This window comes from Citrobacter sp. CK206 (assembly GCF_030333125.1).
GTDB classification, from domain to species: Bacteria; Pseudomonadota; Gammaproteobacteria; order Enterobacterales; family Enterobacteriaceae; genus Citrobacter_B; species Citrobacter_B koseri.
Map to the genome: position 1 here is coordinate 115343 of NZ_JAOWGM010000028.1, position 48362 is coordinate 163704.

52 protein-coding genes and 1 pseudogene (1 of these 53 cut by a window edge) are annotated in these 48362 nt (G+C 56.4%); 32 read left to right on the forward strand and 21 right to left on the reverse strand.

Annotation, left to right across the window (positions count from 1 at the left end; genetic code table 11):
- The 4 genes and pseudogenes from tssD to OGX81_RS13130 form a co-directional block, all read left to right on the forward strand.
- A protein-coding gene (gene tssD, locus OGX81_RS13115) for a type VI secretion system tube protein TssD (RefSeq protein WP_104869097.1) crosses the window boundary here: on the forward strand, positions 1-743 show its 3' portion. Its footprint begins 511 nt before the window's first position; only the last 743 of its 1254 coding nucleotides appear in the window; its start codon lies beyond the left edge, outside the window; it ends in the stop codon at positions 741-743.
- A 1-nt stretch (position 744) separates the two neighbouring features.
- On the forward strand, positions 745-1002 hold the full coding sequence (locus OGX81_RS13120; protein WP_012135548.1) for a hypothetical protein: 258 nt from the start codon (positions 745-747) through the stop codon (positions 1000-1002).
- Positions 1003-1043: 41 nt separating this feature from the next.
- Positions 1044-1320, forward strand: a pseudogene (locus OGX81_RS13125) (YrhB domain-containing protein).
- 22 nt (positions 1321-1342) lie between these two features.
- A complete protein-coding gene (locus OGX81_RS13130) occupies positions 1343-1603 on the forward strand; it encodes a hypothetical protein (RefSeq protein WP_012135551.1) in 261 nt (86 codons plus the stop codon).
- A gap of 87 nt (positions 1604-1690) precedes the next feature.
- Here the strand turns inward: OGX81_RS13130 and ggt are convergent, their stop codons facing one another.
- Entirely contained in the window at positions 1691-3436 is a 1746-nt protein-coding gene (ggt, locus tag OGX81_RS13135) for a gamma-glutamyltransferase (RefSeq protein ID WP_049009224.1), read from the reverse strand.
- 121 nt (positions 3437-3557) lie between these two features.
- Between ggt and OGX81_RS13140 the strand changes: the two genes are divergently transcribed.
- Positions 3558-3938, forward strand: coding sequence for a DUF2756 family protein (locus tag OGX81_RS13140; RefSeq protein WP_012135554.1), 381 nt, complete (start codon positions 3558-3560; stop codon positions 3936-3938).
- Here the strand turns inward: OGX81_RS13140 and ugpQ are convergent.
- From ugpQ to livK, 10 genes are all read right to left on the reverse strand, one after another.
- Positions 3919-4668, reverse strand: coding sequence for a glycerophosphodiester phosphodiesterase (gene ugpQ / locus OGX81_RS13145; protein WP_047460612.1), 750 nt, complete (start codon positions 4666-4668; stop codon positions 3919-3921). The genes OGX81_RS13140 and ugpQ overlap by 20 nt on opposite strands.
- Positions 4665-5735 (reverse strand): sn-glycerol-3-phosphate import ATP-binding protein UgpC, encoded by a 1071-nt coding sequence (locus tag OGX81_RS13150; protein WP_012135556.1) that lies wholly within the window; start codon positions 5733-5735, stop codon positions 4665-4667. The genes ugpQ and OGX81_RS13150 overlap by 4 nt, the downstream gene beginning before the upstream one ends.
- Positions 5736-5743: 8 nt before the next feature.
- Complete coding sequence (gene ugpE, locus OGX81_RS13155) at positions 5744-6589, reverse strand: sn-glycerol-3-phosphate ABC transporter permease UgpE (protein ID WP_047460601.1); 846 nt, start codon at positions 6587-6589, stop codon at positions 5744-5746.
- Positions 6586-7473, reverse strand: a complete 888-nt coding sequence (ugpA, locus tag OGX81_RS13160) for a sn-glycerol-3-phosphate ABC transporter permease UgpA (protein ID WP_024131024.1) — start codon at positions 7471-7473, stop codon at positions 6586-6588. The genes ugpE and ugpA overlap by 4 nt, the downstream gene beginning before the upstream one ends.
- Before the next feature lie 100 nt (positions 7474-7573).
- On the reverse strand, positions 7574-8890 hold the full coding sequence (ugpB, locus tag OGX81_RS13165; protein ID WP_024131025.1) for a sn-glycerol-3-phosphate ABC transporter substrate-binding protein UgpB: 1317 nt from the start codon (positions 8888-8890) through the stop codon (positions 7574-7576).
- Between the two features lie 260 nt (positions 8891-9150).
- Positions 9151-9864, reverse strand: a complete 714-nt coding sequence (gene livF / locus OGX81_RS13170) for a high-affinity branched-chain amino acid ABC transporter ATP-binding protein LivF (RefSeq protein ID WP_047463875.1) — start codon at positions 9862-9864, stop codon at positions 9151-9153.
- 17 nt (positions 9865-9881) lie between these two features.
- Positions 9882-10649 carry a high-affinity branched-chain amino acid ABC transporter ATP-binding protein LivG gene (gene livG, locus OGX81_RS13175; protein ID WP_047460588.1) on the reverse strand — a complete coding sequence of 256 codons (768 nt, stop codon included), beginning with the start codon at positions 10647-10649 and terminating at the stop codon, positions 9882-9884.
- Positions 10646-11923: a branched chain amino acid ABC transporter permease LivM gene (livM, locus tag OGX81_RS13180; RefSeq protein WP_012135563.1), complete on the reverse strand. Its 1278-nt coding sequence runs from the start codon at positions 11921-11923 to the stop codon at positions 10646-10648. The genes livG and livM overlap by 4 nt, the downstream gene beginning before the upstream one ends.
- Positions 11920-12846, reverse strand: a complete 927-nt coding sequence (livH, locus tag OGX81_RS13185) for a high-affinity branched-chain amino acid ABC transporter permease LivH (RefSeq protein ID WP_012135564.1) — start codon at positions 12844-12846, stop codon at positions 11920-11922. The genes livM and livH overlap by 4 nt, the downstream gene beginning before the upstream one ends.
- Before the next feature lie 61 nt (positions 12847-12907).
- The gene (gene livK, locus OGX81_RS13190) at positions 12908-14017 is read right to left on the reverse strand and encodes a high-affinity branched-chain amino acid ABC transporter substrate-binding protein LivK (protein ID WP_012135565.1); all 1110 of its coding nucleotides are present in this window, start codon (positions 14015-14017) and stop codon (positions 12908-12910) included.
- 543 nt (positions 14018-14560) lie between these two features.
- Between livK and panM the strand changes: the two genes are divergently transcribed.
- On the forward strand, positions 14561-14944 hold the full coding sequence (gene panM / locus OGX81_RS13195; protein ID WP_024131029.1) for an aspartate 1-decarboxylase autocleavage activator PanM: 384 nt from the start codon (positions 14561-14563) through the stop codon (positions 14942-14944).
- Positions 14945-15044: 100 nt separating this feature from the next.
- Here panM and livJ read toward each other — a convergent pair whose 3' ends face one another.
- From livJ to ftsY, 6 genes are all read right to left on the reverse strand, one after another.
- Positions 15045-16148: a branched chain amino acid ABC transporter substrate-binding protein LivJ gene (gene livJ / locus OGX81_RS13200; RefSeq protein WP_024131030.1), complete on the reverse strand. Its 1104-nt coding sequence runs from the start codon at positions 16146-16148 to the stop codon at positions 15045-15047.
- Between the two features lie 206 nt (positions 16149-16354).
- The gene (locus OGX81_RS13205; protein ID WP_104868088.1) at positions 16355-17620 is read right to left on the reverse strand and encodes a 4-aminobutyrate--2-oxoglutarate transaminase; all 1266 of its coding nucleotides are present in this window, start codon (positions 17618-17620) and stop codon (positions 16355-16357) included.
- Positions 17621-17844: 224 nt separating this feature from the next.
- Positions 17845-18699, reverse strand: a complete 855-nt coding sequence (rpoH, locus tag OGX81_RS13210; RefSeq protein WP_012135571.1) for an RNA polymerase sigma factor RpoH — start codon at positions 18697-18699, stop codon at positions 17845-17847.
- Positions 18700-18957: 258 nt separating this feature from the next.
- On the reverse strand, positions 18958-20016 hold the full coding sequence (gene ftsX / locus OGX81_RS13215) for a permease-like cell division protein FtsX (protein ID WP_024131031.1): 1059 nt from the start codon (positions 20014-20016) through the stop codon (positions 18958-18960).
- Positions 20009-20677, reverse strand: a complete 669-nt coding sequence (ftsE, locus tag OGX81_RS13220) for a cell division ATP-binding protein FtsE (RefSeq protein WP_012135575.1) — start codon at positions 20675-20677, stop codon at positions 20009-20011. The genes ftsX and ftsE overlap by 8 nt, the downstream gene beginning before the upstream one ends.
- A 2-nt stretch (positions 20678-20679) precedes the next feature.
- Positions 20680-22182, reverse strand: a complete 1503-nt coding sequence (gene ftsY, locus OGX81_RS13225; RefSeq protein ID WP_104868087.1) for a signal recognition particle-docking protein FtsY — start codon at positions 22180-22182, stop codon at positions 20680-20682.
- A 136-nt stretch (positions 22183-22318) separates the two neighbouring features.
- On the opposite strand from ftsY, the gene rsmD reads away from it, so the two are divergent.
- Both rsmD and OGX81_RS13235 read left to right on the forward strand, forming a co-directional pair.
- Positions 22319-22915 carry a 16S rRNA (guanine(966)-N(2))-methyltransferase gene (gene rsmD, locus OGX81_RS13230; protein WP_012135578.1) on the forward strand — a complete coding sequence of 199 codons (597 nt, stop codon included), beginning with the start codon at positions 22319-22321 and terminating at the stop codon, positions 22913-22915.
- A complete protein-coding gene (locus OGX81_RS13235; protein WP_012135579.1) occupies positions 22905-23174 on the forward strand; it encodes a DUF1145 family protein in 270 nt (89 codons plus the stop codon). The genes rsmD and OGX81_RS13235 overlap by 11 nt, the downstream gene beginning before the upstream one ends.
- Before the next feature lie 88 nt (positions 23175-23262).
- On the opposite strand, the gene OGX81_RS13240 is transcribed toward OGX81_RS13235, so the two are convergent.
- Complete coding sequence (locus OGX81_RS13240) at positions 23263-23622, reverse strand: DUF2500 domain-containing protein (protein WP_104868086.1); 360 nt, start codon at positions 23620-23622, stop codon at positions 23263-23265.
- Positions 23623-23763: 141 nt separating this feature from the next.
- Between OGX81_RS13240 and OGX81_RS13245 the strand changes: the two genes are divergently transcribed.
- Together OGX81_RS13245 and zntA are read left to right on the forward strand one after the other, a co-directional pair.
- Positions 23764-24390: a lysoplasmalogenase gene (locus OGX81_RS13245; RefSeq protein ID WP_012135582.1), complete on the forward strand. Its 627-nt coding sequence runs from the start codon at positions 23764-23766 to the stop codon at positions 24388-24390.
- 76 nt (positions 24391-24466) lie between these two features.
- Entirely contained in the window at positions 24467-26665 is a 2199-nt protein-coding gene (gene zntA / locus OGX81_RS13250) for a Zn(II)/Cd(II)/Pb(II) translocating P-type ATPase ZntA (protein WP_104868085.1), read from the forward strand.
- A gap of 90 nt (positions 26666-26755) precedes the next feature.
- On the opposite strand, the gene OGX81_RS13255 is transcribed toward zntA, so the two are convergent.
- Positions 26756-27739 (reverse strand): TRAP transporter substrate-binding protein, encoded by a 984-nt coding sequence (locus OGX81_RS13255; RefSeq protein ID WP_012135584.1) that lies wholly within the window; start codon positions 27737-27739, stop codon positions 26756-26758.
- Positions 27740-27915: 176 nt separating this feature from the next.
- A complete protein-coding gene (gene tusA, locus OGX81_RS13260) occupies positions 27916-28161 on the reverse strand; it encodes a sulfurtransferase TusA (RefSeq protein ID WP_012135585.1) in 246 nt (81 codons plus the stop codon).
- A 170-nt stretch (positions 28162-28331) separates the two neighbouring features.
- On the opposite strand from tusA, the gene OGX81_RS13265 reads away from it, so the two are divergent.
- Together OGX81_RS13265 and OGX81_RS13270 are read left to right on the forward strand one after the other, a co-directional pair.
- Positions 28332-28997 carry a 7-cyano-7-deazaguanine/7-aminomethyl-7-deazaguanine transporter gene (locus OGX81_RS13265; protein WP_012135586.1) on the forward strand — a complete coding sequence of 222 codons (666 nt, stop codon included), beginning with the start codon at positions 28332-28334 and terminating at the stop codon, positions 28995-28997.
- Positions 28998-29069: 72 nt separating this feature from the next.
- The gene (locus OGX81_RS13270) at positions 29070-29627 is read left to right on the forward strand and encodes a DcrB family lipoprotein (protein ID WP_024131033.1); all 558 of its coding nucleotides are present in this window, start codon (positions 29070-29072) and stop codon (positions 29625-29627) included.
- A gap of 3 nt (positions 29628-29630) precedes the next feature.
- Here the strand turns inward: OGX81_RS13270 and OGX81_RS13275 are convergent, their stop codons facing one another.
- Positions 29631-30848 carry an MFS transporter gene (locus tag OGX81_RS13275; protein ID WP_012135588.1) on the reverse strand — a complete coding sequence of 406 codons (1218 nt, stop codon included), beginning with the start codon at positions 30846-30848 and terminating at the stop codon, positions 29631-29633.
- Between the two features lie 131 nt (positions 30849-30979).
- Between OGX81_RS13275 and OGX81_RS13280 the strand changes: the two genes are divergently transcribed.
- The 20 genes from OGX81_RS13280 to acpT all read left to right on the forward strand — a co-directional run bounded on the left by OGX81_RS13280 (position 30980) and on the right by acpT (position 48188).
- Entirely contained in the window at positions 30980-32029 is a 1050-nt protein-coding gene (locus OGX81_RS13280; RefSeq protein WP_047460519.1) for an AI-2E family transporter, read from the forward strand.
- A gap of 324 nt (positions 32030-32353) precedes the next feature.
- A complete protein-coding gene (locus tag OGX81_RS13285; RefSeq protein WP_123907531.1) occupies positions 32354-32731 on the forward strand; it encodes a hypothetical protein in 378 nt (125 codons plus the stop codon).
- Positions 32732-32882: 151 nt separating this feature from the next.
- A complete protein-coding gene (locus tag OGX81_RS13290; protein WP_104868082.1) occupies positions 32883-33944 on the forward strand; it encodes a methyltransferase in 1062 nt (353 codons plus the stop codon).
- 57 nt (positions 33945-34001) lie between these two features.
- A complete protein-coding gene (locus OGX81_RS13295; RefSeq protein ID WP_104868081.1) occupies positions 34002-34724 on the forward strand; it encodes a beta-ketoacyl synthase chain length factor in 723 nt (240 codons plus the stop codon).
- A 41-nt stretch (positions 34725-34765) separates the two neighbouring features.
- Entirely contained in the window at positions 34766-35536 is a 771-nt protein-coding gene (locus OGX81_RS13300; RefSeq protein ID WP_233591155.1) for a lysophospholipid acyltransferase family protein, read from the forward strand.
- The gene (locus OGX81_RS13305) at positions 35517-35774 is read left to right on the forward strand and encodes a phosphopantetheine-binding protein (protein WP_024131035.1); all 258 of its coding nucleotides are present in this window, start codon (positions 35517-35519) and stop codon (positions 35772-35774) included. Before OGX81_RS13300 ends, OGX81_RS13305 begins: the two co-directional genes overlap by 20 nt.
- Positions 35775-35786: 12 nt before the next feature.
- Entirely contained in the window at positions 35787-36038 is a 252-nt protein-coding gene (locus OGX81_RS13310) for an acyl carrier protein (protein WP_012135597.1), read from the forward strand.
- A gap of 6 nt (positions 36039-36044) precedes the next feature.
- Positions 36045-36626: a COG4648 family protein gene (locus OGX81_RS13315; RefSeq protein ID WP_024131036.1), complete on the forward strand. Its 582-nt coding sequence runs from the start codon at positions 36045-36047 to the stop codon at positions 36624-36626.
- Positions 36623-37984, forward strand: coding sequence for a class I adenylate-forming enzyme family protein (locus OGX81_RS13320; protein WP_110123646.1), 1362 nt, complete (start codon positions 36623-36625; stop codon positions 37982-37984). The genes OGX81_RS13315 and OGX81_RS13320 overlap by 4 nt, the downstream gene beginning before the upstream one ends.
- Positions 37971-38324, forward strand: a complete 354-nt coding sequence (locus tag OGX81_RS13325; protein ID WP_049011356.1) for an ApeI family dehydratase — start codon at positions 37971-37973, stop codon at positions 38322-38324. The genes OGX81_RS13320 and OGX81_RS13325 overlap by 14 nt, the downstream gene beginning before the upstream one ends.
- Positions 38315-40006 (forward strand): glycosyltransferase family 2 protein, encoded by a 1692-nt coding sequence (locus tag OGX81_RS13330; protein ID WP_104868079.1) that lies wholly within the window; start codon positions 38315-38317, stop codon positions 40004-40006. Before OGX81_RS13325 ends, OGX81_RS13330 begins: the two co-directional genes overlap by 10 nt.
- 3 nt (positions 40007-40009) lie before the next feature.
- Entirely contained in the window at positions 40010-40432 is a 423-nt protein-coding gene (locus OGX81_RS13335) for an acyl-CoA thioesterase (RefSeq protein ID WP_012135602.1), read from the forward strand.
- Entirely contained in the window at positions 40429-41034 is a 606-nt protein-coding gene (locus OGX81_RS13340) for a LolA family protein (protein ID WP_047460500.1), read from the forward strand. Before OGX81_RS13335 ends, OGX81_RS13340 begins: the two co-directional genes overlap by 4 nt.
- Entirely contained in the window at positions 41003-43327 is a 2325-nt protein-coding gene (locus OGX81_RS13345) for an MMPL family transporter (protein WP_104868078.1), read from the forward strand. Before OGX81_RS13340 ends, OGX81_RS13345 begins: the two co-directional genes overlap by 32 nt.
- Before the next feature lie 122 nt (positions 43328-43449).
- Positions 43450-44001, forward strand: coding sequence for a DUF3261 domain-containing protein (locus OGX81_RS13350; RefSeq protein WP_096753934.1), 552 nt, complete (start codon positions 43450-43452; stop codon positions 43999-44001).
- A gap of 1 nt (position 44002) precedes the next feature.
- Entirely contained in the window at positions 44003-45172 is a 1170-nt protein-coding gene (locus OGX81_RS13355; protein WP_104868077.1) for a beta-ketoacyl-[acyl-carrier-protein] synthase family protein, read from the forward strand.
- Positions 45169-45645, forward strand: coding sequence for a hotdog family protein (locus OGX81_RS13360; RefSeq protein WP_104868076.1), 477 nt, complete (start codon positions 45169-45171; stop codon positions 45643-45645). Before OGX81_RS13355 ends, OGX81_RS13360 begins: the two co-directional genes overlap by 4 nt.
- Positions 45642-46373 (forward strand): 3-ketoacyl-ACP reductase FabG2, encoded by a 732-nt coding sequence (locus tag OGX81_RS13365; RefSeq protein WP_104868075.1) that lies wholly within the window; start codon positions 45642-45644, stop codon positions 46371-46373. Before OGX81_RS13360 ends, OGX81_RS13365 begins: the two co-directional genes overlap by 4 nt.
- Positions 46370-47599, forward strand: a complete 1230-nt coding sequence (locus OGX81_RS13370) for a beta-ketoacyl-ACP synthase (protein ID WP_104868074.1) — start codon at positions 46370-46372, stop codon at positions 47597-47599. Before OGX81_RS13365 ends, OGX81_RS13370 begins: the two co-directional genes overlap by 4 nt.
- Position 47600: 1 nt before the next feature.
- Positions 47601-48188 (forward strand): 4'-phosphopantetheinyl transferase AcpT, encoded by a 588-nt coding sequence (gene acpT / locus OGX81_RS13375; protein ID WP_012135610.1) that lies wholly within the window; start codon positions 47601-47603, stop codon positions 48186-48188.
- The last annotated feature ends 174 nt before the right edge of the window (positions 48189-48362 follow it).

The window sequence follows — 48362 nt, forward strand, 5'->3', positions numbered from 1 at the left end:
TCAAAACGTTAAACAGCAAAGGGGTTGGCAGATTGCTTGCCGCCGGAGGTATCTACAACGGGAATATCGAAGGTTTCAGGGAAACGGCAGAAAAGTTGGGAGGAGATGCGATTAAGGGATATGATCACGTCCTGAATGATCAAACGAAAGGAACCATAATAGCCTTAGCATCAATCGCTTCTGTCTTTGGTATGGGGCGGTTAGGATTAGCTTCGGAGGTGGAAAAGTTCGGACAGGCAAAAGTCTGGAAGACACTATCAGTTCCAGATAGCATTGACACCACTACCATTGCAACAACAGGACAAAATTACCGCGCAATTGCCGCTGGTGCTGAAGACTTGAGTGTTGCACAAACAAAAACGCTGACACAATTGCCCAAAATGGGCTCAAGAATTATTGTAACCAAAGGCTTTGGGCAGAATGATTTAGCAGCGCTTAGTGCAGCTACAGGCGACGAGTTTGCAATGTTTACAACAGGTGGTAGAAGATTGATTATTCGCGGAAATGCAACCGGAGTACCAATAGGTATTGTTGAAGCTGAAGAGCTTGCTACTAAAGGTTGGCGATGGTCCAGCCATGTTCATCCAGATGGAACATTAAGATCTTCTCTTGGTGATAGAGCGATTTTGAAGATATTTAAGGATCACAATTTGAATAGTAAGAGTTCTATATCTGATCCTTATGGACGCAGGTTCAACTTTTCACCTGATGGCGATTTAATTAGCCCAGAATGGAGACCATAGAATGAAAAAAATACCTTTAGACATTTTAGAACGAAAAGCAAAAGAAATTAGCAGAAAGACATTGGGTGATTATATATTGCCAGACAATATATTTTCACAATTGGCTTCAGGAGTAATTATTGATGGTGACGACAGAGTTTTTGTGCTGTTCATTCCTAAAGAGCTAGCAAAAGATACAATAGACATACTTAGAATAAGAATGAATATTTATTCAGGAGAAGGTTTTGTAGAATATATTGGGCTTGAGCGGAAAAAGTAGAAATCCAGATAATAAAGTTATGCGCTTTAAGGGGAATGCTAATGATCACTTACAAAAAAGCTATAAACAAAGCCAATAAGTATCTTTACGATGCAGATACTCCTGTCGTCATCACACTCCACGGAAGATTTACAGAAGGTTGTTTTTTGTTTCGAATCAATGGAGTATCTCGAAACCGGAGACAACGCTTCCCGCCTGGCAGGAAACACTCCTTTCATCATCGATAAAGATAGCGGTGAAATCTTTGATTTAGGTACTGCCTGGCCGCTGGAGAAATATTTAAAAGACTACGAAGAGAGCAAAAAAGCACGAAGCTAAGCTTACCCAGATACGATTAACTATGATAACTGAAACTGAACTTAACGTACTGAAAGTTATGGCCGAAAAAGATATTAACTGGAACTGGATGAATCTGGATCGCACGCTTTCCATGAAAAGAATCCCGGGGTTCAGCAATGTCGTTAATATTGTGAATAAATTGGCTAGCGAGTGTCTGGTAAATATTGAAGATAGTGGGCATAAGTCCATGCCTTACTATCGCGTATCTGAAAAAGGATACAGGCTAATCAAGAATACTGATACTGACAATAACGTACCATAATCGCCGTGCAGAATAATGCTGTTGAAAAACAAGGTTACAGCCAGAACTCCCTGATAAGCCCCCTTCCACCGAAGAGGGCCGTTATCCTTAGTATCCCGCAGTTAAATCATCGACTGAGCGCGGGTCAGACGCGCCGTACAGCGAACCATCCGGTCCAACCATGATGCTCTGGGTGCTGCCCATCGCTTCTTTCAGCGCGACTTTTTGCCCACGCTGTTCCAGGAGTTTCAGCGTATCCGGGCTAAAGCCCTTTTCCACGCGCAGCTCATCCGGCAGCCACTGATGATGGAAACGCGGTGCGTTGGTCGCCTCAGCGACATTCATCCCGAAATCGATGCTGTTGACCACCATTTGCAGCACGGTGGTAATAATCCGGCTACCGCCAGGGCTGCCTGTCACCAGCCAGGTTTTGCCGTCTTTCACCACAATGGTTGGCGACATTGACGACAGCGGACGTTTCTTCGGCCCTACGGCGTTAGCATCGCCGCCCACCAGACCGTAAACGTTTGGTACACCAGGTTTCGCGGAGAAGTCATCCATCTCATTGTTGAGCAGAATCCCGGTGTTTCCCGCTACAATCCCGGTGCCAAACGTGGTGTTCAGGGTGTAGGTGACGGCCACCGCGTTGCCGTCTTTATCCACCACCGAGAAATGGGTGGTCTGATTGCTTTCATACGGCGCCAGTTTACCGGGGCGAATCTCGCTGGACGGTTTGGCTTTATTGATATCTATCTGATCGGCGATGGATTTCGCATACGCTTTACTGGTCAGCGCCTGCCACGGCACCTTCACAAAATCCGGGTCGCCGAGATACTCCGACCGATCGGCATAGGCATATTTCTCCGCTTCAGCCATTATCTGCATGGCATCGGCGCTGCCAAACCCGTATTTCTTCATGTCGAAGTTTTCAAGGATATTGAGGATCTGCACGATATGAATGCCGCCGGAGGACGGAGGCGGCATCGAAAAGACCTGATACCCGCGATAATCGCCGCTAATCGGCGTGCGTTCTACCGCTTTGTAAGCCGCCAGATCCTCTTTGGTGATAAGCCCCCCGTTCTTCTGCATTTCCTGTGCGATCTGGTCGGCTATTGCCCCTTTGTAGAAGGCATCCGGGCCATTCTCAGCAATCATCTCCAGACTTTTCGCCAGGTTTTTCTGCACCAGCTTGTCGCCCTTCTTCAGCGGTTCGCCGTCTTTCCAGAAAATGGCCTTGCTGTTTTCATAATTCGGCAGCACCTCGCTACCGTAGGTTTTCAGGTCATCCGCCAGCGCATCGTTGACGACGAATCCCTCATCCGCAAGTTTCATCGCCGGGCGTATCACTTTGTTGAGCGGCAGGGTGCCGTATTTCTCCAGCGCCAGCGAGAATCCGGCCACGGTGCCCGGCGTACCGGTCGCCAGGTGCGACGTCAGCGATTTTTTACTGTCAGGATTGCCCTGATCGTCCAGGAACATATCGCGGGTGGCATTGGCTGGCGCCATTTCGCGGAAGTCGATCGCCGTGGTGTTCCCGTCTTTGGTGCGCAGCAGCATAAAACCCCCGCCGCCGAGGTTCCCCGCCTGCGGATGCGTCACCGCCAGCGCATAGCCAACGGCAACCGCCGCATCGACGGCATTTCCCCCTTGCTTAAGGATATCGACGCCGACCTGGGTCGCCATCGCATCCACGGATGCCACCATCCCCTGCTTCGCACGAACAGGGTGGAAAACATCCTCTTCAACGCCGTATGACACCGGAGGTGGCGCAGGCGGCGCGGCAACAACACTAAAACAACTTCCTGAGAGCAGAGCAGCAATGGCTACCCGGCGCAAAAACGTCGGTTTCATCATCGTTATTCTCCAGAGATACGGGGTCAGCCCCCCCACTAAGCCTGGTGCATAACTCTGAAATAATCATCGTTGCGGCGGGAAAGGAGTAAACTTAATAGATCCCCCCAGAGGAGGAAAGACGATGAAACGACTCTTAATTTTAGCGGCGCTACTGCCGTTTTCCGGCTTTGCGCAGCCCATCAACACCATGAATAACCCGAATCAGCCGGGGTATCAGATCCCGAGTCAACAGCGGATGCAAACCCAAATGCAGACGCAGCAGACCCAGCAGAAAGGGATGCTTAACCAGCAGTTAAAAACGCAGACCCAGCTTCAGCAACAGCATCTGCAAACGCAGATGAACAATAACGCGCAGCGGGTCCAGCAGGGCCAGGTGCGTGAGCAGGTTTTACCAAACAACAATGGCGGGATGTTAAGCGGTGGAACCCGCCAGAGCAGCGGTCAGCAACATCTGCTGCCCCAGCGACAGAGTGGCGATATGCTCAATAACTCGCCGCAGTAAAATCCGGCCCAATCACATCAATGGCATCGGTACAGATGCAGTCCACGCCCCAGCGCAGCAGTTCCGCCGCGCGCTGGGGTTTGTTGACGGTGTAAACCAGAATGCGCAGTCCCGCCGCCTTGAGCGTTTTTACCCGCGCTTCATCGAGCAATTTATGGTTGAGATGAACAGAGACGCAGCCCAGTCGGGTCGTCAGCGCATGCCAGTCGTCACGCCAGTCATCCAGCAGTAAACCGCGTGGTAGCTCTGGCGCCGCCTGTTGCGCCGCTTCCAGCGCATCAATTTCAAACGATGAAAGCAAAGGCGCGGTCATTCCAGACCACAGCTCCCGCGCCGCCAGCGCCACCACTCGCCCCGTCAATGGCCCGGTGCCGGTCGTCGGTTTAATTTCAATATTCGCCATCATGCCGTGCTCGCGGCAGCGTTCCGCTACCTGAGACAACAGCGGCAACGGCTCGCCTTTAAACTTGCCGCTAAACCAGCTCCCGGCATCAACGCGCAGCAGATCCTGCCAGTTGACTTCCCCCGCCACGCCCCAGCCGTTACTGGTGCGCTCCAGGTTGTCGTCATGCAGCAGAAAGATCTCGCCGTCTTTCGACAGCTTCACGTCAAACTCAATCATCGTGTGTCCGCACCGCGCCCCCACGTCAATCGCCGCCAGCGTGTTTTCCGGTGCGAGTTTTCCGCCACCGCGATGCGCGACGATGTGGGGATAAGGCCAGTTACTCATACTCGTTGTCCTGTTTCGCCATCGAAAAGATGCAGATGATTTTCCGGCAAATGCAGCCATAGCGTGCCGCCTGCCGTCGGGCGTTGCTGATGCGCCAGCCGCACGACCATTTTTTGATCGCCCCAGCGTCCGTGCGCCAGGTTATCCGCCCCCAGCATCTCCAGCGTGTCCATCACCAGCGGCACGCCGCCTTCCGCCTGCGAGCTTAGCGCAATATGCTCAGGACGGATACCCAGCGTCATTTTCCGCCCGGCATAGCGACGATAGTTCCAGTTAACGGGCAGCGCCATCCCGCTCTCCAGCTCAAAATGGGTGCCTGCGGCGCTGATGCGCCCCTCCAGCAGGTTCATCGCCGGGCTGCCGATAAAGCTCGCCACAAAGCGGCTGGCAGGCTTCTCATACACCTCTACCGGCGTACCGATTTGCTCCGCCACGCCTTTGTTCATCACCATCACCCGCTGGGCGAGCGTCATCGCTTCGACCTGATCGTGCGTCACGTACAGCGAGGTGGTTTTCAGGCGGCGATGCAGATGTTGTAACTCAAGGCGCATCTGGACGCGCAATTTAGCGTCAAGGTTGGACAGCGGCTCATCAAACAGGAAGACGGCCGGATCGCGCACAATCGCACGCCCCATTGCCACACGCTGGCGCTGGCCGCCGGAAAGCTCGCGTGGACGGCGTTTGAGCAAACCATCCAGCTCCAGAATCCGCGCCGCCTCTTTCACCCGTTCGGCAATATGCCCTTTGCCCATGCCGCGAATCTTCAGCCCCCACGCCATGTTCTCCTCTACGCTCATGTGTGGGTAGAGCGCGTAGTTCTGGAACACCATCGCAATGCCCCTGTCTTTCGGCTCCATCTCCGTAACGCGCTGGCGGTCAATCCAGATATCGCCGCTCGTTACCCGCTCAAGCCCGGCCACCATACGCAGCAGCGTCGATTTACCGCAGCCGGACGGCCCAACCATCACAATAAACTCACCATCCGCCACATCCAGCGTTAACGGCTGTATGACCTGGGTTTTGCCGTCCCAGCTTTTGGTTACTGCCTGTAATTTCAAACCAGCCATAAAATTTCCTACTTCTCACTGTCCACCAGGCCGCGTACAAACGCGCGCTGCATGGCTAAAACGATAACGACGGGGGGAATCAGGGTCAGCAGCATCGCCGCCATCACCTGATTCCACTGAGTGGTGCCTTCCCCGGTGGCGATCATGCCTTTAATCCCCGCAACGGCGGTGCCGAGATCAACGTCGGTAATAATCAGCAACGGCCACAGGTACTGGTTCCAGCCGTAGATGAAAGTGATGACGAACAGCGCCGCGAGATTGGTTTTTGACAGCGGCAGCACGATGTCGCGGAAAAAGCGCATCGGTGAAGCGCCGTCGATGCGCGCCGCTTCAATCAACTCATCCGGCAGCGTCATGAAGAACTGGCGAAACAGAAAGGTGGCGGTCGCTGAGGCCATCAGCGGCAGGGTCAGACCCGCGTAGCTGTCGAGCATTTTCAGATTGGCGATCACTTCCACCGTCGGGAAAATACGCACCTCAACCGGCAGCATCAGGGTGATAAAGATCATCCAGAAAAACAGATTACGCAGCGGAAAACGAAACCAGACAATGGCAAACGCCGACAGCATAGAAACGGTGATTTTCCCCACCGTAATGCCAAAAGCCATGATGAAACTGTTAAGCATCATCAGCCAGAACGGCGCGCTGTTCACGCCCACGCCGTTAACCCAGATCGTTGCCATGTTTTCCAGCAGATGCGTTCCGGGGATGAGCGTCATCGGCGTATCGAACACCGCGCTGTTGTCCAGCGTCGCCGCCACAAAGGCGACGTACAAGGGAAACAGGATCACCACAATCCCCAGAATCAACATAGTGTGGCTGAATATCGTCAGCCCGCGACGGTTCTCAATCATTGGTAACGCACCTTACTTTCCACATAGCGGAACTGGATAACCGTCAGAATGATGACGAGGAACATCAGCACCACCGACTGTGCGGCAGAGGCGGAGAGATCCAGCCCGGCAAAGCCTTCGCGGTAGATCTTATAAATCAGCGTGGTCGTCGCCTGTACCGGTCCGCCTGCGGTAGCGGCGTCGATCACCGGGAAGGTGTCGAAGAAGGCATACACCAGATTGACCACCAGCAGGAAGAAACTCACCGGCGCAATCAGCGGTAGCGAAAGTTTAAAGAAGCGCCGAACCGGACCCGCCCCATCAATCGCTGCCGCTTCCGTCAGCGAGCGGGGAATGGATTGCAACGCGGCAAAAAAGAACAGGAAGTTGTAACTAATCTGCTTCCAGACTGAAGCGAACACCACCAAAAACATGGCCTGGCCGCTGTGTTGCGCATGGTTCCAGTCATAGCCGAACCCGGCAAGAAAATGGGTGATTAGCCCGCGCCCAGGGTTGAACAGGAAGATCCACAGTACGGCGGCCACCGCAGGCGCAACGGCGTAAGGCAGCAGCATCAGCGTTTGATACAGGCGGCTTGCGCGTACCACGTAATCCACCAGCGCGGCGAAAAACAGCGAGACCAACAGGCCGCTTACCGTCACCAGCGCACTGAATTTCATCGTCGTCCAGAAGGAGTCGAGGTAGTAGCTGTCATGGAATAAGGCGACAAAGTTATCCAGACCGACAAACTGGCTGGACAGCCCAAACGGATCGACGCTTTGCAGCGAATACCACAGCGCTTCGCCCGCAGGCCAGATAAAGAAAATGACGGTGATCGCCAGTTGCGGCGCAACCAGCAAATACGGCAGCCAACGCGAGCGAAACACCGGACGGGATGATGACATGAAGATTTGATTCCTGAACAGTGCCGGGTGGAGGCTTCGCCTTACCCGGCCTACGGTCTTGTAGGCCCGGTAAGCGCAGCGCCTCCGGGCATATCATGCGTTACGATTTCGTTGACTGCTCAAAGCGACGCAGCAGCTGATTACCACGCTCAACGGCGGCATCCAGCGCCTGCTGCGGGGATTTCTTCCCGGTCCACACGCTTTCCAGCTCCTCATCCACAATGGTGCGGATCTGCGGCATGTTGCCCAGACGCAGACCTTTGGTGAACGGCAACGGCGGCTTGTTCAGCATCTGGCGCGTGGCAATATCCGCGCCGGGGTTCTTGTCATAGAATCCCTGCTCGCGGGTCAGGTCGTAAGCCGCTTTGGTGATCGGCAGATAGCCGGTTTTTTGATGCCATTCAGCGGCATTTTCCGGCTTCGCCAGGAAGTCGAGGAATTTCGCCACGCCGGTGTAGGTCTCTTTGTCTTTACCCTGCATCACCCACAGGCTCGCCCCACCGATAATGGCGTTTTGCGGCGCATCTTTGGCGTCTGCGTCATAAGGCATCATGCCTACGCCGTAATTAAATTTGGCATAGTGGCGGATATCCGCCAGAGAACCGGAAGAGGCGGTGGTGATGGCACAATCGCCGTTGTAGAACTTCTCAGTGGATTCGTCTTTACGCCCGAAGTAGCTGAAATCACCCTTCTTGTTCAGTTCTTCCAGCAGCGCGATATGTTTCACCTGCTCCGGCTTGTTAAATTCCAGCACCGCGTCAGTACCGTCAAAGCCGTTATTTTGGGTAGCGACCGGCAGGCCGTGCCAGGCGCTGAAGTTTTCAATCTGAATCCAGCCCTGCCAGCCGCTGGCGTAGCCGCACTTCATTCCCGCCGCCTTCAGCTTCGCGGTGTACTCCGCCAGATCCTGCCAGGTTTTCGGCGGCTGCTCTGGATCTAAACCGGCTTTTTTGAAAGCGTCTTTGTTGTAGTACAGCACCGGTGTGGAGCTGTTAAACGGCTGGGACAACAGATGTCCGCTTTTGGAATCGGTGTAGTAACCGGACACCGTCGGTACAAACTGCGACTCATCGAAACTGATGCCCGCGTCGCTGAACACTTCATAGACCGGTTTAATCGCTTTCGACGCCATCATAGTCGCAGTGCCGACTTCATAAACCTGCAACAGCGCCGGAGCGTTACCGGTACGAAACGCAGCGATACCCGCGCTCAGGCTCTGTTCATAGTTGCCCTTATACACCGGCACAATCTTGTAATCAGGATTGGCCGCATTGAAACGTTGCGCCAGAGAATCAACCTCTTTCCCCAGCTCGCCTTCCATAGAATGCCAGAATGGAATGGTGGTAACAGCCATGGCGTTTCCCACGAATGCCAGGCTTAACGCCAGTCCTAACGCTGTATGTCGTAACGATGTCATTCGCTTATCTCTCTTGTTGTGCCGGATGCGCGATATCACGCGTTTTATGCTCGCGAGGTAACATGACATGCGCGAATGACAGAAAAATAACTTTTTAGTTACAAATAAATGACAGCCAAACGTCAGCAGGATGATAAGAAGATGATGGAATGGTGAAGATAATATGGAAGAAACAAAAAGCCGGGTGGCGGCTTCGCCTTACCCGGCCTACAGGATCGAGTAGGCCCGGTAAGCGTAGCGCCACCGGGCACACAGACGGTTCAGCCTCCGAGGTATGCGCTGCGCACCGCTTCGTTGGCCAGCAACGCATCGCCGGTATCTTCCAGCACCACATGACCGTTTTCCAGCACGTAGCCGCGATCCGCCAGCTTCAGCGCCTGATTCGCGTTCTGCTCGACGAGGAAGATGGTCATTCCCTGCTCGCGCAGCTGTTCGATGGTATCGAAAATCTGCTGGATGATGATCGGCGCCAGACCCAGGGACGGCTCATCCAACAGCAGCAAACGCGGCTGGCTCATCAATGCGCGGCCAATCGCCAGCATCTGCTGTTCACCACCGGACATGGTGCCCGCACGCTGGATACGACGCTCATGCAAACGCGGGAACAGCGCGTAAACCCACTTAATGCGCTCCTGAAACTGGTCGCGCTCGGCGAAAAAACCGCCCATCGCCAGGTTCTCTTCTACCGTCATACGGGAAAAGACGCGACGCCCTTCCGGGACAATCGCCACCGCTTCACGCATGATTTTCGCCGTCTGCCAGTCGGTAATGTCTTTACCATCAAACACAATCCGACCACTGGTGGCGCGCGGATCGCCGCATAACGTGCCGAGCAGCGTGGTTTTACCCGCGCCGTTGGCGCCAATCAGGGTGACGATTTCTCCCTGACGAATATGCAGGCTCACCTCGTGCAGCGCCTGGATTTTGCCGTAGTGGGCACTGACTTTGTCAAAGGACAACATGACTTTTTCCATCTTATGCGTCACCACCATTATGCTTCACCTAAATAGGCGCGGATCACGTCCGGGTTGTTGCGAACTTCTTCCGGCGTCCCGTTCGCCAGCGGCGTTCCCTGGTTCACCACGTAAATGCGATCGGAAATCCCCATCACCAGCTTCATATCATGCTCAATCAGCAGAATGGTGGTGTTGTGATGATTACGCAGCTCCGCAATTAATTCGTCCAGCTCTTTGGTCTCTTTCGGGTTCAGACCCGCCGCCGGTTCATCCAGCATCAGGATCTCCGGCTGCGTCACCATGCAGCGGGCGATCTCCAGACGACGCTGGTCGCCGTAGGCCAGGTTGCTGGCCTGGCGGTTGGCGTGCTCCAGCAGGCCGATACGCTCCAGCCAGGTGGCGGCGCGATCGAGCGCTTCACTCTGCGCCCGACGGAACGCCGGAGTCTTCAACAGACCCGAAAAGACGCCGGTTTTCAACTGCTGATGTTGCGCCACCAGCAGGTTTTCAATCACCGTCATCTCACGGAACAGGCGGACGTGCTGGAAGGTACGCACCACGCCCATACGGGCAATCTGCTGGCCCGGCAGCCCTTCCAGATGCTGATCGCGCAGCATAATGGTGCCGCCGGTCGGTTTATAGAAACCGGTCAGGCAGTTAAAGACCGTGGTTTTCCCGGCGCCGTTTGGCCCGATCAATGAGACGATTTCGCGTGGATGCAACTCCAGTTCAACGTTGTTTACCGCCAGCAGACCGCCAAAGCGCATCATCAGGCCGTTAACGGATAATAATGGCTGACTCATGCCTGCTCTCCTTTCGCTTCCCCGTTTTTCAGTTTCAACTGCGGACGGGTCATCGGCAGCAAGCCCTGCGGACGCCAGATCATCATCAGTACCATCAAACCACCGAGCATCAACATGCTGTATTCGTTGAAGTCACGCATCAGCTCGCGCGATACCACCAGCAGGATAGCGGCGAGAATAACGGCGAACTGCGAACCCATGCCGCCAAGCACCACAATCGCCAGTACAAAAGCGGATTCGGCGAAGGTGAACGACTCCGGGCTGACAAAGCCCTGGCGCGCGGCGAACAGCGTTCCGGCGAACCCCGCAAACGCGGCGCTGATGGTAAACGCCGTCAGCTTAATGCGCGTCGGGCTTAAGCCTAATGAACGGCAGGCAATTTCATCTTCACGCAGCGCTTCCCATGCCCGCCCCAGCGGCATACGCAGCAGACGGTTGATCACAAACAGCGAGAAGACGACCAGCAGCAACGCCACCAGGTAAAGCCAAATCACGCGGTCGGATGGATCGTATTTCACGCCGAAGAAGTTGCTGAAGGTATCCCAGCCGCCTTCACGGGCGGTACGGCTGAACTCCAGACCAAAGAATGTCGGTTTCGGGATCTGGCTGATACCGTTCGGCCCGCCGGTCACTTCGGTGTTATTGAGCAGCAGGATGCGCACAATCTCGCCAAATCCTAAGGTCACTATCGCCAGGTAGTCGCCGCGCAGGCGCAATACCGGGAAGCCAAGCAGGAAGCCCGCCGCCGCCGCAACCAGCCCCGCCAGCGGCAGGCAGGTCCAGAACCCCAGACCGTAATAGTGGTTCAGCAACGCGAAGGTATACGCACCAATGGCGTAGAAACCGCCGTAGCCCAGCACCAGCAGACCAGACAGCCCCACCACCACGTTCAGCCCAAGACCGAGGATGATATAAATCATGGTCAGCGTGGCGATATCAACGGTGCCGCGCGACACCATAAACGGCCACACGACGGCGATGACCAGCAGCGCAATCAGGAATAGCTTCTGCTTCACGGTTGAGCCATCAATCGCTGGCAGAACAAATTTAGGCCCGGAAATGCCCTTCAGGCTTTTCTGGAAAATCGGTCGCAGCAACTGGAAGAAAAAGACCACAGCAGTACCGATAAACACCCACTGCCAGCGAATATCCGCAGCAGTCCCCACCACCAGTTTGGTGCCATCGAGTTCCAGTTGAACGCCCATAAAGACGCCCGCCAGCACGAAGAACATGGCGGCAGAGAGCAGCGCCATCGCAAAATGCATCGGTTTCATACTTTCTCTACCTCCGGGCGGCCCAGGATACCGGTCGGCATGACCAGCAGCACCAGAATCAGCAGCGCAAACGACACCACATCTTTATATTCGGTACTCAGGTACGCAGAGGAGAGCGCTTCGGCGACGCCCAGAATCAGGCCGCCAATCATCGCGCCAGGAATGCTGCCGATGCCGCCAAGCACCGCGGCGGTGAAGGCCTTCATCCCGGCCATAAAGCCAATATACGGGTTGATAACGCCATAGAACTGACCGAGCAGCACGCCCGCCACCGCCGCCATCGCCGCGCCAATCACAAAGGTCAGCGCAATCACGCGGTCGGTATTAATGCCCAGCAGACTCGCCATTTTCAGGTCTTCCGCACAGGCGCGGCAGGCGCGTCCCATACGGGAGTAACGGATGAACAGCGTCAGCGCCAGCATCGCCAGGAAAGTGACAATCCAGATGACCAACTGCATGGTGGTAATGCTGGCGGCGAAGTTCTCACTGCTGCCGATAATCCACTGGCCGTTAAACAGGCTGGGGAGCGCCACGTCACGCGAACCTTCGGTAAGACTGACGTAGTTTTGCAGGAAAATAGACATCCCGATCGCGGAGATGAGCGCAATCAGTCGCTTGGAACTGCGCACTGGCCGATAGGCCACCCGTTCAATACTCCAGCCATAGGCGCTGGCGATAATGATAGCCCCGACGAACCCGGCGGCGACCAGCAGCCAGCTGGTATCAATGCCCATCATCATCAGCGCGGCGATGATCATGAAAGAGACATAGCTGCCGATCATATAGACCTCGCCGTGGGCGAAGTTGATCATGCCGATAATGCCGTAAACCATCGTATAGCCGATAGCGATCAGCGCATAAGTGCTTCCCAGCGTGACGCCGTTAAACATCTGCTGCAAGAAATAGAGAAACTGCTCGGACATAAGGTAACCTTTCTCAACCCGCCCGTTTTGCGCGGGCGGAGGGATAACTTGTCTTCAGGCGTTATTTGGCAACGGTCGATGAGCCGTCGGCATGCCACTGGAAGACACCAAACTCAAATCCCTTCAGATCGCCTTTTTCATCCCAGTTCAGCGGCCCAATCACGGTATCAGCCCCGTGTGCTTTCAGATCTTTCACCAGATCGAGCGGCGCTTTGCTGCCGGTACGATCCATTGCGGTTGCCAGCGACTGCACCGCAGCGTAGGTGATCCACACGTAAGGGCCGGTAGGATCTTTTTTGTCGGCTTTAAGGGCATCGACAATGCCTTTGTTCGCCGGGTCCTGGTCATAGCGTTTTGGCATCGTCACCAGCATGCCTTCTGCCGCCGCGCCAGCGATGTTGGACAGTGAGGCATTGCCCACGCCCTCTGGTCCCATAAACTGGGTTTTCAGGCCGATAGCGCGCGCCTGGCGCAGCATCTGGCCCATTTCCGGGTAGTAACCGCCGTAATAAACGAAGTCGATATTCTCTTTTTGCAGGCGGGCAATCAGCGCGGAAAAGTCTTTCTCGCCAGCGGTAATCCCGTCAAAGAACACGATATTGGCGTTGCCCGCTTTCAGGCTGTCCTGTACGGAACGCGCCAGACCTTCACCGTACTGCTGCTTATCGTGAATAATGGCGATACGCTGCGGCTTCACTTTCTCAAGAATATATTTCGCCGCCGTTGGCCCCTGGGAGGAGTCCAGGCCCGCCGTACGCATGATGTGTTCGTAGCCGCGCTGCGTCAGCTCCGGGTTTGTGGCGCCCGGGGAGATCATCAGGATGCCTTCATCTTCATAGATATCAGACGCGGGCTGTGTGGAAGAGGAGCACAGGTGGCCGATAACGTACTGAATGCCGTCGTTGACGATTTTGTTCGCCACCGCGACAGCCTGTTTCGGGTCACAGGCGTCGTCATACTCAACGCCCACCAGCTTATCGCCTTTGATGCCGCCTTTGGCGTTGATGTCTTTAATGGCCTGACGCGCGCCGTTAAATTCCATATCGCCCCACTGCGCTACCGGGCCGGACATCGCCCCGACAACGGCGACTTTAATATCGTCCGCCATTGCCGTATGCGACATCGCCAGTGCAACCACTCCTGCGATGATCGTTTTCGCATTCCGTTTCATTTACTGAATCCCCATTCGTGACGTTATTACACTTCATCCTTCACGCTGCTTCGGTGTTGGCTACGTGCGTTCCCCCAGTCACTTACTTATGTAAGCTCCGGGGATTCACGCTCTTGCCGCCTTGATGCACCTTGAATGATTTTGTGTATATATTTTGTATTTATGTGGTTAAAAAGCAGACTGTGCTTTTTTTGAACTATGCTATTTTTACCTGTTGCATTAATGGTTTAGCACAGTTTTTTATGCAAAATCAGAGTAAACACTCTATTTTTCAGTCGATTAAGAAAAGATAATATTCTGATTTCAGCTATAGATAAACAAAAAAAAGCGCACTTGTCAGCATAAAATAACGGTACAAAGAGCGGAATAAAACACTGCCTCCCAGGGGATTATCCTGCCTGTTTTTCATTCTCTGATGTTTCAAACTGTACTTATCGTTGCCAAAAAACTAATCGCCTGGTAAATGAAATAAAAAAGAGAAAGTGTCGGAACACATTATTTCGGTACACTGGTTCTCTCTTTGGTGATTTGGACATGCTGTCGATGAAGCTGACCATCGTTCGTTTAGAAAACTTTAGCGCCCAGGATCTCATCGATCTGGGTAAAATCTGGCCGGAATACTCCGCCTCGTCTTTAAGCGTAGATGATACTCACCGGATCTACGCGGCGCGTTTCAATGAGCGTCTGTTGGGCGCTGTGCGGGTAACGCTAAGCGGTACGCAAGGCGCGCTGGACTCATTGCGGGTTCGCGAGATCACGCGTCGTCGCGGCGTGGGGCAGTATCTGGTGGAAGAGGTGATCCGCAATAATCCGGGCGTTTCAGCCTGGTGGATGGCAGATGTCGGCGTCGAAGAGCGAGGCGTAATGGCGGCGTTTATGCAGGCATTAGGGTTTACGGCGCAGGCGGACGGCTGGGAAAAACGGTAATAAAAAAGCCGGATGGCGCTGACGCTTATCCGGCTTACGTGTTTCGCAACTCTCACGCAATTTTCCAGGGGGTAAGACGAAGCCGCCACCCGGCACTCAATTACCTGGCGTCGGTTGCTGTACCGTCGGCATGCCAGGTAAAGACGCCGAACTCAAAGCCTTTCAGATCGCCCTTCTCATCCCAGGACAACGGCCCCATAACGGTTTCCACGGTATTCGCTTTCAGGTATTTGGCGATTTCAGCCGGATCGTCGGACTGATTCAGACCCGCCTGCAATGACTGCAACGCCGCGTAGGTGGTCCACACAAACGCGCCGCTTGGGTCCTGTTTCTTCGCTTTGATCGCGTCTACAATCGGTTTGTTCGCCGGAACCTGATCGTAGTTCTTCGGCTTGGTGACCAGCATCCCCTCGGCAGACTCACCGGCAATGTTAGACAGCGACACGTTCGCTACCCCTTCCGGCCCCATAAACTTCGTTTTCAGGCCAGCAGCGCGAGCCTGGCGCAGGATCTGCCCCATCTCAGGGTGGTAGCCGCCGTAATACACAAAGTCGATGTTCTCTTTCTTCAGGCGCGCCACCAGGGTGGAGAAATCTTTCTCGCCGGCGGTAATCCCGTCGAAGAACACCACGTTGGCGTTGCCTTTTTTCAGGCCATCCTGCACCGCGCGCGCCAGGCCTTCACCGTACTGCTGCTTATCGTGAATAATGGCGATGCGCTGCGGCTTCACGCTTTCCAGAATATATTTCGCCGCCGTCGGCCCCTGATCGGAGTCCAGACCGGTGGTGCGCAGGATCAGCTGATAACCGCGCGCGGTCAGTTCCGGTGCGGTCGCAGCCGGAGTAATCATCAGAATGCCTTCGTCTTCATAGATATCAGACGCAGGCTGCGTGGATGAGGAGCACAGGTGGCCGATAACATATTTAATGCCGTCGTTGACCACTTTGTTGGCTACGGCTACCGCTTGTTTCGGGTCGCAGGCATCATCATATTTCACGGCAACCAGCTTATCGCCCTTGATGCCGCCTTTCGCGTTGATATCGGCAATCGCCTGCTCCGCGCCGGTAAATTCCTGATCGCCGTACTGCGCTACCGGGCCAGACATCGCGCCGACAACGGCCACTTTGATATCCTTAGCAAACGCCATATTGCTCAAAGACAGGGCGATACATCCTGCCAATAACGCTTTACCCTTCATATTCATCCTGAGAATCCCCATTATTGTGGTTATTACGTATGTTGTGATGTTGTTGTTCAGCACTTTATTTCAATTAATGGTAAGCCACCCGTGCTTTAGCAGCATACTCTGCTAAAACATACCCGATTTTTATGATTTTGGAATAGCTAATTTGACAGTCAGATAACAAGTTGATGACAAAACGGGGCACCGCCGCAACGGGCGGCATCGGTTTATCGTGTCAGCGAACGCGTAATGATCTCCAGCGCTTTACGGAACTGCGCATCGGGGATCGTCAGCGGATAGAGGAAGCGGATCACGTTGCCGTAAACACCGCAGCTGAGTAGCAGCAGACCCTCCTGCAACGCGCGATCCTGCACCTGCCGGGTAAATTCCGGGGACGGCTGGCCGGTCTGCGGATCGGTAAACTCTACCGCCACCATCGAGCCCTGCGCGCGGATCTCGGCAATGAACGGGCAGGCGGCTTTCGCTTTGTTCAACACCTCAACCAGATGCTGACCAAGCTGCGTGGCGCGAGTGCAGAGATCGTCTTCTTCAATCACATCAAGCACCGCATGCGCGGCGGCCACCGCCAGCGGGTTTCCGGCGTAGGTGCCGCCAAGACCGCCCGGCGCAGGCGCATCCATCACCTCGGCGCGACCGGATACCGCCGACAGCGGCATACCGCCAGCCAGACTTTTAGCCATCGTGATGAGATCCGGCTGAACGCCGTGGTGCTCCATCGCAAACAGTTTGCCTGTACGGGCAAAACCGGTCTGCACTTCATCGGCGATCAGCAAGATGCCGTGGGTATCGCATAACGTACGCAGCGCCTGCATGAAATCCGTTGGCGCGACGTTAAAGCCCCCTTCCCCCTGCACCGGTTCCAGGATAATGGCCGCCACCTGGTCCGGCGCAATATCGGCTTTAAAAATCCGTTCGAGACTGTTCAGCGCATCCGCCGTGGTAACGCCATGCAAAGGATTCGGATATTGCGCGTGATAGACCGATCCCGGGAACGGCCCAAAGCCAATTTTGTAGGGCGCGACCTTACCGGTGAGCGCCATCGTCATAAAGGTTCGCCCGTGAAACGCGCCGCCAAAGGTAATCAGCCCCGGTCGTCGGGTACAGGCGCGCGCAATTTTCACCGCGTTTTCGACCGCCTCCGCGCCGGTGGAGAAGAAAGCCGTTTTCGCCGGGCCGTTGACCGGCACACGCTCGTTAATACGCTCGGCAAGCGTAACGTAGCTTGCATAAGGCACGATTTGATACGCGGTATGGGTAAATGACTGGAGCTGTTTTTCAATTGCCGCGATGACTTTTGGATGGCGGTGCCCGGTGTTCAACACGGCAATTCCGGCGGCGAAATCAATCACCTCATTGCCTTCAATATCCCACAGCGTGGCGTTTTCCGCTCTGTCGGCATAGAAACCGCACATCACCCCGATGCCGCGCGGCGTCGCCTGCAACCGTCTTTCATTCAGTTCGTTATTTTTCACCTTCTCCCCCTAAGATGCGCACAACCCATCGGTAAGTGTTTGCCAGGGGGGAAGAATTCGCCAGAGCGGGGGAGAAAAAAAGCGTTATCCCCGTAGCCCGATAAGCGAAGCGCCATCGGGCATTTATGTCGGCCTGTTTGCCGGATGGCGGCGGTGCCTTATTCGGCCTGGAAAACAAAAAACCCCGGATTCTCATCCAGGGTTTTTCGGGCACTTCGCGGAAATTACGCTTCGATAGCGGCGCGCAGTTTCTTCATCGCGTTCTTTTCAAGCTGACGTACACGTTCAGCAGAAACGCCATAGCGATCGGCCAGCTCCTGTAGCGTGGACTTATTGTCTTCGTCCAGCCAACGGGCGCGAATGATGTCCTGGCTACGCTCGTCCAGACCTTCCATTGCGTGGGTCAGTTTGTTTGCCGCCTGATCTTCCCAGTTATCCTCTTCAATGCCGTCGGCAAAGTTAGAGGTTTTATCCTGCAAATACAGCACTGGCGCCATCGGCTGGCTGTCAGACTCGTCGTCCGAAGACATGTCAAACGTCATGTCCTGCGCCGCCATACGGGATTCCATCTCGCGGACGTCTTTGCTGGTTACGCCCAGTTCGCGCGCCACCATTTCCACTTCATCCTGATTAAACCAGCCCAGACGCTGCTTGGTTTTACGCAGGTTAAAGAACAGCTTACGCTGTGCTTTGGTGGTTGCGACTTTAACGATACGCCAGTTACGCAATACGTATTCGTGGATCTCCGCTTTGATCCAGTGCACGGCGAAAGAAACCAGGCGCACACCCACTTCCGGGTTAAAACGGCGCACGGCTTTCATCAGGCCGATGTTACCTTCCTGAATCAGATCCGCCTGCGGCAGGCCATAGCCCGCATAGTTACGAGCAACATGAACAACAAAGCGCAGGTGAGACAGAATCAGCGTCTTAGCTGCTTCCAGATCGCCCTGGTAATGCAGCTTTTCAGCCAGTGCCCGTTCTTCGTCAGCCGATAACATCGGCCACGCGTTTGCAGCCCGGATGTAAGATTCCAGGTTACCAACAGGGGCTAAAGCTAAATTTTGCATTTCTTTGGTCATTCAAATCCTCTCAATTTATATCGTCTGGCACTGCAAATGAGCAACAAACGTGCCAGCGTTTATGAGCAACGAGAATAGCACTCACTCTTTTATCAGACAGTGATTTTATCCACAAGTTCAATGCAACGTTGTGAATAAATTACGCACAAAATGTGACACCGCTATGAAAAAACACTGTGGGCAGGGAAATGAGATGTTTTGATGCTCTTTCCCTGCGAACGGGAACTCATTGCAGGGAAAGAGTATACCACGCTTTTATTAATCGGGAGTAAAGTGACGTAAATGTTGCACAGTGGCAAGCCACGCCGCAACCCAGCCGATCATCGAGCACACCAGCAGCAGCAACAGGCACTCATCGAACGATAAGCCATTGATATCAAACTTCGTTCCGAAAACCTGCGCCACTTCCGTCACCGCAGACGACAAGCGCATCACCAAAATTTCTGACAAAATCAGTGAAAGAAATGCCCCCGAAAAGCCGAGCAGCGCGCCGCCGTACAGGAACGGTCGCAGGATAAATCCATCCGTCGCGCCAATCAGTTTCTGCACGTTGATGGTGTCACGGCGGGCGAAAATGCTCAGGCGCACGCTGTTGCCGATGACGAGGAACACCGCCGCCACCATCAGCACGCCGATCATCGCGGAAACGCGCCCTACCAGCCCGGTCAGCGCCGCCAGACGGGCAAACCAGCTATCATCCATACGCACTTCATCAATGCCGTTAATCTGCGAGATGCGATCGCGTAACGTATTCAGCGACTCCGTTCCCTGGAAATCCAGTTTCGGGATCACCACCGCCACTGCCGGAAGCGGATTCTCTTCCAGCATGTCCAACGCGCCGCCAAAGCCAGACCAGTTGCGGAACTCGCCAAGCGCATCGTCGCGGGAGAGATAGTTGACCTTCTCCACCCCCTGCTCGGCCTGGAGCTGTGCGACCACCCCGGCGGCCGCGTCGTCATCCAGCGTCTTTTGCAGGTAAACGGTGATCTGCGGGGACGGATAGTACTGCGTCGCCGCCTGGTTGACGTTCTTATAGACCATGTAGCAGACGCTTGGCAGCGTCAGAGAGATGGCAATCACCATCACCGTCAGAAACGTCGCCAGCGGCTTGCTTTTCAGATCCTGTAACGCGCCCTGGAACGCATAGCGCACCTGCTCGTTAAAGACGTTGGTTTTACGCGAGTTCGGCTTTGGCGAGGGTTTTGCGCGTCTCGGCGCATTGCGGCCGCCGTCGCCGGACGAACCGCCAGATTTACGAAAACGGTCCAGTCTGCCGCCAAACTGCCTGATTTGGTTGATAGCGTCACGCTTATTCACTGACCAGGCCTCCATGCAAATGACCTTCGCTCAGGGTGAGCATACGGTACGAACGACGGGAGATAAGCCCGATGTCGTGCGTCGCCATCAATACCGTCACCCCAACGCGGTTAAACTCTTCAAACAGACGTAAAATCCCTTCCGATAAGGCATCATCCAGGTTCCCGGTCGGTTCATCCGCCAGCAGCACCGCAGGCTTGTTCACCACCGCACGGGCAATCCCCACGCGCTGCTGCTCACCGCCAGAGAGTTGAATGGGAAAATTCCTCGCTTTGTCCAGCAGCCCGACTTTATCCAGCGCCGCCGACACACGACGACGGATGTCGTCCCCGCTGGCGCCAGCGATAATCAACGGGATCGCCACGTTGTCATAGACCGTACGATCCATCAGCAGGTGGTGATCCTGGAAAATCATTCCGATCTGACGACGCAGAAACGGCACTTCACGGTTTTTCAGGCGCGTAATGTCATGCCCGCTGAAGAAGATTTTCCCGGCGCTCGGCCGTTCAATCCCACAGATAAGCTTCAGCAGGGTACTTTTCCCCGCGCCTGAGTGGCCGGTCAGAAACGCCATCTCGCCTGGCTGCATGTGGAATGTGACTCCTTGCAGCGCTTGTCTCCCACCGAGATAGGCCTTGCTGACATGTTCAAAGCGAATCATTGTTAATCCTCTCGGGCAAAAAGTGCCTCTATAAAATCGTCCGCCTTAAACGGACGTAAATCCTCGATACGTTCGCCCACACCAATATAGCGGATAGGAATGCCAAACTGATCGGCAACCGAGAAGATAACCCCACCCTTCGCCGTGCCATCCAGCTTGGTCAGGGTGATACCGGTCAGGCCAACCGCTTCATGGAACAGTTTGGCCTGGCTTATCGCATTCTGCCCGGTGCTGGCGTCGATGGTCAGCATCACTTCATGCGGCGCATCTTCGTCGAGTTTCTTCATCACGCGAACGATTTTTTTCAGTTCTTCCATCAGGTGCGCTTTGTTCTGCAAGCGACCCGCGGTATCGGCAATCAGCACATCCACATTACGCGCTTTCGCCGCCTGGATGGCGTCAAAGATAACGGAAGCGGAATCCGCGCCGGTATGCTGGGCGATAACCGGAATGTTGTTACGCTGGCCCCAGACCTGCAACTGCTCTACCGCCGCCGCACGGAAGGTATCCCCCGCCGCCAGCATCACGGATTTGCCCTGCTGCTCGAACTGACGCGCCAGCTTACCGATCGTGGTGGTTTTCCCCACGCCGTTAACGCCAACCATCAGAATAACAAATGGCGTTTTGCCTTCAATATTAAGCGGTTCGTCAACTTTTGCGAGGATATCGCCCATCTCGTCTTTCAGCAGGCCATACAGCGCTTCGGCGTCATGCAGCTGTTTGCGGCTGGCGCCCTCTGTCAGGTTAGCGATGATCTTGCGAGTGGTTTCCACGCCCACATCGGCAATCAGTAACTGCTCTTCCAGTTCTTCAAACAGATCATCGTCGATTTTCTTACCACGGAACAGACTGATAAATCCTGAACCGAGATTTTCTTTTGTTTTCAGAAGACTACGTTTCAGGCGCGCAAAGAAACCCTCTTTTGTCGGCTTCTCTTGCTCCTGAATCACCTCCTCAACCGGCGTCTCTTCTTCCGCCGCCGGCACGACAACCACCGCGTCTTCCGCCGCTTCCACCACCAGCGCCTGCGCTTCCCGTTCTTCGTCGGTCAGTTGCGGTTCGTTTTGCGCCTCTTCTTCTACCGCCTCCACGATCTCTACCGTTTCCGCTTCGGCCTGCCACTCTTCAGGCGACGTCTCTTCGACGTTCACCTCTTCCGGCAGCGGCAGTTCTTCATGTTCCACCACCGCCTGCGGCTCAACGATGTCTTCTTCAACCACGGGGTCAACAACAGGCTCTACGACAGGCTCTGGCTCAACCGGCTGCGGTTTTTCGCTTTCCTGAACCTGTTCGGTGACGTTCACCACGGCTTCGGCGAAAGCGTCGGTTTCCGCCTTGCCGTGGGCGTGCGTTTCCGCGTCGGCCTCTGCCGCCGTCTCAACCGGCGTTTCTGGCGCTAACAGTTCTTCAACACGCTGTTGTTCTTCGGTTTTTTGTTCCTGTTCCTGCTCTTTTTCACCAAAGCCCAGCCAGGAAAAGAAGCCACGTTTTTTCTGTTTTGCCATCTGCGACTGTACTCCTCGCGGTTAATATCTGGCGCTATATACATGGAAGCTAAAAAAATGATGAAATAGTCTACCACTTAACTTAATTCACATCACCGCCTGGAATGACACGTCAGCAGCGGATTGAGCAATAGAAATGAAAAAACCGAATCACTCTGGCAGCGGTCAAATCCGCATTATTGGCGGACAATGGCGGGGCCGTAAACTTCCGGTTCCCGACAGCCCAGGGCTGCGCCCGACAACCGACCGGGTTCGCGAGACGCTGTTTAACTGGCTGGCGCCGGTCATGGTAGACGCCCACTGTCTGGATTGTTTCGCCGGAAGCGGCGCGCTGGGGCTGGAAGCGCTTTCCCGCTATGCGGCGGGCGCGACGTTGCTGGAGATGGATCGCGCCGTGTCACAGCAGTTACAAAAGAATCTTGCTACGCTAAAGGCAGGCAACGCCCGCGTGGTCAACGCCAATACGCTGGCCTTTCTGGCGCAGACCGGTACGCCGCACAACGTGGTGTTTGTCGATCCCCCGTTTCGCAAAGGGCTGCTGGAAGAGACGTTAAGCCTGCTGGAAACGCACGGCTGGCTGGCTGATGACGCGTATATTTACGTCGAAAGCGAAGTCGAAAACGGTCTGCCGCCCGTCCCGGCAAACTGGTCGTTGTATCGTGAAAAAGTGGCCGGACAGGTCGCATACCGCCTGTATCAACGGGAAGCACAAGGAGAAAGCGATGCTGATTAATCTGGGTCGATTACTGATGCTGTGCGTCTGGGCATTTTTACTACTGAATATTTTCCAACCCTTTCCACGCCCGCTGAATATTTTCGTCAACGTCGCGCTGGTCTTTATGGTGCTGATGCACGGTATGCAGCTGGCGCTGTTAAAAAGCACCATGCCTAAAGACGGCCCGCAGATGACCACCGGCGAGAAAATCCGTATTTTCCTGTTCGGCGTGTTTGAGCTGCTGGTGTGGCAGAAGAAATTTAACGTTAAAAAATAACCTTTTGCCGGATGGCGGCTGCGCCTTATCCGACCTACAACCCCCTCAGACCGTAGGCCCGATAAGCAACACGCCATCGGGCGAAATCTTATGGCTGGGCGACAAAATCGACAAACCGCGAACCTTTGTAACTCAGCGTACCTTTATCCCCGACCGTTAACGCATGGTACTGTTGGGCATCAAGCCGAAACGTCTGCTCAAGCCCGCCGCGTTGCGGTTTAAAGCTAACCTCATAGCGCATACTGGTGCCCGCTGGCGTCACCTGCTGCTGACGCGAGCGCCGCTCGTTGATCGGCTTTTCGCGCTTATTGCTCACCACTACCTGCTTTTGCTGCAATGGCGCGGCATCGTTATCGGCTTTTTCTCGCCGCTGCGAAACAAAGCGAAACGACGCGGCGATAACAATCAAGCCAATGATAACAATGAAAAAAAGTGGTGGTTTACTCATCATTTTAACCCATCAGAAAATGCGGAAATAAGCATACCCTGCCCGTTATGGTGTTGTCATCTGCCTGCGCCGACCTCTACACTGGACAACAGGGCCGTGAGCATACCGCTCGCGAAAAAATAACGAATTCAAGGAACTAAGATGCTTTGGTCGTTTATCGCTGTCTGTCTTTCCGCATGGCTATTTGTGGACGCATCCTATCGTGGGCCAGCGTGGCAGCGCTGGGTCTTTAAACCTCTCACCCTGATTCTCCTTCTTTTACTCGCCTGGCAAGCGCCGATGTTCGACGCGATCAGCTACCTTGTGCTGGCGGGCCTGTGCGCCTCGTTGCTGGGCGATGCGTTGACGCTGTTGCCGCGCCAACGTCTGCTGTACGCCATTGGCGCATTCTTCCTGTCGCACCTGCTGTACACCCTCTATTTCGCCAGCCAGATGACGCTGTCGTTCTTCTGGCCATTGCCGTTAGTGCTGCTGGTGTTGGGCGGGTTGCTGATTGCGGTGATCTGGACGCGTCTGGAAGAGCTGCGCTGGCCGATATGCACCTTTATCGCCATGACGCTCATGATGGTCTGGCTGGCCGGTGAACTGTGGTTCTTCCGCCCGACCGCCCCGGCGCTCTCTGCTTTTATGGGCGCATCGTTGTTATTCCTCGGCAACATCGTCTGGCTGGGCAGCCATTACCGCTGCCGCTTCCGCGCGGATAACGCTATTTCCGCCGCCTGCTACTTTGCCGGGCACTTCCTGATTGTCCGCTCACTTTATCTTTAATAACGCTTGACTCTGGAGTCGACTCCAGAGTGTATCCTCCGGTTAATGAGAAAATTATCATCAACCGGAGGATGCCATGTTGACACCCGATACTGATGGCAAAAAAGTCCCACAATTTTCATCCTTCAAACTGGCGCCAGCCCCCCGGAAGGTAGATGACTGCTGCTGTGAGGGCGCCTGCGCAACGGAAGCTCTCGTTCCCGACACCATCGAAGGGACGCGTTACACCTGGAAAGTCGCCGGTATGGACTGCGCCGCCTGCGCCCGTAAAGTCGAAAACGCCGTGCGCCAGGTCGGGGGCGTCAATCAGGTACAGGTGCTGTTCGCCACCGAGAAACTGGTGGTGGATGCGAATGCCGATATCCGCCAACACGTTGAACGCGCCGTACAAAAGGCGGGTTATACCCTGCGTGATGAACAGGCCACAGCAGAGGCGCGCGAATCCCGGCTGCAAGAAAACCTGCCGCTGATCACGCTCATCATTATGATGGCGATTAGCTGGGGGCTGGAGCAATTCAACCATCCGTTCGGCCAACTGGCGTTTATCGCCACCACACTGGTCGGCCTGTATCCCATTGCCCGTCAGGCGCTGCGCCTGATGAAAACCGGTAGCTGGTTCGCTATCGAAACGCTGATGAGCGTGGCGGCGATTGGCGCGCTGTTTATTGGCGCGACGGCGGAAGCGGCGATGGTGCTGCTGTTATTTCTGATCGGCGAACGCCTCGAAGGGTGGGCTGCCAGCCGTGCCCGCAAAGGAGTCAGCGCGCTGATGGCCCTCAAACCGGAAACTGCCACGCGCCTGCGCGATGGCGTGCGCGAAGAGGTGGCGATCAACACCCTGCAACCCGGCGACATTATCGAAGTGGCGGCAGGCGGGCGCTTACCCGCCGACGGCAGGCTGGTCTCCGGTTTCGCCAGTTTTGATGAGAGCGCGCTCACCGGCGAGTCGATTCCGGTCGAGCGCTCAACGGGCGAGAAAGTCCCCGCCGGCGCCACCAGCGTGGATCGGCTCGTCACGCTGGAGGTGCTGTCAGAACCGGGCGCCAGCGCGATTGACCGTATCCTGAAGCTGATTGAAGAAGCCGAAGAACGCCGCGCGCCCATTGAGCGTTTTATTGACCGCTTCAGCCGGATTTACACCCCGGTGATTATGGCCGTCGCGCTGCTGGTCACGCTGGTGCCGCCACTGCTGTTTGCCGCGTCCTGGCAAGAGTGGATTTATAAGGGACTCACGCTGTTGCTGATTGGCTGCCCGTGTGCGCTGGTCATTTCCACCCCAGCGGCCATCACCTCCGGGCTGGCGGCGGCGGCACGTCGCGGGGCGTTGATTAAAGGCGGCGCAGCGCTGGAGCAGCTAGGCCGAGTCACTCAGGTGGCGTTCGATAAAACCGGTACCCTGACCGTAGGGAAACCGCGCGTCACCGCCATCCATCCGGCAAGCGGGATCGGCGAAGCGGAGCTGCTGGCGCTGGCGGCGGCGGTGGAACAAGGCGCGACGCACCCACTGGCGCAGGCCATTGTGCGTGAAGCGCAGACGCGTGAACTGACCATTCCGCCAGCGCTGGAGCAGCGCGCGCTGGTCGGTTCGGGTATCGAGGCTCAGGTTAATGGCGAGCGCATCCTGATTTGCGCCGCAGGCAAACGCCCGGCGGAAGCCTTTGCCGGGCAAATCAGCGAACTGGAAAGCGCCGGACAGACGGTCGTGCTGGTGCTGCGCAACGACGACGTAATCGGCGTGCTCGCCCTACAGGATACGCTGCGCGATGACGCCCGCACCGCGATCGGCGAGCTTAATCAGTTAGGGGTGAAAGGCGTGATCCTGACCGGCGATAACCCACGCGCGGCTGCGGCCATTGCCGGAGAGCTGGGCCTGACGTTTAAAGCGGGCCTGCTACCAGAAGATAAAGTCCGGGCGGTGACGGCGCTCAATCAGCACGCCCCGCTGGCGATGGTGGGTGACGGCATTAACGACGCCCCCGCAATGAAAGCCGCCGCGATAGGTATTGCGATGGGAAGCGGAACGGATGTCGCGCTGGAAACGGCAGACGCCGCCCTGACGCATAACCGCCTGCGCGGGCTGGTACAGATGATCCAGCTGGCGCGCGCCACCCACGCCAATATTCGTCAGAACATCGCGATTGCCCTGGGGCTGAAAGGGATCTTCCTCATCACCACGCTGCTCGGCATAACCGGTCTGTGGCTGGCCGTGCTGGCGGATACCGGGGCGACAGTGCTGGTGACTGCCAACGCGCTGCGGCTGTTGCGTAAAGGGTAGATTGTCGTCTGATGGCGCCAGGCTTATCAGGCCTACGGGGATCATGGCACGAACCCACGCAGGCCTGCTCATCCGGCGAAGCGAAGGCGCTTACTGCACGTCGGCAATCGCCTTCATCAACGCCTGGTGTTTTTCGCCATACTGCGCGCGGACCGGTTCGGTGGCCTTCACGAAATACGCTTTATCAATTTCGTGGAACTGCACGCCGCCAGCCTTCATCTTCGCTAATGCCTCCTGGTTGTAGGCATCCCACAATTTACGCTGCTCAAACTGCGCTTCGCGCGCCAGCGTCAGGATCTTCTGCTGCTCATCCGCAGTCAGCTTGTCCCACTTCACTTTGGAATAGAGCAGCATTTCCGGGGTGATAAAGTGCCCGCTGAGGGTGTAATTCTTCGCAACCGGCATGTAGTTATGCGCGACAAAAGTCGGCGGGTTGTTTTCCGCACCGTCAATTACGCCGGTCTGCATACCGCTAAACACCTCGCTCACCCCCATCGCCACCGAGTTCGCCCCCATGTCTTTCAGCGTATCCAGCGCCACCGGGCTTCCCTGCACGCGAATCTTCATACCGTGGAGATCTTCCGGCTTTTCCACCGGGTTTTTGGTAATCAGGTTGCGCGTCCCGGAGTCCATCCAGCCAAGAAACACCAGACGTGATTTCGGGTTGTTCGTCAGCTTATCGCCAATGCTTTTCCCGATATCGCCATCAATAATTTTGTGCATGTGGTCTTCGTCGCGGAACACATAGGGCAGCGTAAAGACTTCGATATCCGGCAGAATAGCCGCCACCGGCGCCATCGATACGCGAATCATATCAATCGCGCCGATTTGCGCTTGTTCGATCATCTGTTTTTCATCGCCCAGCACGCCGCCCGGGAACACTTTAATTTCCAGTTTGCCGTCGGTTTGTTGTTTGAGTTTTTCGCCCATTTTCTGCACGGCGACGACATTCGGATAGCCCTGCGGATGGACATCCGCCGCTTTAATGACCTGCGCGAAAACGGAATGGGAAAACAGTATTGACGCGGTAGCCAGGCACAGGGAAGCCGCGAGCGGCTTGAGAGTCACTTTCATCGGGTCAGCTCCAGAGGTTGAGAGGGTAGCGTTAAAACATTGTTTTAGTTTTTACGCTTAAACCGTAGCCGATGCCCTGAAAGATGAAGGTGAAGTGCTTCACAAAAAAGCAGGAAAAATTGAAACGATGGTTTAAAAATGTCGCAGCGGTCACGCCGGTTTTATCCGGCTGAGACTCAATGCTTTTTACGCAGCAAATAACGATACGGCAGCGAATCCGTCTCTTTCGCCATCAGCTCATGTTCCATAAACGTACAAAAGCCAGGAATATCGCGGGTTGTCGCCGGATCGTCGGCAATAATCAGCAGCGTTTCGCCCGTTTGCATGTTACGCACGGTTTTACGCACCATCATTACCGGTTCCGGGCAGCGTAGCCCCTGGGCATCAAGCGTATGGTCGGGGGAGGAAAACAGATCGGTCATCTTCGTCTCATTCACTAAAAAAACGGCTGTAGTTTACGCCCTGTTTGCCCGTAAGCAAATCAAGTTAACGATTGCGTGAAAAACAACCATTGCAATACGTTTTCAAAGCAGTATGATGCGGCGGTTTTATTGGGTTCCCTCACCCCAAATATCTATCAAAAAGGTACAATATGAACTCCTTTACTCAAATACAGCGCGTAAAAGCGTTGTTCTGGCTATCGCTATTCCACTTACTGGTGATCACCTCCAGTAACTATCTGGTACAGCTTCCGATCTCTGTTTTCGGGTTCCACACGACGTGGGGCGCCTTTAGCTTTCCCTTTATTTTTCTCGCGACCGACCTGACCGTGCGCATTTTTGGCGCGCCGCTGGCACGACGGATAATCTTTGCGGTGATGATCCCGGCGCTGCTCATCTCCTATGTCATCTCATCGCTGTTTTATATGGGTTCCTGGCAGGGATTTGGCGCGCTGCTGCACTTCAACCTGTTTGTCGCGCGTATCGCCACCGCCAGCTTTATGGCGTATGCGCTGGGCCAGATTCTGGATGTACACGTCTTTAACCGCCTGCGCCAGAACCGCCGCTGGTGGATGGCTCCTACGGCCTCCACGCTGTTTGGCAACGTCAGCGATACCCTCGCCTTCTTCTTCATCGCTTTCTGGCGCAGCCCCGATGCCTTTATGGCCGAGCACTGGATGGAAATCGCCCTAGTCGATTACTGCTTCAAGGTGCTCATCAGCATTATTTTCTTCCTGCCGATGTATGGCGTATTGCTGAATATGTTGCTGAAAAGGCTGGCAGATAAATCTGAAATCTCGGCATTGCAGACGAGTTAAAGGTTCATTTTCCGAGTTGTGATAAGATGGATGAATGAGCCGTTATGGCCGTTTATCGAAAGGAAGAAGTCAATGCGCAATCTGGTTAAATATGTCGGTATTGGCCTGCTGGTTATGGGGCTTGCGGCCTGTGATAACAACGATACCAATGCTCCGGCAGAGGGAACCTCTACGGAAAGCAACGCAACCGGACAACCTGTCAGCCTGCTGGACGGTAAGCTGACGTTCTCACTGCCAGCGGATATGACCGACCAGAGCGGCAAGCTGGGCACTCAGGCCAATAATATGCACGTCTACTCTGACGCGACAGGCCAGAAAGCGGTGATCGTGATTGTTGGCGATAACACCAATGAAGACCTCGCCGTGCTGGCGAAACGTCTGGAAGATCAACAGCGCAGCCGCGACCCGCAGTTGCAGGTCGTGACCAATAAAGCCATCGAGCTGAAAGGCCACACGCTGCAACAGCTGGACAGCATTATCTCTGCGAAAGGCCAGACCGCGTACTCTTCCGTACTGCTGGGCAAAGTGGATAACCAACTGCTGACCCTGCAAATCACGCTGCCAGCAGACGATCAGCAGAAGGCGCAAACCGCCGCTGAAAACATCATTAACACACTGGTTATCCAGTAACGGTTAAGACGATGACACGGCCTCCTGCGATACCGCCGGAGGCCGTTTTTTTAACCGCCAGGTCAGCAACAGCGCAATCGCCACCAGACCCGCCGCCGCCAGATAGATAACCGGCACACCCGCCCAGGTCATCAGCAGCCCCGCCAGCGGCCCGGTCACGCCCAACGATAAATCCATAAACACCGTATAGGTCGCCAGCGCCGCCCCTTGATTCTGCTGCGGCACCGCCTTTACCGCCACCACGCCCAGCGCCGGGAAGACCAGCGAGAACCCCGCCCCCGCCAGTAGCACGCCAATTTTCGCCATCCACGGCATCAGCGCAACGCCCACCAGCAGCAACCCGATAATCTCCACGCTAAAGCAGATCATCGCCACGTTTAAGCCGCCTAACCGATTGATGCCATTGGGGAACAATAAACGGGCGCCCACAAACGCACAGCTAAACAGCGTGAGCGCGAAGGCGGCGCCATCCCACCCTTTCGCGTCATAAAACAGCGTGATGAAGGTGGCGATAACGCCGAATCCCGCGGATGCCAGCGCCAGCGCCATTCCATACAGCCAGACGCGCCCAAGCACGGCGCGAAACGGCAGCGGTTTGCCCTTACTGGCTTTCACCGCCGGGCGCGGGAGCGCAAACAGCACGGCCAGCAGCGCCACGCCCATGATCGTCAACGCCAGCCCCTGTAACCCGCCCCAGGCGTAAAACAGCACGCCAAGCGGGGCGCCCATCGCCATCGCGCCATACGTGACAATACCGTTCCACGAAATCACCCGGCCAATATGCAGCGACCCCACCACGCCTACGCCCCAGAGCGTTGATCCGGTTCCGGCGAAGCTTTGTCCAATACCCAGAATGACACGCCCCAGGCATAACAGCAGCAGGCTTGCAATCGGCCAGCCGCTGGCGAATCCCGCCAGGAGATAGCTCAGGCCGCTCAGAAAGCAGCCGCACAAACCAAAGACGACAACCTTTTTCGGCCCCAGCAGGTCAGCGTAGCGCCCCGCATGAGGGCGGCTCACGAGCGTCGCAAAATATTGTAAGCTTATGACCAGCCCCGCCCAGAAAGCGCTAAACCCCATCACATCATGGACATAGCCCGGCAGGACTGCGAGCGGCAAACCGATCGTCAGATAACTGGCGAAGTTAAAAATCACAACAGAAACGATACGCAGATTGAGGCGTAATCCGCTAAGCGCCGGTTCAGCGACGGGTTCGGGCATGGGAGGTCACCACGTTTTTACAACAGTGTTTCATTTTTATCATGCTGAGTCGCGAAAATCAGTAGCAAGATTAAGAATATTGGTCTCAGGCCAGGCGCTACACTTAGAAAAAATGCAAAAAGGAAGATGACATGACAACCCCTCAACCCGACAAAACGGGGATGCATATTCTGCTCAAACTGGCGTCGTTGGTCGTCATACTGGCAGGGCTTCATGCCGCAGCAGATATTATTGTACAGCTCTTACTGGCGCTCTTTTTCGCCATTGTCCTCAACCCGCTGGTAACCTGGTTTATTCGTCGCGGCGTTAACCGCCCGGTGGCGATTACCCTCGTGGTGGTCGTGATGCTTATCGTGCTGACGGCGCTGATCGGCGTACTGGCTGCGTCAATCAATGAATTCGTCGCCATGCTGCCGAAATACAACAAGGAGCTGACGCGTAAGGTTCTGCATTTGCAGGAGATGCTACCCTTCCTCAACCTGCACATGTCGCCGGAACGCCTGCTGCAACGCATCGACTCCGATAAACTGATGACCTTCACCACCACACTGATGACCGGCCTTTCCGGGGCGATGGCAAGCGTAGTCCTGCTGGTGATGACGGTGGTGTTTATGCTGTTCGAAGTCCGCCACGTTCCCTACAAACTGCGTTTCGCGCTGAACAACCCGCAAATTCACATTGCGGGTTTACACCGGGCGCTCAAAGGCGTGTCGCACTATCTGGCGCTGAAAACGCTGCTGAGCCTGTGGACCGGCGTGATTGTCTGGCTAGGGCTGGCGCTGATGGACATCCAGTTTGCGCTGATGTGGGGCGTGCTGGCGTTTTTACTCAACTATGTCCCTAATATTGGTTCGGTCATTTCGGCGGTGCCGCCGATGATTCAGGCGCTGCTGTTCAACGGTTTCTACGAATGCGTTCTGGTCGGCGCGCTCTTTCTGGTGGTGCATATGATCATCGGCAATATCCTGGAACCGCGCATGATGGGCCACCGCCTGGGAATGTCCACGCTGGTGGTGTTCCTCTCTTTACTGGTGTGGGGATGGTTATTAGGCCCGGTAGGGATGCTGCTTTCCGTTCCGCTTACCAGCGTCTGTAAGATCTGGATGGAGACCACCAAAGGCGGCAGCAAGCTGGCGATTTTACTGGGGCCGGGTCGCCCGAAAAGTCGGTTGCCCGGATAATTAATTTACCTACCAACCAGGGTAGTTTTTATCTACGCACCTGCCCGGTAAACTGTCATGCGTTTTAAATATATGTGGCAGTTTACCTTAAATGAAATATGTCCTGCCGCCCGTTATTTAATAAATAAGAAACAGCATTCACCGGAATAAAGCGACTTAACTCAAACAGATATAACAATACCGCATTCAGTCGGTTTTCGCGTGAAATGAAAAATGCATAAAATAAAAACCGACGCCATTATGGCTGGCGTTCGTTATTAATAAATTAATAAGCACATTATTAGTCAACTAGTTAATTGATAGGGAGTTTTCATGAAACAATTCATTAAATGGTTTGCCGCTATTGCGGTTGTGGGTGCTCTGGCGGGTTGCGCGCGTACTGCGCCTATCGATCAGGTTCACTCCAGCGTGAGCGCGGGCCATACTCAGGAGCAGGTCAAAAACGCCATTCTGAAGGCAGGCGTTCAACGTCAATGGATCATGTCTGAAGTCGGGCCTGGCGTTATCAAAGGACGTCAGCAGACGCGCAACCACGTCGCTGAAGTGCGCATTACCTACTCCGCCACCAGCTACGACATCAAATACGACAGCAGCCTCAATTTGCAGGCTTCCGGCGGCAAAATTCACAAAAACTACAACCGCTGGGTACATAACCTGGACAAAGACATCCAGGTTAACTTGTCCGCAGGCGCGGGTCTGTAATTCAGGCGGTACGCACTTTCATTCAGGCGGCATTGAGCTGAACGTTCACGCGTCAAAAGCGGCGGCCTGAAAGATGACGCGGATTATTAAAGTCGGGTCGAAGACGGCCCGATAACTCGCTTTTACCCCCTCTTAACAGGTTGTCCCCATTATGTACGAACAGGACTCGCTTAGCGCACTGGATGCCATCACGGAAGCACAACGTATCGCCTTCGCCCCCATGCTTTTCCAGGCCGCATTGTGTCTGCGTAACGCGGGTGTGCTGACATATCTGGATCGGCAGGGTAAACGCGGCGCAACGCTCGACGATATCACTGAAAACAGCAGCATCAATGAATATGCCGCCAGCGTACTGCTGGATATGGGATTAAGCGGACGTATTATTACTCACAAAGAGGGGCATTATTATCTCGCGAAGGTGGGGCATTTTCTTCTGCATGACGCCATGACCCGCATAAATATGGATTTCACCCAGGATGTTTGCTATCAGGGGCTGTTTTATCTGGAAAATGCGCTAAAGGAAGGCAAACCGTCAGGACTGAAAATATTCGGCGACTGGCCAACGATTTATCCCGCGCTGTCGCAATTACCGCAGGCGGCGCGTGACAGTTGGTTCGCCTTCGATCATTACTATTCCGACGGCGCATTTGACGCCGCGCTGCCTTATGTATTCGCCAGTCGCCCGGCAACCCTGTACGATGTGGGCGGAAATACCGGGAAATGGGCATTACGCTGCTGCCAGTACGATGAAAATATCGCGGTCACTTTATTAGATTTGCCACAACAAATTGCACTTGCCCGTAAAAATATCGAAAATGCAGGATTATCTCATCGCATAGATTTCCATGCAGTGGATATGCTGGGTGATACGCCTTTACCTGGAGAGGCCGATATCTGGTGGATGAGCCAATTTCTGGACTGCTTTTCACCGGAACAGATTATCACCATGCTCAGTAACGTTGCCCGCGTGATGAAATCCGGCGCAAGGCTGTGCATTATGGAGCTGTTCTGGGATGCGCAGAAATTTGAAGCGGCCTCTTTTAGCCTGAATGCGTCTTCGCTTTATTTTACCTGTATGGCAAACGGCAACAGCCGTTTCTACAGCGTAGAGAAGTTTTATCACTACCTGGACATGGCAGGGTTCCAGGTGGATGAACGCCATGACAACCTGGGCGTTGGGCATACTTTATTGATATGCCAAAAGAAAAAATAACAAAGTGACGTTAAAAAAACGTCACTGGTATCACCGGATTACCGCGGACGCGCGTTGATGAAATTTGCACTAAACATAACAGACTGGCAGGCCAGAGCCCCAGGACTTAGCGAAGCGACCCACTGGCAGCAGTGGTCGCGGGAGCCGTACGCCATCGATCCCGCCGCGCCGCAGGCAAAACTGCACGAACTCCCGATGATGACCGCCCGGCGGCTCAGTTCCGGCAGCAAACTGGCGGTAGAGTGCGGGCTGGCCATGCTGCGTCGCCACGATATCGACGCGGTGCTCTATACCAGCCGCCACGGCGAACTGGAGCGTAACTACCGCATCCTGCACGCGCTGGCGATGGAGCAGGCGCTCTCTCCCACCGATTTCGCCCTGTCAGTACACAATTCCGCGGTCGGTAATCTGACCATTGCCGCAAAACAGCCGATTGTCTCATCCTCGCTTTCCGCCGGGAGAGACACCTTCCAGCAAGGGTTGTGCGAAGTGATGTGCCTGCTTCAGGCGGGTTATCAGCGGGTACTGATGGTCGATTTCGACGGCTTCCTGCCCGAGTTTTACCATCCGCGATTACCGCCGCAGATGCCGACCTGGCCTTACGCCGTCGCCTTTGTCATTGAAGCGGGGAATGCGCTGTCCTGCGCCACGCGTCCCGGCGCGCCTCAGGATGAAACGCCGCTTCCGCAAAGCCTGCTGTTTTTACAGCGTTACTTACAAAACGCCGACGCCTTTACGCTGCCGGGCGAGCGGGTAGAGTGGCAGTGGAGCCGCGCGTGAACACGCTTCTGGCGCGCCTGGATTGGGCATGGCGACTGGTGATGACCGGTTTTTGTTTTGCCCTGTTCGGCATCGGCGGGCTGTTGCTTTCTGTCGTGTGGTTCAACTTATTGTTACTATTGGTATGGAACCCCGTCAGACGCCGCCGCCTGGCCCGTCGCAGCATTGCGGCCAGTTTTCGCGCCTTTTTAACGGTAGCGAAAACGCTTGGCGTTCTGGACTACCGCATCGAGGGGAGCGACGTGCTGCGACAGGAGAAAGGGTGTCTGGTGGTGGCGAACCATCCCACGCTTATCGATTACGTGCTGCTGGCTTCCGTCATGCCCGAAACCGACTGCCTGGTGAAGAGCGCACTGCTGAAAAACCCGTTCGTCAGCGGCGTTATTCGCGCGGCGGATTACCTGATCAACAGCCAGGCCGACGCGCTGTTACCGGCCTGCCAGCAGCGTCTGGATCAGGGCGACACAATATTGATTTTCCCCGAAGGGACGCGAACGCGACCCGGTGAAAAAATGACGCTGCAACGCGGCGCGGCCAATATCGCCGTGCGCTGCGACAGCGATTTACGCGTAGTGACTATCCACTGTAGCGAGCATCTGCTGGATAAGCAGAGCAAATGGTATGACGTGCCTCCCGCGAAACCTCTGTTTACCGTAGAGGTGCGCGAGCGGATCGCGATCGACCCGTTTAACGATGCAAATTTACAAGAACCGGCGCTGGCGGCAAGGCAGTTGAACCGGCATCTTTTGCTTCAATTACAACCAGGTGCTACACCTCTTTCAGGAATTAATGATGCAAGCGCTCTACCTTGAAATTAAAAATCTCATAATAAATACGCTGAATCTGGACGAGCTGTCCGCTGACGATATCGATACCGAGGCAGCGCTCTTTGGTGATGGTTTAGGACTGGATTCGATCGATGCCCTTGAGCTGGGGCTGGCGGTGAAAAACCAGTATGGCGTGGTGCTCTCCGCAGAGAGCGAAGAGATGCGTCAGCACTTCTTTTCCGTCGCCACGCTGGCATCTTTCATTCACGCTCAACGTGCCTGAGGCGAGTCCGTTATGACAGAACAACATGCCATTTATGAAGAAGTCTCCGCGCTGCTGGTCAAACTGTTTGAAATCGACCCTCAGGACATCAAACCTGAGGCGCGCCTGTATGAAGATCTGGAGCTGGACAGCATCGACGCCGTTGACATGATCGTGCATCTGCAAAAGAAAACCGGTAAGAAAATCAAGCCGGAAGAGTTCAAAGCGGTGCGTACCGTGCAGGATGTCGTCGACGCCGTAGAACGCCTGCTGAAAGAAGCGTAATACGCCATGTCAGGCGCTCACGCGCGTATGGGTATTCAGTTGCTGACCGGCCTGATGCTGCTGGCCTGGCCATTTTTGATCTGGTTTGGGCTGACGCATAACAGCCTCCACTGGCTGCTGCCGCTGATGGCGTTGCTGCTCTTTTTACGCTTTCGTCAGACCCGGCGACAGGCGGGGCCGCTGCGCGTCGTCACTCAGGTGGCGGCGGTGGCGGGCATAGCGCTTTGCGTCGCCAGCTATCTGCTTAAAACACATCAACTGCTGCTGTTTTACCCGGTCGTTGTTAACGGCGTCATGCTTGCCGTTTTTGGCGGCTCGCTGTGGACATCCATGCCGATTGTCGAACGTCTGGCGCGACTGCGTGAACCTGCGCTGCCGGAAGCCGCAGTGCGCTACACCCGTCGCGTAACACAAATCTGGTGCGCCTTTTTCATCGGCAACGGCGGTATTGCGCTCTTTACCGCGCTACACGGCGACATGGCGCTATGGACCGCCTGGAACGGCATGATTGCCTATCTGCTGATGGGCGCGTTGATGGCGGGCGAGTGGCTGGTGCGCCGCCAGGTGATTAAACGAGAAACACAATGAAGCAGACCCTTCCGCTCTCCCGCTGGCTCACCGCGCCACGCCCGGATGAAACGCCTGTTGCCTGGCTGGGTGAGGACACCTGGACGCTGGGCCACCTGCGCCATGACGTCGCGCAGCTGGTGAAACACCTGCAACAGCAGGAGGGCGAGCGCTGGGCGCTGTGTTTTGAGAACAGCTATCTGTTTATTGTTGCGCTGCTGGCAACGCTGCATAGCGGAAAAACGCCCGTTATTCCGGGGCATAACCGCGTCTCTCTGCTGGATGAGCAGCGCGCGCTGTTCAACGGCGTGCTCAGCGATAAGACGTCTGGCTGGCACGGCCCGCTGCTGGTGGTCAATACATCACGACAGTTCAGCGCAGAAGCCTTCACATTCGACGATATTGCCGCCGATGCCTTCGTTGAATTGTTTACCTCTGGCTCCACCGGTCAGCCCAAGCGCATCATCAAACCCATCGCGCGGCTGGATTGCGAGGCCGAACTGCTGGCGATGCGTTTTGCCGACCGCCTGGCAGGCTGTCGCGTCGTGGCGTCAGTCGTTCCTCAGCATCTGTACGGTCTGACTTTCCGTATTTTCCTGCCGATGGCGCTCGGCCTGCCGCTTCATGCCGCAATGCTCTACTACGCAGAGCAGCTTGCCGCGCTAAGCCACGACCACCGCTATGCGTTTATCAGCAGTCCGGCGTTCCTGAAACGCCTCGACCACCGGCTCACGCCGCCGCCGGTCAACATGATCCTTTCCGCAGGCGGTATGCTGCCCTGGGGCGATGTCACGCAAACCGCCGCCTGGCTCAATATCTGGCCGGATGAAATCTACGGCAGCACCGAAACCGGCATTCTCGCCTGGCGCTACCGCCAGCAGGAGGAGATCGCCTGGCTCCCCTTCCCCGGCGTACATTTCCAGCAGGAGGGCGAAGCATTTCGCGCCTTTTCGCCGCTGATCGTGCAGCAGGACGGCCTGTTGCTCGACGATATCCTCCAGTTTGATGAGAACGGCCAGTTCCGCCTGATGGGACGCCGGGGACGCGTCGTCAAAATTGAAGAGAAACGGATCTCGCTCAGCGAAGTTGAACAGCGGCTGCTGGAATTGAAGGGCATCCGCGAGGCGGTCGCGCTGCCTGTTTCACGCGGCGGTCGTCAGGGCATTGGCGTTCTGCTGGTGCTGGATGACGAAACCCGCCAACAATGGCAGCGCTGCGGCGGCAAAGCCCAGGAGCTGACCTGGCGTCGCTCGCTGCTGCCGTGGCTGGAGCCGGTTGCCGTACCTCGCTACTGGCGCGTGATCGACGAGATCCCGGTCAACAGTATGAACAAGCGTGTCTATGCGCAATTACAGGAGTTATTTCATGATACCCCATGAAATTGAGCGCCATCAGGCACAACCCCAACAGCTTGAGATCGTCCTGCATCTCGACCCTTCCCTGTTCTGGTTCAGCGGCCACTTTACCGTGCAGCCGCTGTTGCCCGGCGTCGCGCAGCTGGACTGGGTGATGCATTACGCCACCACGCTGCTCACGCCCGGCTGGCGTTTTCACAGCATCCAGAACGTCAAATTCCAGGCGCCGCTGCTGCCTGAAACCACGGTGACGCTGACCCTGAGCTGGCAGGAAACCCGCCAGCTCCTGACGTTTAGCTATCAGCGCCACGATGGCGACGCGCGGCATACCGCCAGCAGCGGGAAGATCCGGTTATGCCGTTGACCTTCACTCCCTGCGTGCTCATCCCCTGCTACAACCACGGCACGATGATGGCGCGGGTGCTGGCGCGGCTACAGCCGTTTAATCTGCCCTGCATTGTGGTGGATGACGGCAGTGACGAAACAACACGTCGGGAATTAGCACAGCTGGCGGCTCAGGAACCGAACCTGACGCTGATCCGCCTGCCGGAAAACGCGGGCAAAGGCGCTGCGGTGATTCGTGGGCTACAGGCAGCCTCAGACGCGGGATTTACCCACGCGGTGCAGGTGGACGCCGACGGCCAACATGCCATTGAAGATATTCCGAAGCTGCTCAAACTGGCGCAGGAAAACCCAGCCGCGCTGATCTCCGGGCAGCCGATCTATGACGATTCCATTCCCCGTTCGCGCCTGTACGGTCGCTGGATAACCCACGTCTGGGTATGGATTGAAACGCTTTCGTTCCAGCTGAAAGACAGCATGTGCGGGTTTCGCGTGTATCCGGTCGCCCCTGTGCTGCAACTGGCGCAGCGCGTCACGCTCGGCAAACGGATGGACTTCGACACCGAAGTCATGGTGCGCCTCTACTGGCAGGGCAACACCAGCTATTTTGTCCCGACCCGCGTTACCTATCCGCTGGACGGGCTGTCCCATTTTGACGCGCTAAAAGACAACTGCCGAATTTCACTGATGCACACCCGCTTGTTCTTCGGCATGCTGCCGCGCATCCCGTCTTTGCTGTTTCGCCGCTCGTCGCCGCACTGGGCGCGCCAGCAGGAAGTTAAAGGGCTGTGGGGAATGCGTCTGATGCTGCTGGTCTGGCGTCTGCTTGGGCGTAAGGCGTTCTCGCTGCTGCTTTATCCGGTGGTCGGCGTCTACTGGCTGACGGCAGCGCACGCCCGCAACGCGTCGCAACACTGGCTGACCCGCGTGCGAACGCAACTGACGTCACGCCAGCGCCCCGTTCCGTCCCGGCTGACCAGCTTCCACCACTTTCTGCGTTTTGGCGAGGCGATGCTGGATAAAATCGCCAGCTGGCGCGGGGAGCTACAGTTTGGCCGCGATGTGGTCTTTGCGCCGGGCGCAGAAGAGACGCTCAACATCACGGCGCCGACGGGCAAACTGCTGCTGGCCTCGCATCTGGGCGATGTCGAAGCCTGCCGCGCGCTGGCGCAATTGCAGGGCAGCAAAACCATCAACGCTCTGGTGTTCAGCGACAATGCCCAACGTTTTAAACAGATTATGGACGAGATGGCGCCGCAGGCCGGGCTGAACCTGATGCCCGTCACCGACATCGGCCCGGACACCGCCATCCTGCTGAAAGAGAAGCTGGAACGCGGCGAGTGGATCGCCATTGTTGGCGACCGTATTGCGGTTAACCCACAGCGTGGCGGCGAGTGGCGCGTCTGCTGGAGCCGTTTTATGGGCCAGCCCGCGCCGTTTCCGCAGGGGCCATTTATTCTGGCCTCCATCCTGCGCTGCCCGGTTCAGCTTATTTTCGCTCTGCGCCAGAACGGGAAACGGCATATCCACTGTGAACCGTTCGCCGACCCGCTGCTGTTGCCGCGCGCCGAACGCCAGCAGGCATTACAGCAGGCCATCAACCGCTACGCCGAACGCCTTGAGCACTACGCGCTACAGTCGCCGCTCGACTGGTTTAATTTTTTCGATTTCTGGCAGTTGCCGGATGCCAAAAACAAGGAGTAAAGGGTGCTTAACGATCCCCGTTTTACTGCTGAAGTAGAGCTGACCATTCCGTTCCACGACGTCGATATGATGGGCGTCGCGTGGCACGGCAACTATTTCCGCTACTTCGAGATTGCCCGTGAGGCGCTGCTCAACCAGTTCGACTACGGCTACCGCCAGATGAAAGCGTCCGGCTACCTGTGGCCCGTGGTCGATACCCGCGTGAAGTACCGCAACGCGCTGACATTCGAACAACGCATTCGGGTGCGCGCCCGTCTTGAGGAGTACGAAAACCGCCTGCGCATCGGCTACGAAATTTTTGATGCGCAGACGGGAAAACGCGCCACGACGGGTTACACCATCCAGGTGGCGGTAGAAGAGAAAAGCCGCGAGATGTGCTTCGTCAGCCCGGATATTTTGTTTGAACGTATGGGAGTAACGCCATGAGATTCCTGCCGCTGCTGGCGCTGATCATCAGCCCGTTCGTGAGCGCTCTGACGCTCGACGATCTGCAACAGCGCTTTACCGAACAGCCGGTTGTCCGCGCCCACTTCGATCAAACCCGGACGATTAAGGATCTGCCGCAGCCGCTGCGATCCCAGGGCAGGATGCTGATCGCTCGCGACCAGGGGCTGCTGTGGGATCAAACCGCCCCGTTCCCGATGCAGCTGCTGCTGGACGACAAACGGATGGTACAGGTGATCAACGGCCAGCCGCCGCAGGTCATCACCGCCGAAAACAACCCGCAGATGTTCCAGTTTAATCACCTGCTGCGCGCGCTGTTCCAGGCTGACCGCAGCGTGCTGGAGCAGAACTTCCGCGTTGATTTCGCCGATAAAGGCGAGGGGCGCTGGGCGCTGCGGCTAACGCCGATCACCACGCCGCTGGACAAGATTTTCGCCACGATTGACCTGGCCGGACAAACGTATCTGGAGTCAATCCAACTGAATGATAAACAAGGCGATCGCACGGATATCGCACTCACTCAACACCAACTGACGCCCGCTCAACTGACTGATGACGAACGCCAACGTTTTACCGCGCAATAACCGTAAAAGCCTCGCGCTGCTATGGGGTGTCGCCTGCCTGATTATGTTGGGCGCATTGCTGACGCTGCTGCCCCAGTCACGGCTGAACAGCAGCGTGCTGGCAATGCTGCCAAAACAGGCTTTAGGGAACATTCCGCCTGGCCTGAACGACGGTTTCATGCAGCGCCTCGACCAACAGCTGGTCTGGCTGGTAAGCCCGGGTAAACAGGCCGATCCGCAGGTGGCGCGCGACTGGCTCGCGCTGTTGCAAAAATCCCACGCGCTGGCGGACGTCAAAGGCCCGATGGACGCCGACAGCCAGCAGGCATGGGGCGCCTTTTTCTGGCAGCATCGCAACGGCCTGATCGATGAGGCCACCCGCGCTCGTCTGCAAAACGGCGGCGACGCGCAGGCGCAGTGGATTCTGTCTCAGCTGTATTCCGCCTTCTCCGGGGTGAGCGGTAAAGAGCTGCAAAACGATCCGCTGATGCTGATGCGCGGTTCGCAGCTGGCGATGGCGAAAAACGGCCAGCGTCTGCGGCTGATGGACGGCTGGCTGGTCACTCAGGATGAGCAGGGGCACTACTGGTATCTGCTGCACGGCGAGCTGGCCGGTTCGTCGTTTGATATGCAGCAAACGCACCAGCTCGTCACTACGCTCAGCGCGCTGGAAGGTGAACTAAAAACGCGTTATCCGCAGGCACAGCTGCTGTCGCGCGGTACGGTTTTTTACAGTGATTACGCCAGCCAGCAGGCGAAACAGGATATCTCCACCCTTGGCGTGGCGACGGTTCTGGGCGTGATTCTGCTGATCGTGGCGGTCTTTCGCTCGCTGCGCCCGCTGCTGCTGTGCCTGATATCAATTGGCGTCGGCGCGCTGGCCGGAACCGTCGTCACCCTGTTGATTTTTGGCGAGCTGCACCTGATGACGCTGGTGATGAGCATGAGCATCATCGGTATTTCGGCCGACTATACGCTTTATTACCTGACCGAGCGCATGGTGCACGGCAACGACGCGTCGCCATGGCAGAGCCTCGCCAAAGTGCGTAACGCCCTGCTGCTGGCGCTGCTAACCACCGTCGCGGCGTATCTGATCATGATGCTCGCTCCTTTCCCCGGCATTCGCCAGATGGCGGTATTTGCCGCCGTGGGATTAAGCGCCTCCTGCCTGACGGTCATTTTCTGGCATCCGTGGCTGTGTCGCGGGCTGCCTGTGCGCCCCGTTCCGGCAATGGTGCTGATGTTGCGCTGGCTGGCGGCGTGGCGGCGCAATAAAAAACTGTCCATCGGCCTGCCTGTGGCGCTGGCGATCTTCTCGCTGGCGGGCATCGCAACGCTGCATGTGGATGACGATATTTCACAGCTACAGGCGCTGCCGCAGCAGATTCTGGCGCAGGAAAAAGCAATCACCGCCCTGACCGGGCAGAGCGTCGATCAGAAATGGTTTGTGGTTTACGGTCAGTCCGCACAGCAAACGCTGGAACGGCTGGAAGCCTTTACCCCAGCGCTGGAACAGGCAAAGCGCGACGGGCTGTTCAGCGGCTATCGCACGCTTCCGATCAACTCGCTCGCCCGTCAGCAGCAGGATCTGAGGCTACTGAAAAACGCCGCTCCGGCGGTGAGCCGCGCGCTACAGAATGCCGGGCTTTCCACGGTTAACCCGGATCTGAACGCCATGCCGGTAACGGTGGACGCCTGGCTTGCCAGCCCGGCCAGCGAAGGCTGGCGGCTGCTGTGGTTGACGCGGGAGAATGGCGAAAGCGGCGTGCTGGTGCCGGTAGACGGCGTGAAGCGGAGCGCCGCGCTGAACGCCCTCGCCACGCAATATTCCGGCGTGGCGTGGGTTGACCGAAAAAGCACCTTCGACACGCTGTTCGCCCTCTATCGCAATGTGCTGACGGGACTGCTGTTTGTGGCGCTGGCGGTCATTGCCTGCGGCGCGATGATCAGGCTTGGCTGGCGCAAAGGGCTGGTAAGCCTGGTGCCGTCAGTGCTGTCGCTGGGCTGCGGTCTGGCGGCGCTGACATTGAGCGGCCATGCGGTCAATCTGTTCTCGCTGTTAGCGCTGGTGCTGGTGCTGGGGATTGGCATCAACTATACGCTGTTTTTCAGCAACCCACGCGGAACGCCGTTGACCTCGCTGCTGGCGATTACGCTGGCGATGATGACCACGCTGCTGACCCTCGGCATGCTGGTCTTTAGCGCCACCCAGGCCATCAGCAGTTTCGGTATCGTACTGGTCAGCGGGATTTTCACCGCATTTCTGTTATCGCCTCTGGCAATGCCCGGTAAAAAAGAGAAAAAAAGAAGATGATCAAACAAACAGCGCGCTGGTTGAGACACCATTTGCCGGATGGCGGCTTTGCCTTATCCGGCCTACGCCAGCGCACAAACCGCAGGCCGGATAAGCGTAGTGCCATCCGGCAATTTCTTCTGATGACCGCAGCGCTCATTCTGACCGGATGCAGCCACTCGCAGAAAGCGCCGGAAGGCCGCCCGCAGGCGTGGCTGGAACCCGGCGCGCGCGTCACGCTGCCTGCGCCGGGCATCTCTCCGGCGGTCAGTTCGCAACAACTGCTCACCGGCAGCTTTAACGGCAAAACCCAGTCGCTGCTGGTGATGCTCAATGCCGACGAGCAAAAAATCACCCTTGCCGGACTGTCGTCGGTTGGCATCCGCCTGTTCCTTGTCACCTATGATGAGAAAGGGCTGCACACCGAGCAGTCCATCGTGGTGCCGCAGCTGCCGCCCGCCAGCCAGGTTCTGGCCGACGTAATGCTCAGCCACTGGCCGATTAGCGCCTGGCAGCCGCAGTTGCCGACGGGCTGGACGCTCACCGACAACGGCGACAAACGCGAGCTGCGCAATGCCAGCGGTAAGCTGGTGACGGAAATTATCTATCTGAACCGCAAAGGCAAACGCGAGCCGATCAGCATTGAGCAGCATGTGTTCAAATACCACATCACCATTCAATATCTGGGTGACTGATATGATCTATATTTCTGCGGTCGGTATGATCAACGCGCTGGGCAACGATACGGATGAGATCGCCACGAACCTGACACGCGGCGTGGCGCCTGGTATGCGCCCTCGCCCCGGCTGGCTACAGGGGCATCCGCAGGCGGTGCTCGCCGGTGTTGACGGCGAACTGCCCGCCATCCCCGATGACTTTGCCGCTCACCGTTCGCGCAACAATCAGCTGCTGCTGGCCGCGCTCGCGCAGATCCAGCCCCGGGTGGATGAAGCCATCGCGCAGTATGGCCGCGATCGCGTCGCCGTGGTGCTCGGCACCAGCACCTCCGGCCTCGACGAGGGTGATGCCCATGTCAACCTGACGCTAAACGGCCAGGAAAGCCTCTCCTGGCAGTACCCGCAGCAGGAGCTGGGCGATCCGTCGCGCTTTCTCAGCCACTGGCTGGCGCTTGATGGCCCGGCGTTTACCCTTTCCACCGCCTGTTCCTCCAGCGCCAGAGCGATCATCAGCGGACGCCGACTGATCGAAGCCGGTCTGGCGGACGTGGCGATTGTCGGCGGCGCGGACACCTTAAGCCGGATGCCGATTAACGGCTTCCACAGCCTGGAGTCGCTCTCTCCAACGCGATGCCTGCCGTTCGGCCGGGATCGCAGCGGCATTACCATCGGCGAAGGGGCCGCGCTGATGCTATTGACCCGCGAACCGCAGCCTGTCGCGCTGCTGGGCGTCGGCGAGTCCAGCGACGCGTACCATATTTCCGCGCCGCATCCGCAAGGTGAAGGCGCGATTCGCGCGATTACCCAGGCGCTCAATGACGCAGGCATCACGCCGACGCAGGTGGGTTATATCAACCTGCACGGCACCGCCACGCCGCTCAACGACCAGATCGAATCGAAAGTCGTGAGTGAACTGTTTGGCGAGAATGTGCCCTGTAGCTCCACCAAACATCTGACCGGGCACACGCTGGGTGCAGCAGGAATCACCGAAGCCGCCCTCAGCATGTTGATTCTGCAACGCGGCTTGCCGCTGCCGCCGCAGGATTTCAGTGATTCGCCGCGTGACCCGGCGTTGCCGCGCTGCGGCATCATCGAACAACCGCGCGCGCTTGAACGCCCGGTGATCTTATCTAACTCGTTCGCCTTTGGCGGCAACAACGCCAGCATTCTGCTCGGGAGGGTTTTATGAGTCGCTATTTATCACCCGGCGAGTATCTGCCGCATGACGCCCCCATGTTGCTGCTCGAAGACGTCGAGTGCGTCACGGACGAGTCCGCCGCCTGCCGCGTCACCGTGGCGCCAGGCGGCGTGCTGGCCCCGTTTCTTGACCCGCAGGGCAATCTGCCCGGCTGGTTCGCGCTGGAACTGATGGCGCAAACCGTCGGCGTCTGGTCAGGCTGGCATCGTCATCAACAGGGTCAGAGCGCCATCTCTTTGGGCATGGTGCTCGGCGCGCGTGAACTCGTCTGCGCCGCAGGCGCCCTCCCCGCCGGGGAAACGCTGACCATCAGGGCCACATTACTCATGCAGGATGAGCGTTTCGGCAGCTTTGAATGCACAATCGACGTGGGGGATAACACGCTGGCGACAGGCCGCGTAAATACGTTCCAGCCCACGCAGGAAGAACTCACCACGCTATTTCAACAGGGAGCTGCAACATGAGTCGTTCCGTTCTGGTTACCGGGGCCAGCAAAGGCATCGGTCGCGCCATCGCCCGTCAACTGGCGGCTGACGGCTTTGTTGTCGGGGTTCACTATCACCGTGACGCACAGGGTGCGCAAGAAACGCTGGATGCCATTCTCGCCGTCGGCGGCGCAGGCCGTCTGCTCAGTTTTGACGTCGCCAGTCGCGAGCAGTGCCGCGAGGTACTGGAGCAGGATATCGACGCGCATGGCCCGTGGTATGGCATAGTCAGCAACGCCGGGATCACCCGCGACGCTGCCTTTCCGGCGCTGAGCGACGACGACTGGGATGCCGTGATCCACACCAATCTCGACAGCTTTTACAATGTGATTCAGCCGTGCATCATGCCGATGATTAGCGCACGTCAGGGTGGACGGATCATTACCCTGTCATCCGTTTCCGGCGTGATGGGCAACCGTGGTCAGGTTAACTACAGCGCCGCAAAAGCGGGCATTATCGGTGCGACAAAAGCGCTGGCGATTGAGCTGGCAAAACGTAAAATCACCGTCAACTGCATCGCGCCGGGGCTGATTGACACCGGCATGATCGCAATGGAAGAGGCCGCGCTGAAAGAGGCGATGTCCATCATCCCAATGAAACGTATGGGCCAGGCAGATGAAGTGGCAGGGCTGGCCAGTTATTTAATGTCGGATATTGCGGGTTACGTTACCCGCCAGGTCATATCCATCAATGGAGGGATGTTATGACGCGTCGCGTTGTGATTACAGGCATGGGCGGCGTCACCGCGTTTGGCGAGAACTGGCAGGACGTTTCCACCAGACTGAACGCTTACGAAAACGCCGTGCGCCAGATGCCGGAATGGCAGGTTTATGACGGACTGCATACGCTGCTTGGCGCGCCAGTCGATGATTTCACCCTACCGGCACACTATACCCGCAAGCGTATTCGGGCGATGGGCCGCGTGTCGCTCATGTCCACCCGCGCCACCGAACTGGCGCTGGAGCAGGCAGGGCTTATCGACGATACGGTGCTGACCAACGGCGAAACCGGAATTGCCTATGGTTCTTCTACCGGCAGTACCGGTCCGGTGAGCGAATTCGCCACCATGCTGACGGAGAAACACACCAACAACATCACCGGCACCACTTACGTGCAGATGATGCCGCACACCACCGCCGTCAATACCGGGCTGTTCTTTGGCCTGCGGGGCCGCGTGATCCCGACGTCCAGCGCCTGCACCTCCGGCAGTCAGGCGATTGGTTATGCCTGGGAAGCGATTCGTCACGGCTACCAGACGGTGATGGTCGCCGGCGGCGCAGAAGAGTTATGCCCGTCTGAAGCGGCGGTTTTTGACACGCTGTTTGCCACCAGCCAGCGCAATGACGAACCGAAAACGACGCCTTCGCCGTTCGATGAAAAGCGCGATGGGCTGGTGATTGGCGAAGGCGCAGGGACGCTGATTCTCGAAGAGCTGGAACATGCCAAAGCCCGAGGGGCGACCATTTACGGCGAAATCATCGGCTTTGCCACTAACTGCGACGCCGCACATATCACCCAGCCACAGCGTGAAACCATGCAGATTTGCATGGAACAATCGCTGAAAATAGCAGGCTTAAGCGCGCGGGATATAGGGTACATTTCCGCCCACGGCACGGCGACCGATCGGGGCGATATCGCAGAAAGTCAGGCAACGGCCGCAATTTATAGCGATAATGTGCCGATCTCCTCGCTAAAAAGCTACTTTGGGCATACCCTTGGCGCCTGCGGGGCACTGGAAGCCTGGATGAGTCTGCAAATGATGCGTGAAGGTTGGTTTGCACCTACGCTAAACTTGAGTCAGCCGGATACCCAATGCGGCGCGCTGGATTACATCATGGGTGAAGCCCGCAAGATTGATTGTGAATTTTTGCAAAGCAACAACTTTGCGTTTGGCGGCATCAATACTTCTATCATTATTAAACGTTGGCCCTGATATGTACCGGATTGTTCTGGGAAAAGTTTCGACACTGAGCACAGGCGCGTTGCCGTCGCCACTGTACGCACAGGCGCCGCAGGGCGCTCGCCGCGCGCGCTGGCTGGCCGGTCGCGTGCTGCTTTCCCATGCCCTTTCGCCATTGCCGGAGATTGTGTATGGCGAACAGGGAAAACCTGCTTTTTCTCCTGACACCCGGCTCTGGTTTAACCTGAGTCATAGCGGGGACGATATCGCCCTGCTGCTGAGCGACGAGGGCGAAGTCGGCTGCGACATTGAAGTGATCCGCCCGCGAGATAACTGGCGGTCGCTGGCCAACGCGGTGTTCAGCCTTGGCGAACATGCGGAAGTAGAAGCCGAACATCCCGAACAACAGCTGACGGCGTTCTGGCGCATCTGGACGCGCAAAGAGGCTATCGTAAAACAGCGCGGCGGCAGCGCCTGGCAAATCGTCAGCGTGGACAGCACGCTCAACTCGGCGTTGTCGGTCAGCCAGTGCCAGCTCGATACCCTGAGTCTGGCGGTCTGCACGCCGACACCGTTCACGCTGACCGCCGATTGCGTGCAGCGCCTGGAATCCATCGCGTAAATTTGTATGTCATGCCTGCCGTTAAATCTTTACGGAGAACATTTCATTCTGACGCGTGATTCCGTTCACTTTAGGTTCAGCATTTCTCTGGAATTTCATCACCCGTGAACGCGTTAAGGGGGCTATCGCTGCCCCCTTAACAATCCCCGCTCCCGGCAGGAAAATTGTTGCTTC

Coding starts and splice junctions, on each gene's coding strand:
- OGX81_RS13265 (WP_012135586.1), top strand. CDS start 28,332: ATGAACTCCTTTACTCAAATACAGCGCGTAAAAGCGTTGTTCTGGCTA.
- OGX81_RS13275 (WP_012135588.1), bottom strand. CDS start 30,848: ATGCCCGAACCCGTCGCTGAACCGGCGCTTAGCGGATTACGCCTCAAT.
- ftsY (WP_104868087.1), bottom strand. CDS start 22,182: ATGGCAAAACAGAAAAAACGTGGCTTCTTTTCCTGGCTGGGCTTTGGT.
- livM (WP_012135563.1), bottom strand. CDS start 11,923: ATGAAACCGATGCATTTTGCGATGGCGCTGCTCTCTGCCGCCATGTTC.
- livK (WP_012135565.1), bottom strand. CDS start 14,017: ATGAAACGGAATGCGAAAACGATCATCGCAGGAGTGGTTGCACTGGCG.
- OGX81_RS13340 (WP_047460500.1), top strand. CDS start 40,429: ATGAGATTCCTGCCGCTGCTGGCGCTGATCATCAGCCCGTTCGTGAGC.
- livH (WP_012135564.1), bottom strand. CDS start 12,846: ATGTCCGAGCAGTTTCTCTATTTCTTGCAGCAGATGTTTAACGGCGTC.
- rpoH (WP_012135571.1), bottom strand. CDS start 18,699: ATGACCAAAGAAATGCAAAATTTAGCTTTAGCCCCTGTTGGTAACCTG.
- OGX81_RS13320 (WP_110123646.1), top strand. CDS start 36,623: ATGAAGCAGACCCTTCCGCTCTCCCGCTGGCTCACCGCGCCACGCCCG.
- livJ (WP_024131030.1), bottom strand. CDS start 16,148: ATGAATATGAAGGGTAAAGCGTTATTGGCAGGATGTATCGCCCTGTCT.
- ugpB (WP_024131025.1), bottom strand. CDS start 8,890: ATGACATCGTTACGACATACAGCGTTAGGACTGGCGTTAAGCCTGGCA.
- OGX81_RS13290 (WP_104868082.1), top strand. CDS start 32,883: ATGTACGAACAGGACTCGCTTAGCGCACTGGATGCCATCACGGAAGCA.
- OGX81_RS13280 (WP_047460519.1), top strand. CDS start 30,980: ATGACAACCCCTCAACCCGACAAAACGGGGATGCATATTCTGCTCAAA.
- ugpA (WP_024131024.1), bottom strand. CDS start 7,473: ATGTCATCATCCCGTCCGGTGTTTCGCTCGCGTTGGCTGCCGTATTTG.
- OGX81_RS13120 (WP_012135548.1), top strand. CDS start 745: ATGAAAAAAATACCTTTAGACATTTTAGAACGAAAAGCAAAAGAAATT.
- OGX81_RS13360 (WP_104868076.1), top strand. CDS start 45,169: ATGAGTCGCTATTTATCACCCGGCGAGTATCTGCCGCATGACGCCCCC.
- OGX81_RS13300 (WP_233591155.1), top strand. CDS start 34,766: ATGACCGGTTTTTGTTTTGCCCTGTTCGGCATCGGCGGGCTGTTGCTT.
- ugpE (WP_047460601.1), bottom strand. CDS start 6,589: ATGATTGAGAACCGTCGCGGGCTGACGATATTCAGCCACACTATGTTG.
- rsmD (WP_012135578.1), top strand. CDS start 22,319: ATGAAAAAACCGAATCACTCTGGCAGCGGTCAAATCCGCATTATTGGC.
- ugpQ (WP_047460612.1), bottom strand. CDS start 4,668: ATGAGTAACTGGCCTTATCCCCACATCGTCGCGCATCGCGGTGGCGGA.
- OGX81_RS13345 (WP_104868078.1), top strand. CDS start 41,003: ATGACGAACGCCAACGTTTTACCGCGCAATAACCGTAAAAGCCTCGCG.
- OGX81_RS13235 (WP_012135579.1), top strand. CDS start 22,905: ATGCTGATTAATCTGGGTCGATTACTGATGCTGTGCGTCTGGGCATTT.
- OGX81_RS13365 (WP_104868075.1), top strand. CDS start 45,642: ATGAGTCGTTCCGTTCTGGTTACCGGGGCCAGCAAAGGCATCGGTCGC.
- OGX81_RS13355 (WP_104868077.1), top strand. CDS start 44,003: ATGATCTATATTTCTGCGGTCGGTATGATCAACGCGCTGGGCAACGAT.
- OGX81_RS13305 (WP_024131035.1), top strand. CDS start 35,517: ATGCAAGCGCTCTACCTTGAAATTAAAAATCTCATAATAAATACGCTG.
- OGX81_RS13140 (WP_012135554.1), top strand. CDS start 3,558: ATGAAACGACTCTTAATTTTAGCGGCGCTACTGCCGTTTTCCGGCTTT.
- livF (WP_047463875.1), bottom strand. CDS start 9,864: ATGGAAAAAGTCATGTTGTCCTTTGACAAAGTCAGTGCCCACTACGGC.
- OGX81_RS13370 (WP_104868074.1), top strand. CDS start 46,370: ATGACGCGTCGCGTTGTGATTACAGGCATGGGCGGCGTCACCGCGTTT.
- OGX81_RS13270 (WP_024131033.1), top strand. CDS start 29,070: ATGCGCAATCTGGTTAAATATGTCGGTATTGGCCTGCTGGTTATGGGG.
- OGX81_RS13240 (WP_104868086.1), bottom strand. CDS start 23,622: ATGAGTAAACCACCACTTTTTTTCATTGTTATCATTGGCTTGATTGTT.
- livG (WP_047460588.1), bottom strand. CDS start 10,649: ATGAGTCAGCCATTATTATCCGTTAACGGCCTGATGATGCGCTTTGGC.
- OGX81_RS13325 (WP_049011356.1), top strand. CDS start 37,971: ATGATACCCCATGAAATTGAGCGCCATCAGGCACAACCCCAACAGCTT.
- tusA (WP_012135585.1), bottom strand. CDS start 28,161: ATGACCGATCTGTTTTCCTCCCCCGACCATACGCTTGATGCCCAGGGG.
- OGX81_RS13295 (WP_104868081.1), top strand. CDS start 34,002: ATGAAATTTGCACTAAACATAACAGACTGGCAGGCCAGAGCCCCAGGA.
- OGX81_RS13350 (WP_096753934.1), top strand. CDS start 43,450: ATGACCGCAGCGCTCATTCTGACCGGATGCAGCCACTCGCAGAAAGCG.
- OGX81_RS13330 (WP_104868079.1), top strand. CDS start 38,315: ATGCCGTTGACCTTCACTCCCTGCGTGCTCATCCCCTGCTACAACCAC.
- acpT (WP_012135610.1), top strand. CDS start 47,601: ATGTACCGGATTGTTCTGGGAAAAGTTTCGACACTGAGCACAGGCGCG.
- ftsE (WP_012135575.1), bottom strand. CDS start 20,677: ATGATTCGCTTTGAACATGTCAGCAAGGCCTATCTCGGTGGGAGACAA.
- OGX81_RS13255 (WP_012135584.1), bottom strand. CDS start 27,739: ATGAAAGTGACTCTCAAGCCGCTCGCGGCTTCCCTGTGCCTGGCTACC.
- OGX81_RS13150 (WP_012135556.1), bottom strand. CDS start 5,735: ATGGCTGGTTTGAAATTACAGGCAGTAACCAAAAGCTGGGACGGCAAA.
- OGX81_RS13315 (WP_024131036.1), top strand. CDS start 36,045: ATGTCAGGCGCTCACGCGCGTATGGGTATTCAGTTGCTGACCGGCCTG.
- OGX81_RS13130 (WP_012135551.1), top strand. CDS start 1,343: ATGATAACTGAAACTGAACTTAACGTACTGAAAGTTATGGCCGAAAAA.
- panM (WP_024131029.1), top strand. CDS start 14,561: ATGAAGCTGACCATCGTTCGTTTAGAAAACTTTAGCGCCCAGGATCTC.
- OGX81_RS13310 (WP_012135597.1), top strand. CDS start 35,787: ATGACAGAACAACATGCCATTTATGAAGAAGTCTCCGCGCTGCTGGTC.
- OGX81_RS13245 (WP_012135582.1), top strand. CDS start 23,764: ATGCTTTGGTCGTTTATCGCTGTCTGTCTTTCCGCATGGCTATTTGTG.
- zntA (WP_104868085.1), top strand. CDS start 24,467: ATGTTGACACCCGATACTGATGGCAAAAAAGTCCCACAATTTTCATCC.
- ggt (WP_049009224.1), bottom strand. CDS start 3,436: ATGATGAAACCGACGTTTTTGCGCCGGGTAGCCATTGCTGCTCTGCTC.